Genomic DNA, 57,671 nt, shown 5'->3' on the forward strand with positions numbered 1-57,671 from the left:
TACATCCCTGTAGGCGAATCCTAACCTGCATGATTCACTCGGCTGTCCGGTAGTGTGCCGGAAAAGGTCAACCCCAAAAGACAAAAGATAAAAGATAAAAGACAAAAACTTTATCTGTTTTTTAGTTTAAGTCGTGGCATTTAGAGCAGTGAAAACAGGATGTTTTCACGAGGGGAGGAGGCGCCAGGGATGGCGCATGCCGACCCGGCGCGGAGATGGCGTCTCGGATAAAAGCGCGAGGATTGAAGGGGCGCGCGCTGGCGCCCCTCATCTGTCGCCTTCGATTTAGCTATATGTGATAGCTGTTATTGATAGGCGGTCGAAACCTTACACCAAGGCCGCATAGACACTTGGCGGACGAAACCTTACACCAAGGCCGCATAAACACTTGGCGGACGAAACCTACATCACCTCATCCTGACTAATCTCATCCAGCGACAGGCTAAAACTCGGAATAAAGACTTCCATAAAGTATTCCATTTCAGGGCTTGAGCGCATATCCAATGTTTTTTCTAAGCGTGCTTTGGCCAGCTTAAATTCATTATTACCGGCTGATAGTTCTTCCAAACATTTGAGATAGGCGCACAGGGCATCAGCCTGTTTAACGACTAACTTCTCATCTTCGGTGTAGAAGTGTTCATCCAGCAATGGGCGGAAATCGTTTTGTAACTCCGGTGGCAGCATTTCGATCAGTTTTTGCTGCGCGACTTTCTCAATTTTTTTGTATTCGTGCGCAATTTGCGGATTGTAGTATTTGATAGGCGTAGGCATATCGCCTGTCAGCACTTCACTGGCATCGTGGTACATCGCCAGCAGCGCCACGCGTTCAGGATTAACATTGCCATTGAACTTGCGATTTTTAATGATGGCGAGGGCGTGAGCGACAAACGCGACCTGCAAACTATGTTCAGAGACGTTCTCGGTGCGAACGTTGCGCATCAGCGGCCAGCGGCTAATCAGTTTTAATCGGGACAGATGGGCAAAAAAGTGGCTTTGATTCTGGCTCATAACGCTCTCTCAATAAAACAGGTAGTGGAAAGACGAAGTCTATTGTGGGCGGTGATGGGGGAGGATGCAAATAAGAAACGGCACCAGAAGGTGCCGTTATGTCATGCGAAAAAATCAATATTTCTGATGGTAGCCAGAGAAGAAACGGCCCAGTTTGTGGATAGCCATATCTAAGTCATCTACGTGTGGCAGCGTGACGATTCGGAAGTGGTCCGGCTCAGGCCAGTTAAAAGCAGTACCTTGAACTAATAGCACTTTCTCTTGTAGCAACAGGTCGAGAACCATCTTTTGATCGTCGTGAACGTTGAAGCGCTTAGCATCGATTTTTGGGAACATATACAGCGCGCCGCGTGGTTTCACGCAGGATACGCCAGGGATTTCGTTAATCAGTTCCCAAGCACGGTTACGCTGTTCATACAAACGGCCGCCCGGTTGGATAAACTCACTGATGCTCTGGTAGCCGCCGATAGCGGTTTGAATTGCATGTTGCATCGGAACGTTAGCGCATAAACGCATCGACGCCAGCATTTCCAGACCTTCAATGTAGCCTTTAGCATGCTTTTTCGGTCCACTCAGAACCATCCAACCCTGACGGAATCCCGCCACGCGGTAGGTTTTGGATAAACCATTAAAGGTGACAACCAGCAGGTCAGGTGCCAATGAGGCAATAGATATGTGTTCAGCATCGTCATATAAGATCTTGTCGTAGATCTCATCGGCGAAGATGATCAGGTTGTTTTCACGCGCGATGGTGACAATCTCTTCCAACAACTCTTTGCTGTAGACCGCACCGGTTGGGTTATTCGGGTTGATAATCACGATACCACGCGTGCGCGGGGTAATTTTGCTGCGGATGTCGTTCAGATCGGGGAACCAGTCGGCTTCTTCGTCACAACGGTAGTGCACGGCGTTGCCGCCTGATAACGAAACAGCGGCGGTCCATAATGGGTAATCTGGAGCGGGGACCAGCATTTCGTCATCGCTGTTGAGCAGTGCTTGCATCGACTGCACGATCAGTTCAGAAACACCGTTACCAATATAGATATCTTCTACGGTAACATCATGGATATCACGCGCTTGATAGTGCTGCATGATCGCTTTACGCGCGGAATATAGCCCCTTGGAATCACAGTAGCCCTGAGCCGTTGGCAGATTGCGAATGACGTCCACCAGAATCTCATCGGGCGCTTCAAAACCGAACGGTGCCGGGTTGCCGATGTTTAATTTCAGGACTTTATTGCCTTCTTCTTCGAGTCGTTTTGCTTCTTTCAACACCGGCCCACGAATGTCATAGCAGACGTGATCAAGCTTGCGGGATTTTTCAATAGGGGACATAAAACAGCAGCCTTTATAATACGTAGCCAGAATAAAATTCGGCATTGCGCGTGGAAATGCGTGTCCATACGAGTAGAACACTGCGATGTAAAATAATGTACTCCCCGTAGCAGGGGTTTTGAAGGGTACAGGCTGTTTTTGGTGCAAAACGTTAGCTTATCCGTTAGTCATAACCGATAACGCGTAATAATGACTTGTTAGTTAGCGTTTAAAACTTAACAATAAAGAAAATGCAGTGAAAAATTCCATGAAAAATCACTGGGGTTGTAAAAATAACGCCACATAACAGGAGATGTTGGGTGAAAAATAACGATAACCAACCGTGGATCTCACCGCTGAAAAAAATCCCTACGGTCTTAACGCCTATCGTTCGAGCACAAGAGAAACATTATGGGCAAATTTTGAACCCTACGCGCTGGTGGGGGCGGTTTCCTTTTCTGTTCTGGTTGGTGGCTTTTTTCGTCGGCTTTTTGGAAAGAAGAGGCTCAGGGATTTCACCTACGCTACGAGCGTTGGTGATGACGCGTGTATCCCAGCAGTGTGATTGTGCTTTTTGCATTGATGCTAACAGCTTGAGATTGGCCGAGCGCAGCGGCTCGCTAGATAAAGTAATGTCAGTTCAGAATTGGCAGGCAGCGGATTGTTTCGATGAGCAGGAGCGTGCAGCATTAGCGTATGCAGATGGTATGACGGCGACGCCTCCGCGAATTGATGATGGCCTGAAAGCTCAGCTGAAATCTCATTTCAATGAAAAAGCGATCACCGAACTTACGGCGCTGATTGCGTTTCAGAATTTATCAGCGCGCTTTAATGCCGCGCTGGATATTCCTTCTCAGGGGCTTTGCGTGCCTGAAACTGCGGTAAAACGTAAGGGAGCACCACGTGTTTGACCGTTACTTACACCCTCGGGTTAAACCACTGCTTAATCAGATTGTAATTCATCTCGATCGTCCAGCGATCACGCCGGATCGAATAAGCCTCGGCGGATTCGTCGTTGGCGTTTTGGCTCTGCCTTTTTTGGCGATGCAGTGGTATTACGCTGCTTTAATTGCCATTATGATTAACCGGCTATGTGATGGGCTAGATGGCGCTTTGGCGCGCAGAAGGGGCCTTTCAGACGCGGGGGGCTTTTTAGATATAGCGCTGGATTTCTTGTTCTATGCACTGGTTCCGTTTGGCTTCGTGCTGGCCTCACCCGAGCTGAATGCGGTTGCGGGAGCATGGCTATTATTTGCCTTTATCGGCACCGGCAGCAGTTTTTTAGCTTTTGCGGCGGTGGCGGATAAGTATCAATTAGAAAATTTGGATTACCCGCATAAATCATTCTATTACCTTGGCGGGCTCACCGAGGGCGCGGAAACCATATTGGTGTTTATTCTTTTTTGTCTGTTCCCTGCTTATTTTCCGCTGATGGCGTGGGTGTTTGGTGGCCTGTGCTGGTTTACAACCCTTACGCGTGTTTGGGGGGGGTATAAGACGTTGAAGAGAGTGGAGAAGGTTTAGGTTTCATCCTGATAGCCCCATCCTCTGCATTAGGGACGGGGCTACGTTTTACTGATTACTTCCAGCTACTATCTGGACCACGCTCTCCGGTGGCCACGGGATTCTTAGGATTTGCGCTCCATTCATACCAGCCGCCATCGTAAACGCTGATGGAAGGCCAGCCCATTGCACGGGCATACATGAAGGTTTCTGATGCTCTCCAGCCGGTACCGCAGTAGAAAGAAACGTGTTGATCCGGCGTGATGTGCCACTCTTTCCACATCGCAGCAATATCATCTGCTGAGCGCATGGTGCCGTCTGGGTTATGGAAATCTTCCATATGCGTGGAGTCGCTGCCTGCATGTCCCCAACGCGCGCCCGCAATTTCGCCTTTTGGCTTGATGTAGCTGTAACCGCTGGTTTCACCGGTAAATTCAGGCCATGAACGAATGCTGACTAAAGAAGCATCTTTACGATTTAATAACCCACGCGCTTGCTCTTCATTCAGCATGATCTGAGGCTGTCCAGGGATGGCTGCGCCAAAGTCTGGCGCTGGTTTTGCCTCTTTCGGCAGGCCGCGTTCGACCGGTAATCCCGCCGCTGACCAAGTCTGCCAACCGCCATCCAGTAAGCGAACGTCTTTGACTCCCGCATACAGTAGGATCTGCGCCACACGGGCGGCGGCATAGACGTCGCGGCCATATAGGATCACGGTGGTATCGTGTTTGATGCCCTGTTTAGCCATCAGCGCTTTTAGTTTGTCATCAGACACTTTATTCCATAGCGGTTCACTTTCGACGTCATTGGTATCGATGTAGCCCGCGTTGGGAATATGACTGATGAGGTATTTTTTAGGTGCGCCCCATGCAGCTTCAATCACTTTCCATTCACCGGCAGGTTTGGCGGCAACGGCTTTTCCCTGCTGAAGATCGTAAATCCACTGTGGATAGACTAATTGTTCAAAGTGCGGCATGCGCTGTAAGCGCTTAGGCTGGGCTAATGCATCGCTGAGCAGCGTGACATCGGCATAGCCGAGTTTAGCTAAACGTGTTTGTACCGCAGCCGTTTGTGCTGCAGTCCCGTAAAGAGCCACTTTACGGTCAGGAGTGATCTGGTGCTGAGTTGCCCACTGCTGTAACTGCTGATCGTTCATTACGTCTAACCAGCCAGCCGAGAGATTTACCGCCTGAGGTTCATGGCCGGAGGTGCCGTTAATGCTCTGTGGCCAGCCGTTGTAGAATGCACTAGGGCGAGTATCAACAACCGCGCCTTTTTGGGATTGGACATCGGCCAGCGTGGTTTGAGTCATGGGTGTGGTGGCAGCGTTTGCCACTTGTAGCCAGCCGAGCAAAAGCGCCGAAGTGGCTAACTGGGAAGAGAGTTTCATTAAGGTTCCTAACAAATAAACGGGAGAAGTCTATTTTGGCGGAACATTTTGTCGTGTTCTTTGTGCGAACGCACAATGTTTTACATTATTGCGTAGGCGATAATATAAATTCGCTGTTCTATTAGTAGTTTAACTAATGAGGAAATGAAGTCGCCATGTTTAAGCGCCGCCAGAGGAATGTCGTCATTTTATTGTGTCTGATAGTGGCCGCTATGATGTGGTTTGAACCTGTACGTCACCAACTGAAAGTGCTATGGGTGCTTTTTTCATCATTGGATGTGAATGCGATGATGGAATATTTACGCAGTTTCGGGCCATGGGCCATGGCCGTCTCATTTTTGTTAATGATTTTTCAGGCGATTGCTGCACCATTACCGGCTTTTTTGATCACGTTTGCGAACGCAGCTCTGTTCGGCTGGTGGCAAGGCGCTTTGCTGTCATGGTGTAGTTCAATGGTTGCCGCATGGTTATGCTTTGTGCTTGCGCGATGGTTGGGCCGAGACACTATCGAAAAATTTGTCTCTGAAAAGGCCTTAGACAGTAGCGATCGTTTTTTTGTACGTTATGGCAAACACACCATCTTGATTTGCCGCCTGTTACCGTTCATCTCGTTTGACATTATTAGCTATGCAGCGGGGTTAACCTCAATTAAAGTAAGGACATTCCTAATAGCCACTGGAATAGGGCAGCTACCTGCAACCCTCGTTTACTCTTATGTTGGAGGGATGCTTACGGGAGGTTTACAGTGGTTTATCACAGGGCTATTAATTATGTTTTCTTTGAGTATTCTGATTTTTGCTTTAAAAAAGAAAAAACTCTCTCAAGGAAACAACAGCTAAGCTTAATGAAACCGGTCTCTGTTATTTTTATTACATTAGAATTATTAATTTATTTATTACTGGTGGCAGATAACCACAAGAAAAATAAAACTACTGCCATTATAAAGCTATTGTAAAACAATCTTTTAGTTGATTGATGGTCGAGTATCTGACCTAATTAATAAGAGACACTCAACAATGCAAATCTTTTTGCGTATTTTATGCTTTAAATTTGTTTTTAAGCCATAATTAAACTTGCTGAAAATTTTAATTAAGTATTTTCAGTTGTTGCTAACAGCAATGAGGGGAGGGTGCCGTTTATCTAGGTAGTAATACGTTTTAAATACCAGGGTTTATAGTCGCTGACTAATAATGAGAAATAGATATGATAAACACACATCGTCCTACGATTAACTTAGATTTAGATTTGCTGCGAACGTTTGTAGCTGTCGCCGATGTGAAGACTTTTGCTGCAGCAGCCATTGTGGTGCAAAGAACACAATCTGCGGTGAGCCAGCAAATGCAACGTTTGGAGCAACTGGTGGGCAAAGAACTTTTTGCTCGCCATGGGCGAAACAAACAACTGACGGAACACGGAGTACAGCTATTAGGTTATGCGCGTAAAATTTTACGCTTTAATGATGAAGCCTGTAGTTCATTGATTTACAACCATCTACAGGGTTCACTGATTATCGGTGCAACTGATGATACTGCCGATAGTATCCTGCCATTTCTTCTAAGTCGCTTTACTAGTTTGTACCCCAAACTGGAAATAGACGTTAGGGTCAAGCGCAGTCCAGACATGAGGCAATTACTCAAAGACAGAGAAATAGATCTAGCTATTACCACGATGGGGTTCGATGAGTTTTCTTATGAAACCTTAAGACGCTCTCCGACCGTATGGTTTTGTGCCACGGATTACGACTTTCAACCCAACGAACCGGTGCCATTGGTTGTACTGGATGAACCAAGTCCTTTCCGAGCGCTTGCCATTAAGCACCTCAATGAGGCGGGAATTCCATGGCGTATTGCCTATGTGGCTTCCACGCTTTCAGCGGTACGCGCCGCAGTGAAAGCAGGTTTAGGCGTAACCGCACGCCCTATTGAGATGATGAGCCCGGAATTACGCGTTCTTGGTTTGTCTGAGCGTCTACCTAAGTTACCTGAAACTGAGTATGCGCTTTGCTTAGCACCGAGCTGTACTAATGAGCTAGCTACAATATTGTTCAGTTCATTAAAAGCAGGTTCCGACCCTTATATTGAGGGAGGTGCAGGCGTGACGGTACAGACTGAACAGGAGGACTCTGTTTCAAGCGGACCAGAAGATGTGGCTTGAAATTGAGATCTCTTCGCTCATCTGAGCTTAATTTCACACACCGGCAGAAGTGCATAAAAATGCCGGTGTGTGACTATTCTTCTTTTGACAAATAAATTTAACATCTCTCAGCCAACGATACCTATCCCGCATTACTGAACCGATTCCGCTTTGCCATCAATTAGTTAAATGAAAACTATTCTCACTAAATGAGGTCTGTGCAAAATACGCACAATTTTTGTTAAGCAATCTTCCGGCCATGCCTTCCTGAATGAATATTCATTTGTCTGCTTATCATTGTTAATGTGATCTGCGTCATAAAAATGCCCGAGATACCCACGATGAAGAACGGGTAATACCTAAGAAAATGGTATAGTGGCTACCAAACATTCACTTTTGTTTACATAATCGACACGTTACTGATGCAACTTGCAAACCTTATTAAGGATGTTAATACGTCGTGCAGACGCATCAAATGTTAAGTAAAATGTGGTGTTGTAAATTAATGTGTTGTTACCTTTGTCAAAGTTGACAAAAGGTTATAGAAAGGAGTAAAAAGCCCACAGTAAAACTCTGTTTAATCATTAAAAACAGGTGTTTTCTTGTGGTCCTTTTCCTTCCCTTAGTCGTTGTGGTGCACCTGCATTTCTTCAATGCAGCGAGACGCATCACGTTTGATGAGTAAGCATAAGAGTATGTCAACAGCCACTGAAGTAATCGCTCATCACTGGGCATTCGCCGTATTTATCATCATCGCACTCGGGCTATGTGGGGTTATGCTTCTTGGAGCATATGCACTCGGTGGGAGAGCACGCGCGCGCTCGAAAAATACGCCTTATGAATCCGGTATCGACTCAGTAGGTTCGGCGCGTTTGCGTCTGTCTGCTAAGTTTTATCTGGTCGCCATGTTCTTCGTCATCTTTGATGTGGAAGCCTTGTATCTATATGCATGGTCTGTCTCCATCCGGGAGAGTGGATGGGTTGGCTTTATCGAAGCGGCAATTTTCATTTTGGTGCTGTTAGCAGGCCTGTTCTATTTGGTGCGTATTGGCGCGCTTGATTGGACGCCGGCTCGTTCCAAGCGCCGTGTAGAGCACGAAAGTACCGTTACGAATACCGATAGCCGCCCGCAGTAAGTCTGGCCTATTAGTCACCATTTATAGAGAAAGAATTGAGGCATAAAGATGGATTATACGCTCACCCGCATCGATCCGGACGGTGAGAACGACCGTTACCCCCTGCAAAAACAGGAGATCGTAACCGATCCTCTGGAACAACATGTTCACCGCAGTGTTTACATGGGCAAACTCGAAAATGCCCTGCATGACATGGTGAACTGGGGGCGTAAAAACTCGCTTTGGCCGTATAACTTCGGCCTTTCTTGTTGTTATGTGGAGATGGTGACGTCATTCACTGCGGTGCATGACGTTGCGCGTTTTGGTGCGGAAGTACTGCGTGCTTCACCGCGTCAGGCCGACTTTATGGTGGTTGCAGGAACCTGTTTCACCAAAATGGCACCGGTCATCCAGCGTCTTTATGACCAAATGCTGGAGCCAAAATGGGTGATCTCAATGGGTTCCTGTGCGAACTCCGGCGGCATGTACGACATCTATTCTGTGGTGCAGGGCGTGGACAAATTTATTCCGGTTGATGTGTATATCCCGGGATGTCCGCCGCGTCCAGAAGCCTATATGCAGGCATTGATGCTGTTGCAGGAATCTATCGGTAAAGAACGCCGCCCATTATCGTGGGTTGTCGGCGATCAAGGTGTTTACCGTGCCAACATGCCATCAGAAAAAGAACGTAAGCGTGCTGAACGCATTGCAGTAACCAATCTGCGTTCACCAGACGAAATTTAATTTGCGCCTTGTGCAGTCTACTGAAGATGTGAGCGTCAGAAGATGGATTGCAGTTTTGAGTAGCGAATGATTTAGCCCGTTAGTTTGCTGGTTTCCCAGCAAGTAAAGTAAAAGCGTGGTGATAAAAATTATGACAGATTCGACGACGCAAGATCTGAATTTGCCTGCCTGGCAAACCCGCGATCATCTCGATGATCCGGTGATCGGTGAATTGCGCAACCGTTTTGGGCCCGATGCCTTTACCGTTCAGCCCACCCGCACCGGAATGCCTGTTGTTTGGGTGAAGCGTGAGCAATTACTGGAAGTTATGACCTTCCTGAAGAAACTGCCTAAGCCGTATGTCATGCTGTTTGACTTACACGGCATGGACGAGCGCCTGCGTACTCATCGTCAGGGCCTGCCAGAAGCAGATTTCTCGGTCTTCTACCACATCATCTCTATTGAACGAAATCGTGACATCATGCTCAAGGTGGCATTGTCTGAAAAAGACATGCACCTGCCGACCGTGACCAAGATTTTCCCTAACGCCAACTGGTATGAGCGTGAAACCTGGGAAATGTTCGGTATGACCTTTGATGGCCATCCTCATTTGACGCGCATTATGATGCCGCAATCTTGGGAAGGTCATCCGCTGCGTAAAGATTACCCAGCGCGTGCAACAGAATTTGATCCGTTTGAACTGACCAAGCAGAAACAAGATCTGGAAATGGAGTCGTTAACCTTCAAACCTGAAGATTGGGGAATGAAGCGCAGCACTGAAAACGAAGACTTTATGTTCCTGAACTTGGGGCCTAACCACCCATCTTCTCACGGTGCGTTCCGTATCGTGCTGCAGTTGGACGGTGAAGAGATTGTCGACTGTGTGCCAGACGTGGGCTATCACCACCGTGGCGCAGAGAAGATGGGCGAACGTCAGTCATGGCACAGCTATATTCCGTATACCGACCGTATTGAATACCTCGGCGGGTGCGTGAATGAAATGCCTTACGTGCTTGCGGTTGAAAAACTGGCGGGTATCGAAGTGCCAGAACGCGTGAAAGTGATCCGCGTTATGCTGTCTGAACTGTTCCGTATCAACAGCCATCTGCTGTATATCTCTACCTTTATTCAAGACGTTGGCGCAATGACGCCGGTATTCTTCGCCTTCACCGACCGTCAGAAAGTGTATGACGTGGTTGAAGCGATTACCGGTTTCCGTATGCACCCAGCATGGTTCCGTATCGGCGGTGTCGCACACGATCTGCCACGTGGTTGGGAACGCTTGCTGCGCGACTTCCTTGACTGGATGCCAAAACGTCTAGATTCATACGTGAAAGCCGCACTAAAAAACACCATCCTGAAAGGGCGTTCTGTCGGCGTTGCTGCTTACAATTCCAAAGAAGCATTGGATTGGGGCGTAACGGGCGCAGGTTTGCGTGCGACGGGTATTGAGTTTGACGTGCGTAAATGGCGTCCATATTCAGGCTACGAAAACTTTGATTTTGAAGTGCCTGTCGGCCACAACGGTGACTGCTATGACCGTGTGATGCTGAAGGTGGAAGAGCTTCGTCAGAGTCTGCGTATTCTTGAGCAGTGCTACAAAAACATGCCGGAAGGTCCGTTTAAAGCCGACCATCCACTGACCACGCCGCCGCCAAAAGAGCGTACACTGCAGCATATCGAAACCCTGATCACCCACTTCCTACAAGTGTCGTGGGGGCCGGTTATGCCTGCAAACGAATCGTTCCAGATGGTCGAAGCGACCAAAGGGATCAACAGCTACTATCTGACCAGTGACGGCAGCACCATGAGCTACCGTACGCGCATTCGTACTCCGAGCTATGCGCACCTGCAACAGATCCCAGCGGTAATTCGTGGCAGCCTGGTATCCGACCTGATCGTATACCTCGGCAGTATTGATTTCGTTATGTCAGATGTGGACCGCTAATCATGTCAGATCAATCTTTAGCTAAAGAAGAGGTTTTCGTGCTCAGCGATAGCGCCCGTGAGGCCATCGAGCATGAAAAACATCACTATGAAGATCCGCGCGCCGCGTCGATTGAAGCACTGAAAATTGTGCAAAAAGAACACGGTTGGGTTCCCGATGGCGCGATTTATGCCATTGCCGAAGTGCTGGATATTCCTGCCGCCGACGTGGAAGGCGTGGCCACATTTTATAGCCAGATCTTCCGTCAGCCGGTTGGTCGCCACATTATTCGCTACTGCGATAGCGTGGTGTGCCATATCAATGGGTATCAAGGTATTCAGGCCGCGCTGGAGCGCAAGCTGAACATCAAACCGGGTCAAACCACGTTTGATGGACGCTTTACGCTGCTGCCAACCTGTTGTCTGGGTAACTGCGACAAGGGGCCGAATATGATGATCGATGAAGATACTCATGCTCACCTGACGCCGGAGAACGTCGTCGAATTGTTGGAGCAGTATAAATGACAATTCCTTCAGCTTTAGTTCCAACACGTTCAGCGGAAAGCCATCCGCTGACGTGGCGTTTACGCGATGACCGCCAGCCAGTGTGGCTGGATGAATATCGCAGTAAAAGTGGCTATCAGGGTGCTGAAAAAGCGCTCAAAGGCATGGCTCAGGATGAAGTCGTTAATCTGGTTAAAGACGCTGGCTTGAAAGGGCGCGGCGGTGCAGGTTTCTCCACCGGTTTAAAGTGGAGCTTGATGCCAAAAGATGAATCCATGAACATCCGTTACCTGCTGTGTAACGCCGATGAAATGGAGCCAGGTACCTACAAAGACCGTCTGCTGATGGAACAGATGCCGCACCTGCTGGTGGAAGGCATGCTGATCGCGGCGTTCGCGTTGAAATCCTACCGTGGTTATATCTTCCTGCGCGGAGAATATGTTGAAGCTGCGGTAAACCTGCGTAAAGCGATTGAAGAGGCCAAAGCGGCTGGCCTGCTGGGTAAAAATATCCTCGGCAGTGGCTTTGACTTCGAACTGTTTGTGCATACCGGTGCGGGTCGTTATATCTGCGGTGAAGAAACCGCATTGATTAACTCGCTGGAAGGTCGTCGTGCAAACCCACGTTCAAAACCGCCATTCCCTGCAAGCTCAGGGGTATGGGGTAAACCAACGTGCGTCAACAACGTTGAAACTCTGTGTAACGTACCTGCAATTATCGAGCACGGCGTGGACTGGTACAAAGGTCTGTCTGCCGGTAAGAGCGAAGATGCGGGTACTAAACTCATGGGCTTCTCCGGCCGCGTGAAGAATCCAGGCCTGTGGGAACTGCCGTTTGGCACCACTGCACGCGAAATTCTGGAAGATTACGCCGGTGGTATGCGCGACGGTTTAACGCTCAAAGCGTGGCAGCCAGGCGGGGCAGGGACTGACTTCCTGACCGGCGATCATCTGGATCTGCCAATGGACTTTGCCAGCATTGGTAAAGCGGGTAGCCGTTTAGGCACCGCGTTGGCAATGGCCGTGGATAACGAAATTGGCATGGTGCCATTGGTACGCAACCTAGAAGAATTCTTCGCTCGCGAATCCTGCGGCTGGTGTACACCATGCCGTGATGGTTTGCCGTGGAGCGTAAAAATCCTGCGTGCCCTTGAGCGTGGTGAAGGTCAACCGGGCGATATTGAAACGCTAGAACAGCTGTGCCGTCATTTAGGCCCAGGTAAAACGTTCTGCGCGCATGCGCCAGGTGCGGTTGAGCCACTGCAAAGCGCCATTAAATATTTCCGCGAAGAGTTTGAAGCAGGTATTGCCGCGAAAGATTACGGCAACTTGAATGCCATTAAGGGCATTCAGCCAAACCTGCTGAAATCGCGCTGGTAATTTTAGCCCCACCCCAACCTGCTTGATAGACGGCAGGTTTGCTCCTCCCCCTGCGAAGAGGGAGGTTGGGAGGGGGTTTAGGGTCAAAGTTTTCTTATTTTGGAAGCATGCTAATGGCTACAATTCATGTAGACGGCAAAGAGTATGAAGTTAACGGGGCGGAGAACCTGCTACAGGCATGTCTCTCTCTCGGACTTGATATTCCTTACTTTTGCTGGCACCCGGCGCTGGGCAGCGTCGGTGCTTGCCGCCAGTGTGCGGTTAAGCAATACCAGAACGCGGAAGATACCCGCGGTCGTCTGGTAATGTCATGTATGACACCCGCGCAGGATGGAACCTTTATTTCCATCGATGATGCAGAAGCGAAAACGTTCCGTGAGAGCGTAGTGGAATGGTTAATGACTAACCATCCGCATGACTGTCCTGTGTGTGAAGAGGGCGGTAACTGCCATCTGCAAGATATGACGGTGATGACCGGTCATAGCTTCCGTCGCTATCGCTTCACCAAACGTACTCACAACAATCAGGAACTGGGGCCGTTTATTTCTCATGAAATGAACCGCTGCATCGCCTGTTACCGCTGTGTGCGTTACTACAAAGATTACGCTGATGGCACCGATTTCGGTGTGTATGGCGCGCACGACAACGTCTACTTTGGTCGCCCAGAAAGCGGCACGCTGGAGAGTGAATTCTCCGGTAACTTGGTAGAAGTGTGCCCAACCGGCGTATTCACCGATAAAACGCACTCCGAGCGTTATAACCGTAAATGGGACATGCAGTTTGCCCCAAGCATCTGCCAGCAGTGCAGCGTGGGTTGTAACACCAGTCCGGGCGAGCGCTACGGTGAAATTCGTCGTATCGAAAACCGTTTTAACGGCACCGTTAACCATTACTTCCTGTGTGACCGTGGCCGTTTCGGCTATGGCTATGTCAACCTGAAGGATCGTCCTCGCCAGCCGCAACAGCGTCGTGGTAACGACTGGATCCACCTGAATGCCGATCAGGCCATGCAGGGTGCGGCGGATCTGCTGCGTCAGGCGAAGAAAACCATCGGTATCGGTTCTCCACGTGCCAGCCTCGAAAGCAACTATGCGCTACGTGAACTGGTAGGCGCGGAAAACTTCTACAGCGGCGTTGAAGCGGGTGAATTGAGCCGTTTGAATCTGATGCAAAAAATCCTGCGCGAGGGCGGTATCTATACCCCAGCTCTGCGTGAGATGGAAAGCTACGATGCGGTGCTGATCCTCGGTGAAGACGTTACCCAAACCGCTGCGCGTATCGCGTTGGCGCTGCGTCAGGCTGTAAAAGGCAAGGCGCGTGCGATGGCTGCGGCTCAGCGTGTGGCAGACTGGCAGATTGCGGCGATTCAAAACATTGGCCAACGTGCCAAGTATCCGCTGTTCATGACCAGCATTGACGACACTCGTTTGGATGATATCGCGGCGTTGAACTATCGCGCACCGGTCGCCGAACAAGCACGTTTAGGCTTCGCTGTGGCTCATGCGTTGGATAACTCAGCCCCTGCGGTTGAAGGTTTATCAGACGACGTGCGCAAGCAGGTTGAGGTGATCGTTCAGGCATTGGCTGGAGCGAAAAAACCGCTGATCGTAACGGGCAGCAATGCTGGTTACACACCGCTGATTGAAGCGGCAGCGAACGTTGCTAAAGCGTTGAAAGCGCGCGATCTGGATGTCGGTATCACCTTTATTGCCGCCGAAGCGAACAGCATGGGTCTGGCAATGATGAATGCACCGTCGATTGACGATGCGCTGGTTGAGCTGGAACAGGGCAACGCTGATGCCGTTGTGGTGTTGGAAAACGATCTTTATCGCCATGCGCCAGCCGCGCGTGTTGATGCCGCTTTGGCGAAAGCCCAAAGCCTGATCGTGGTCGATCATCAACGCACAGAAATCATGGATAAAGCCGATCTGGTGCTCTCTGCGGCAAGCTTTGCCGAAAGTGATGGCACCTTGGTTAACCAAGAAGGTCGCGCACAGCGCTTCTTCCAGGTTTACGATCCGGCTTATTACGACGATCCGAAGAAAAATACGCCGTCCATTATGTTGGAAAGCTGGCGTTGGTTGCATTCCCTGCACACCACCGTCGAAAGCCGCCATATCGACTGGACGCAGCTGGATCAAGTGATTGAATCTTGTGTGAAAGCCTACCCACAGCTGCAAGGCATCGTGGACGCGGCACCGGACGCAAGCTTCCGTATCAAAGGTCAGAAACTGGCTCGTGAACCGCACCGTTATAGTGGCCGCACCGCAATGCGCGCCAACATTAGCGTGCATGAACCGCGCCAGCCGCAGGACAAAGACACCGCGTTTGCGTTCTCAATGGAAGGGTACAGTGGTCCATTGGAAGATCGTCAGCAGATCCCATTTGCTTGGGCTCCGGGCTGGAACTCACCGCAGGCATGGAACAAATTCCAAGCCGAAGTCGGTGGGCATCTGCGCCACGGCGATCCGGGCGTGCGTTTAATCGCGGCCGGTGAAGGCTCATTGGCTTACTTCGACGCGGTACCTGCTGCCTATCAGAATGCGGGTTGGGTAGTTGCTCCTTACTACCATCTGTTTGGTAGCGACGAGATGACTCAGCGTGCACCGGTTATCCAAACCCGTATGCCAGAAGCGTACGTGATGGTAAATCCGGCGGATGCGGCGCAGTTGGGCGTGAACAGTGGAACGGTTCTGGAGCTGACTGTTGCAGAACAGAAACTGACGCTGCCAGTGCGCTTAAGCGATAATTTGCAGTCAGGTCAAATCGGTCTGCCTCTGGGTCTGCCAGGGATCTCTCCGGTGCTGAACGGAAGCAAAATTGACGCTATTCAGGAAACGAAAGTGCGGGAGGCAGCATTATGAGTTGGCTAACGCCAGACGTGATCGACATCATTCTCACCGTGCTTAAAGCGGTGGTGATTTTGCTGGTGGTGGTCACCTGTGGGGCATTTATGAGCTTCGGCGAACGTCGTTTGCTCGGCCTGTTCCAGAACCGTTATGGACCAAACCGTGTTGGCTGGGGCGGCTCGCTCCAGCTGGTTGCGGATATGGTCAAAATGTTCTTCAAAGAAGACTGGGTTCCACGCTTCTCCGATCGCCTGATCTTTACCTTGGCGCCGATGATTGCGTTCTCCTCTCTGTTGCTGGCTTTCGCAATTGTGCCTGTAAGCCCAACGTGGATGGGGGCCGATCTGAACATCGGTATTCTGTTCTTCTTGATGATGGCAGGTCTTGCGGTTTACGCCGTGCTGTTTGCCGGTTGGTCGAGCAACAACAAATACTCCTTGCTGGGTGCGATGCGTGCTTCTGCGCAGACGCTGAGCTATGAAGTGTTCCTCGGCCTTTCGGTGATGGGCGTGGTTGCGCAGGCTGACTCCTTCAACATGCAGGCTATCGTTGAATCACAGTCTCACCTGTGGAACGTCATCCCGCAGTTCTTTGGATTCCTGACCTTTATTATTGCCGGTGTTGCGGTATGTCACCGTCATCCATTTGACCAACCGGAAGCCGAGCAAGAACTGGCCGACGGTTACCACATTGAATATTCCGGGATGAAATTCGGTCTGTTCTTCGTGGGGGAATATATCGGGATCGTCACCGTATCAGCGCTGATTGTAACGCTGTTCTTCGGAGGCTGGCAGGGTCCATTCCTGCCGCCGGTTATCTGGTTTGCAATCAAGACTGCCTTCTTCATGGTGATGTTTATTCTGGTGCGTGCGTCACTGCCGCGTCCTCGCTATGACCAGGTGATGTCATTCGGCTGGAAAATTTGCCTGCCGTTGACGCTGTTGAACCTGTTGGCGACCGCCGCCGTGATTTTGTATAACGCTCAATAAGGGGTGAATGTAACCATGACATTGAAAGAGTTAGTGGTTGGTTTCGGCACCCAAGTGCGCAGCCTGTGGATGATTGGCTTGCATGCGTTTGCTAAGCGCGAAACCCAAATGTATCCGGAAGAGCCGGTATATCTGCCGCCTCGTTACCGTGGTCGTATCGTGTTAACCCGCGATCCCGACGGTGAAGAGCGCTGCGTTGCCTGTAACCTGTGTGCCGTTGCCTGTCCGGTTGGCTGTATTTCTTTGCAGAAAGCAGAAACCAAAGACGGTCGCTGGTATCCAGAGTTTTTCCGCATCAACTTCTCTCGCTGCATCTTCTGTGGTTTGTGTGAAGAAGCGTGTCCAACGACCGCTATTCAGCTAACGCCAGATTTTGAACTGGGTGAGTTTAAGCGTCAGGATTTGGTATACGAAAAAGAAGATCTTCTGATCTCGGGCCCGGGTAAATATCCGGAATATAACTTCTATCGTATGGCCGGTATGGCTATCGACGGCAAAGCGAAAGGCGAAGCCGAAAACGAAGCGAAGCCGATTGATGTTAAAGGTCTGCTGCCGTAGAACCTGTTTACTATCGTCATGAGCGAAACTCAGACGAGGAAAAAACAGGCGAGAAAGCGCAGTTTACCGACGTAAATGAGCATTTTGAGCCTGTTTTTGACAAAGTATCAGTGAGCGTAATAGATATAAATAGGTTCTAAGGAGCCAAGCATGGAATTTGCATTCTACATTGCAGCGCTGGTGGCCGTGGTGGCAACGATCCGAGTGATCTCGCATGCCAATCCGGTTCACGCCTTGCTGTATTTGATCGTGTCGTTACTGGCGATTGCGGCGGTGTTCTTCTCTCTTGGCGCTTACTTTGCGGGTGCTTTGGAGATCATCGTTTATGCCGGTGCGATTATGGTTCTGTTCGTCTTCGTGGTCATGATGCTTAACCTCGGTAATTCGGTGGTGGAGCAAGAGCGCGCATGGTTGAAACCAACGCTGTGGATTGGGCCGAGCATTTTGTCTCTGATCCTGTTGGCGGTGCTGGTGTACGCCATTATGAGCGTGAACGATCAGGGGATCAGCGGCGACATGATTGACGCGAAAGCGGTCGGTATCGCGCTGTTTGGCCCGTATGTTCTGGCCGTTGAGTTGGTGTCTATGCTGTTGCTGGCGGGTCTGGTGGTGGCGTTCCATGTGGGACGCGAGCACAAGCAGGGCGAAGTCTTCAGCAAAGCGCCAGAAGCGGATGCCAATAAAGCCAAGGCTATGGCGGTAAAAAATAAGGCGGAGGAGCGAGCATGATCCCGTTACAACACGGTTTAATTCTGGCGGCCATCCTGTTTGTACTGGGACTGACCGGCCTGTTAATCCGGCGCAATCTGCTGTTTATGCTGATTAGCTTGGAAATCATGATCAACGCGGCTGCCTTGGCATTCGTGGTGGCGGGGAGCTATTGGGGACAAGCAGATGGTCAGGTGATGTACATTCTGGCGATAAGCTTGGCCGCGGCGGAAGCGAGTATTGGCTTGGCGCTGTTGCTGCAATTGCATCGTCGTCGCAACACCCTGAATATCGATACTGTCAGTGAGATGCGCGGATGAACCTACTCTACTTAACAATATTGCTACCGTTAATCGGGTTCTTGCTGTTGGCATTTTCCCGTGGTCGCTGGTCAGAAAATACGTCGGCCATCATCGGTGTCGGTTCTATCGGGCTGGCTGCGCTGGTTACCGCCTATGTGGGTTTTGATTTCTTAAGTCAAAAAGCCGACGGCGTGCAGGTGTTCAACCAACATCTGTGGAACTGGATGGCCGTGGGTGACTTCGGTATTCCTGTCACCTTAACGCTGGACGGTCTATCGCTGACCATGCTGTCTGTGGTCACCGGCGTGGGCTTCTTCATTCATATGTTCGCCTCTTGGTATATGCGCGGTGAAGAGGGCTACTCGCGCTTCTTTGCTTATACCAACCTGTTTATCGCCAGCATGGTGGTATTGGTTCTGGCGGATAACCTGCTGCTGATGTATCTGGGCTGGGAAGGGGTAGGGCTGTGCAGTTATCTGCTGATTGGCTTCTACTACACTAATCCGGCTAACGGTGCGGCGGCAATGAAGGCGTTCATCGTGACTCGCGTGGGTGACGTGTTCTTGGCGATTGGCCTGTTCATTCTTTACAACGAACTGGGCACGCTGAACATCCGTGAACTGATGATTCTGGCTCCGCAAAAACTGGAAGTAGGCTCGGCCGCGATTACGTGGGCGACGCTGATGCTGCTGGGCGGTGCCGTAGGTAAATCTGCACAGTTGCCGTTGCAAACATGGTTGGCAGATGCGATGGCGGGTCCAACGCCGGTTTCTGCTTTGATCCATGCTGCGACCATGGTTACCGCGGGTGTTTACCTGATTGCACGTACTCACGGCCTGTTCCTGATGGCGCCTGAAGTGCTGCATTTGGTGGGTATCGTTGGTGCGGTGACGTTGGTGCTGGCCGGTTTCGCCGCGCTGGTACAAACCGACATCAAACGCGTGCTGGCTTACTCAACCATGAGTCAAATCGGCTACATGTTCTTGGCGCTGGGCGTTCAAGCATGGGATGCGGCAATCTTCCATCTGATGACGCATGCGTTCTTTAAAGCGCTGCTGTTCCTCTCTTCTGGTTCGGTGATTTTGGCCTGCCACCACGAGCAGAACATCTTCAAAATGGGTGGGTTGCGTAAATCGCTGCCGCTGGTTTACATCTGCTTCTTGGTCGGTGGGGCTGCGCTGTCTGCGCTGCCAATCGTCACCGCGGGCTTCTACAGTAAAGATGAAATCCTGTGGGGTGCGTTGGCTTCCGGCCACGTCAACCTGATGACTGCGGGCTTGGTGGGTGCGTTCCTGACGTCGCTGTATACCTTCCGTATGATTTTCATTGTGTTCCATGGCGAAGCACACACCAAAGCACATGCGGGCAAAGGCATTGCGCATAGCCTGCCGCTGATTGTGTTGCTGGTGCTTTCTACCTTCATCGGTGCGTTGATTACGCCACCGCTGGCGGGTGTGTTACCAGAAAGCCACGGCGGTGAAGCGGGTAAAATGACGTTAGAAATTATCTCCGGCGTCGTGGCTATCGTTGGCATCCTGCTGGCTGCTGTCTTGTACCTTGGGAAACGTCAGTTTGTGAATAGCGTGGCGCAGAGCGCGCCGGGTCGCTTCTTCTCAACGTGGTGGTTCCATGCATGGGGCTTTGACTGGCTGTACAACATGATCTTTGTTAAGCCGTTTAAAGCGATTGCTTACCTGTTACAGCGCGATCCGCTAAACAGCCTGATGAACCTGTTCGCCGTCTTTGCGCGTTGGGGTAATCGTGGTCTTGCGGTGAGTGAAAACGGTCAGTTGCGCTGGTATATGGCATCTATGGGTGTGGGCGCAGTAGTCGTATTGGCTCTGTTGTTATTGGTTAAGTGATATACCCTTCATCTTTCAAGTTGTAGGTGTGTTGGCTGTGTTCGCTCACCCTAGTTACTTACTTTAGTAAGCTCCTAGGGACTCGTTCACTTGCCGCCTTCCTGCCTCTTGAAATCTATAGGGTATAGCTTATGGAGAACTGTTTAGGGTTCTCCATTGCATGAAACCTCATTCAATTTTAAGGGACACAAAGCGCCATGTTATTACCTTGGCTAATTCTTATCCCGTTCATCGGTGGCTTTTTAAGCTGGCAGAGCGAGCGCTTCGGCACCAAAGCTCCACGCTGGATAGCACTGATAGCAATGGGTCTGACGTTAGTGTTGTCTGTGCAACTGTGGTTGCAGGGCGGCTATTCTCTGACACAGGCGACGGGTCTTCCGCAGTGGCAGTCAGAGTTCTCCGTGCCGTGGATCCCACGTTTCGGGATTGAATTCCACCTAGCACTGGATGGTTTATCACTGCTGATGGTGGTGTTGACCGGCTTGCTGGGCGTTCTGGCGATCCTCTGTTCTTGGAACGAGATCCAGAAGTATCAGGGCTTCTTCCACCTGAATCTGTTATGGATTCTGGGGGGCGTAATCGGTGTGTTCTTGGCCATCGACCTGTTCCTGTTCTTCTTCTTCTGGGAAATGATGCTGGTGCCGATGTACTTCTTGATCGCTCTTTGGGGTCATAAAGCATCAGACGGCAAAACCCGTATCAGCGCTGCAACCAAGTTCTTCATCTACACCCAGTCCAGCGGCTTGATTATGCTGATTGCGATTCTGGGTCTGGTGTTTGTTCACTTCAACGCTACCGGCGTGTGGACATTTAACTATGAAGAATTGCTGAACACGCCAATGAGCCACAACGTTCAGTATCTGCTGATGTTGGGCTTCTTTATTGCATTCGCCGTGAAGATGCCGGTGGTTCCATTGCATGGCTGGTTACCTGATGCACACAGTCAGGCACCGACCGCAGGTTCCGTTGACTTAGCCGGGATTTTGCTGAAAACCGCAGCCTATGGTCTGCTGCGTTTCAGCCTGCCGCTGTTCCCTGAAGCATCCCATGAGTTTGCGCCTATCGCGATGTGGTTAGGCGTTATCGGTATCTTCTACGGTGCATGGATGGCGTTTGCTCAGACTGATATTAAGCGTCTGATTGCTTATACCTCCGTTTCCCACATGGGCTTCGTGTTGATCGCGATTTACTCCGGTAGCCAACTGGCCTATCAGGGCGCGGTTATTCAGATGATTGCACACGGTCTGTCTGCTGCCGGTATGTTCATCATTTGCGGTCAGCTTTACGAGCGTCTGCATACGCGTGATATGCGTCAGATGGGCGGTTTGTGGGGCCGGATTAAATACCTGCCTGCGCTGTCGCTGTTCTTTGCCGTTGCCACCTTAGGTATGCCGGGTACCGGTAACTTCGTTGGTGAGTTCATGATCCTGTTCGGCAGCTTCCAAGTGGTGCCGGTTATCACGATTATCTCTACCTTCGGTCTGGTATTTGCCTCTGTTTATTCGTTAATCATGATGCAGCGCGCTTATTACGGTGCACCAAAATCTGACAAGCCGCTGCCGGGCATGAGTACGCGTGAGCTGTCGATTATTCTGCTGCTGGTGGTTCTGCTGGTTGCGCTGGGAGTTTATCCTCAGCCGATTCTGGATACGTCCAGTGCCGCAATGACGAACGTGCAACACTGGTTTAGCTCTGCTTCAACTTTAACAACAAGGCCGTAATTCGCCATGACAATAACTCCTCAACATCTGATCGCACTGTTACCGCTGTTGATCGTCGGATTGACGGTGGTGGTTGTGATGCTGTGCATTGCGTGGCGACGCAACCACTTCGTCAACGCAACGGTGACAGTGATCGGTTTGAACCTGGCGCTGCTTTCGCTCTATTTTGTGGGGCAGCTTCTTTCTGCAACGGATGGCTCGTTAAACGTAACGCCGCTGTTTCGCGTTGATAGTTTCTCCATGCTGTATATCGGCTTGGTGTTGCTGTCGAGTCTTGCGACCAGCACGTTTGCCTATCCATGGCTGCAAGGCTATCCAGATAACCGCGATGAGTTCTATCTGCTGGTTCTGATCGCAACGCTGGGCGGTATCGTACTGGCTTGCGCTAACCATCTGGCTGCGTTGTTCATCGGTATCGAACTGATTTCACTGCCGCTGTTTGGCCTGATTGGCTATGCCTATCGTCAGAAACGTTCGCTGGAAGCCGCTATCAAGTACACCATTCTGTCAGCGGCGGCGTCATCGTTCCTGCTGTTCGGTATGGCGCTGCTGTATGCTGAGTCTGGCGACCTGTCGTTTGCCGGCCTCGGCAAAAGCATGAGCGATAGCATGCTGCACGAACCGCTGCTGTTAGCGGGCTTGGGCATGATGCTGGTTGGCTTTGGCTTCAAGCTTTCACTGGTTCCGTTCCAGCTGTGGACGCCAGACGTGTACCAAGGCGCTCCTGCACCGGTTTCAACCTTCTTGGCCACCGCCAGCAAGATTGCCATCTTTGCGGTGCTGATGCGTCTGTTTATGTATGCGCCGGTCACCAACAGCGAAACGGTACGTTTGGTTCTGGGCATCATCGCATTCTGCTCCATCCTGTTTGGTAACCTGATGGCGATCACGCAGAGCAACATCAAGCGTCTGCTGGGTTACTCTTCGGTGTCTCATTTAGGTTATCTGCTGGTGGCACTGATTGCGGTGCAGAGTCAGCAGATTTCTGCTGAAGCGGTTGGCGTGTATCTGGCTGGTTATCTGTTTGCAAGCCTTGCCTCCTTCGGTGTGGTTAGCCTGATGTCTAGCCCATACAGCGGCCCTGACGCAGAATCCCTGTTCTCCTATCGTGGTCTGTTCTGGCATAAGCCAATTTTGTCTGCGGTGATGACGGTGTCTATGCTGTCTCTGGCAGGCATCCCAATGACGCTGGGCTTCATCGGTAAATTCTATATCGTTACCGTGGGTGTTCAGGCTCATCTGTGGTGGTTGACCGGTGCGGTTGTGGTGGGTAGTGCGATTGGTTTGTACTACTACCTGCGCGTTGCCGTGAGTATGTACCTACATGCACCTGAAACGCTGGTGCGTGATACGCCAAATAACTGGGCACTGACTGCCGGTGGCGTTGTGGTGCTGATTTCAGGGATCTTAGTGGTTCTGCTGGGTATCTTCCCTCAGCCGCTGATTTCTCTGGTGCAGATGGCACAGCCGATTCTTTAATTGAATCGATAAGGTCATAGTCATTTAAAGCCCTATTAGTTAACGCTAATAGGGCTTTTTGCATATTTGAGGTACGAGAAAAACAAGATTAAATGAGTTTGGGATATGCCTCATTTTTTTTGCGCATTTATAATACACAGTCGGTATAGGGTGCAGTGAGGAATATTAAAAATATTTTTTAATGAAAATTTCTTTATTAAAAACATATGTATAAATAAAAATCCATCATGTTTCAATTAAAAAGATAAATGAAAAAATTAAATATAGTTATTAAACCTCGTTAGGAAAAAACTCGGTGATATACAGAATACCCCCTCAGCTATCTCATTAACGTAAGAGGGGATATTTTCCAATCAATTTAAGGATATCACCATGAAAACCACAGAACTTACCGCATTAGCATTGTCCTCTACGTTATCTGCAGCTCAGGTAGCTGCTCGTCCAATGCGCATTTTGTTGGTCAACGACGATGGCTACCAGTCTGCGGGGATAACCTCGTTGCAAAGCAAACTAGCGGCTAAAGGTTACGATGTGTGGATGACGGCACCTGCTACCGATCAAAGTGGTAAGGGATCGGCGATGACGATCAACCCAAACCAAACTTTTGATGTAAAAAAAGTCGGCGATAAACAATATGGTTTCCCTGGGACACCGTCAGATTCGCTTGATTTTGGGTTGCTGGGCGTACTGAAGGACACCCCTCCCGATCTGGTGATTTCCGGCGTTAACTACGGGCAAAATAACGGTGGGAATTTGCAGAGTTCAGGCACGGTTTCCGCAGCGGCGCTTGCAATTCGCTATGGTTACCCAACAATTGCCGCCAGTATTGGTATGCTTATGAGTGAAGATGAAGCCAAAGCAGGATTCCCAAGTACTAAGCTTTATTGGCCTGATGCCGTTGATTACGTTGTTAATATGGTAGACGCGTTGAACGAAAACTGGACGTCGGGTGAAACCGTATTGCCTTATGGCACCGGTGTAAACGTAAACTATCCAGCCTTGCCAAAGAATAAAATTCTGGGAAGAAAATTTGTGCTTAACGACCTGCATGCTAAGCCGATGTTTAGCTATGAAATGCAGCAAGATGGCTCGGCTAAACAGGTTATTAACATCGACGCGTTAACGCCAACAGCAGGTAAAACGGACGTTAATCTGCTGAATGAAGGCTATATCACCTATACCGTGATTGACTCTAATTGGAATGCGCCACAGTTTGATATGATCTATGCATATGCTTTCGATGCCCCTGAGTTAAAACATCCTTAATGCATGATAGACAGATATTAACGGCCTGAGATTTCAGGCCGTTTTTCGTTGAAGAGCACAAACGACAACAGCCGCTCTTATTGCCGCATGAAATTTAGTATGTTAGCCTAACTAAATTAGTTTCACTCCTTCCGAACTGAGCTCTCGAATGATTAACGATCTAAAAAAACTTCAGTGGCACCTCTGGTTTTGCTGGCGCGAAGTTTCGCGTCAAAGCGGCAGTATGGAGCTAACGAACAGTGAGTTTGACTACCTCTATGTGTTACTTGAGCACTCGCAGGGGATGCGGCTCACGGAACTGGCTGAATGTATGAAAGTCAGCAAAGCCTCTGCCAGCGCGATGGTGAGCAAATTGGAAAAACGCGGCTATATTCAACGTATTTCCTGTCCTGAGGATGGCCGTGCAACGTTGTTACAGGCCACCGAGAAGGGGGCTGCGCTAGAAAAGGAAGAGATGGATATTTATGCACAAACCACTCAGCAAATGGCGGCCTCGTTGACGCCAGAAGAACAACAGCAGTTTGAGCGTTTGCTCCACAAAGCCTGCGGCAGTTTAAAAACCGGCTGAATAGCGATGAGAAATAGATAGAAAGAGATCTGGGAAAAGTTATGTTGCAGCAAAGTATTACCCGTACATTCTGGCACTACAGTATTCCGGCCATTGCCGCACTGCTGATCAGCGGCCTGTATCAAATTGTTGATGGTGCCTTTATCGGTCATGCGATGGGCGCTGAAGGCCTTTCTGCCATTAATATGGCTTGGCCACTGTCGGGCGTTTTGCTTGCGGTGGGGATGATGATCGGCATGGGCAGCGGCGCGCGCTGTTCATTGGCGCAGGGCGAAGAAAAAATTGATAAGGCGCGGCGCATTTTAATGCAGGTATTCTGGCTGTTGATCGCTATGGGTATCAGCGTGGGGCTGTGCATCGTTTATTTCGCCCCGATGTTTATGCGTTTGCAAGACGCATCCGGCGTTATTGAAAACTATGGTATTGATTACTTAACTATTATTGGTATTTCGGGGCCGATTGTCCTCGGCAGTATCGCTATGCCGCTGTTGGTGCGCAACTTAGGCGCGCCAAGATTAGCGACTATTGCCATGCTGACGGGAGCGCTGCTGAATGTGCTGATGGATTATGTGTTCATCATTCGCTTGGGCTGGGGATTAAAAGGCGCGGCGATAGGAACGATAATCAGTGAAAGCGTGGCGGTGATTATTTGCACCGGATTTGTTTTCAGCCGCTACAACAAATTACGGCCACGACGCGAGCACATTGCTTTTAACCTGCGCCTTAGTTTGGAATCTCTAACCACCGGTTTTTCCAGCATGCTGATGTATCTTTATCTCAGCGTGGTGGTGATGATGCATAACCTGCTTTTCATGAAGCACGGTGGGCCAATAGAAGTGGCCGCCTATGGGATTGCCAGTTACCTGATTGGTTTCTATTACCTGCTCGCCGAAGGTGTGTGCGGGGGAATGCAGCCGCTGGTGAGTTATTATTACGGCGCACGCCAGCCGGATAAGGTTCGTCAGGTCTTAAAATTAGGTTTGATGACCGCAGTCGGCGGCGGCATTGCGTTAGCGGTCGCGATACTGATTCTCCCATCGCTGTTTACCAGCATCTTTATTTCCGGTGACAGCGCGCTGCACGTGGCAACCATTCACGGCCTGCGTCTGCATCTGTTTGTGATGTACTTAGATGGCTTTATCGTGCTCGCCGCAACGTTCTTCCAAGCATTAGGCCATGCCCGCTACGCAACGTTTATCACGCTGAGCAACATGCTGATCTTGTTTCCATTCCTCGGTTTTTTCCCATGGATATTCGGTCTGGACGGCGTGTGGTTGGCGATGCCTTTATCGAACATCTGCTTATCGATAGTGGTGGTGTTAATGCTTAAACGACAGCTGCGCCGTCTTGGGATCCGTTTGACGCCTAAAAAAGAATCCCTAGCTAACTGAATGAGTGAGTGAAATCCAGCCAAGAAATATGGCTGGATTTTTTTATCCACGGCGTTGAGACACAAGGCCAAAAAAGCATTTTCCGCGAGTTCCCACACAGCAATCAGCAATAGGCGAGCGTAAGGTATACGAACTCATGTGCTGAAAAGGGAATATCATGAAAAAATTGTCGCCATTATGGCTGGTCAGCCTGATAAGCGTGGCACCGTTACATGCTGCTCAAATCCCCGCAGGGACGTCGCTCGATCCCCAACAAATTTTCCGTTACAACAACCATGCTGAACCCGCCACGCTCGACCCACAAAAAATTGAAGAAAATACCGCCGCGCAGATAGCTCTCGACCTGTTTGAAGGGCTGGTGTGGTTGGATGGTGATGGCAAGGTGCAACCCGCGCAGGCCGAAAGCTGGAAAGTGAGCGCAGACGGCAGGCAGATCGACTTTACGTTGCGAAAAAATCTCCGTTGGTCAGATGGTTCGGCATTGACCGCCGATGATTTTGTCTTTGCGTGGCAGCGTGCGGTTGATCCCGCTACTGCGAGCCCATTTGCTAATTATTTTGCCGCTGGACACGTGGTTAATGCGGCTCAAATTGTGAGTGGGAAAATGAAACCGCAGGCGCTGGGCGTTCAAGCGCTGGATGCGCGCACCCTACGCGTACAGCTAGAACAACCAACGCCGTGGTTTATTTCAATGTTAGCGTGGCCCACAACGTTTCCGGTTCCACATGCGGTGGTGGCGCAATGGGGAGAGCGTTGGACTCAGCCTGAACACATCGTGTCTAACGGCGCCTTTGTATTGGCTAAACGTATAGTGAATGAAAAAATTGTCGCCAAACAAAATCCTCAATATTGGAATCGTTCAGAAACGGTATTAAAGCAGGTTGAGTATTTAGTGGTCGACAACGCGATTTCTGGTTATAACCGCTATCGTGCCGGTGATTTAGATTTAACCTGGGTACCCGCCGATCAGATTAAAGATATTCAGCAAAAGATGCCGGATGAATTGCATATTATTCCGCGGTTAAACACCGAATATTATAATTTTAATACCACGCGACCGCCGTTTGATGACGTTCGCGTGCGGCGTGCTTTATATCTCACGGTGGATCGCGATCTGATCGCTCATAAAGTATTAGGACTACGTGAGCCTGCCAGCACGCTAACCCCGCCTCAGGTCGCTGATTTTAAATCTCCGGTACTTGATGAATTAAATGCACCATTAGCTCAGCGAGTTGTTTTAGCCAAAGGGTTGCTGCATCAAGCGGGCTACGACGAACAGCATCCGTTAAAATTTGAGCTGTTTTACAACAAATATGACCTGCACGAAAAAACTGCGATAGCACTTTCGTCACAATGGAAGAAGCTGCTGGGTGCGCAGGTAACGTTACGCAATATGGAATGGAAGACCTATTTAGACGCGCGTCGGGCAGGGGACTTTATGTTGTCACGGCAGTCTTGGGATGCGACCTACAATGAGCCTTCCACATTTTTAAATACGCTACAGTCAGTGAGTGTGGAAAACGTTGGGCATTGGAAAGATGCTGAATATGACCGGCTATTGAAGCAGGCAGAGAGCGTGTCCGATCCCGTGATGCGCAATGTTTTATATTCACAGGCTGAGGTGAGGATCAATCAGCAGGCCCCCATTATTCCAATCTACTATCAACCGCTGATTAAACTATTGAAGCCTTACGTCGGTGGGTTCCCTACACATAACCCACAGGATTATGTATATAGCAAAGAGCTGTATATTATTGCGCATTAAGATGAGCTATTCATGCCTCAGACGTGGGGAATATGTATACGTTGGGGCATGAGTAAATATCTGTTAGCTTTTATTCCATCACACTGAGAGTGACGTCGCAAACAAAATACGTAACGGTAAAAATGCTCAGAATGGCCCATATATTAGCTTCTCCCAACATACTGGCCAGCAGTGCCAGAGATAGGCTAAAACCAAACATAATGACCCACGTGATAATTTTATTAGGCATGATATTCCTACCTTGATTCACGATGCATTCATTTAGTTGTTATTCACTGAATAACAGTATGAACCGCAGGTGGAATAATGCCAGTTTATAAAAGTTAGCTTATATTGGGTAATGTCAGTAAGTTTAAATAAATGTATTTTCTTGCGGTATTAATATCAGGCTATATAAAAGAAATTCATTTGCGGAGAGGAGAGTTAAGCCTCCCTCAATGAAATAGGGAGGCTTAAGGATAGAGTTAACCAGAATGCTTAAAGTAACTCAAATTCCCCTTTATTCACACGCTGTGAATCGAGGCCGATGAACACGTTAAATTTGCCCGGCTCTGACACATATTTCATCGACGCATTCCAAAACTTCAGCTGTTCGGCATCAATTTTGAAGCTGATGGTTTTCTGTTCGCCAGATTTTAGCGTTACTTTTTCAAAGCCTTTTAGCTCTTTAACAGGGCGACTCATCGATGCTGTTTTATCTTGTAGATAGAGCTGAACCACGGTGGCACCGTCACGTTTGCCGGTGTTTTTTACCGTTACGCTGGCGGTTAAGCTGCCGTCACGCTTCATCACCGGGCTCGACATTTTCACATCGGACACGCTGAAAGTGGTGTAGCTCAGACCATAACCAAACGGATAAAGCGGGCCGTTGGCGGCATCATAATAATGAGAGGTATATTTCTCTGGTTTCTCAGGATTATACGGGCGGCCCGTATTTAAGTGGCTGTAGTAAATCGGGATCTGACCAACCGAGCGTGGGAAGGACATGGGCAGTTTGCCCGATGGGTTGTAGTCACCAAACAGCACGTCAGCGATGGCGTTACCGCCTTCGGTGCCTGAGAACCAACTTTCTAAAATGGCATCGGCCTGCTGATCTTCTTTCTCAAGCGCCAGTGGGCGGCCATTCATCAGCACCAGTACCAAAGGTTTGCCCGTTTGCTTCAGTGCGGCGATCAGATCGCGTTGGCTTGGCGGAATGGTGATATCGCTGCGGCTCGATGCTTCGTGCGCCATACCTTGAGCTTCACCCACGACGGCGACGATAACATCTGATTGTTTAGCGGTAGCTACCGCCTCATCAATCATAGCCTGCGGCGATCGGGTATCAACGCTCACCGCTTTTTCATACAGATTCAGAAAATCAGTGATCCCCGGATCGTTCGATACGTTGGCACCTTTGGCATATAAAACCTGTGCGTTGCTGCCCACCGCATTGCGCAGACCTTGTAAAACGGTTATCGACTGATCAATCACTCCCGCTGCAGACCAACTGCCCATCACATCACGCTTGCTGTCGGCCAGAGGGCCAATCAGTGCAATAGTGCCTGATTTTTTCAACGGTAGGGTATCCAGACGGTTTTTCAGCAGCACCATGCTTTCACGTGCCACGCTGCGTGCTTCTGGACGATGCAAACGGCTTTCCGCGTTGGTATCGACCGGATCTGAACCGACAGGCCCTAAGTGGCTGTAAGCATCGTTAAATAGACCCATATCATATTTCACATTCAGAACATGACGCGCGGCGTCGTCGACTTCTTTTTCGCTCACGCGTCCGCTTTTGACCAAGCCGGGTAGGTATTTGCTGTAATACTCATCGCTCATGCTCATGTCGATGCCGGATTTCACCGCCACGCGCACGGCATCCTCAGGATCGCTAGCAACGCCGTGCTTAATCAGTTCTTTGATCGCGCCGTGATCGCTGATGGTGATGCCTTTAAAATTCCATTCATCGCGCAGCACGCCTTTTAATAGCCAACTGTTGGACGTTGCCGGTGTGCCGTTAATCGAATTGAGTGACACCATAACGCCGCCGCTGCCTGCGTCTAGCGCGGCTTTGTACGGTGGCATGTAGTCTTGGAACAAACGCTGCGGGCTCATGTCCACGCTGTTGTAATCGCGTCCGCCTTCCACTGCGCCATACGCGGCGAAGTGTTTCACGCTGGTCATGACCGAATGACGATCTGCTGGGCTGTTACCCTGCATGGCTTCAACCATTAAACGGCCCATTTCAGAGGTCAGATAGGTGTCTTCACCGAAGCCCTCTGATGTGCGCCCCCAGCGCGGATCGCGGGTGATATCGACCATCGGTGCCCACGTCATGTTTAGCCCATCTTCGCTGGCTTCATAGGCTGAAATACGGCCAACGGTGGTGACTGCATCGCGATCCCAACTCGATGCTAAACCGAGGCTGATAGGGAAAACGGTACGCTGGCCGTGAACTACGTCATAGGCGAAGAACAGAGGGATTTTCAGGCGGCTGAGCTGCATGGCCTGATCCTGCATTTTACGAATATCTTGGCGAGTTACGGTGTTAAAAATAGCCCCGACCTGACCCTGTTTGATCATCTCGCGAATGGCTTCTTTAGGATTGTCTGGCCCCACGCTGATAAGACGCATTTGGCCTATTTTTTCATCCAGCGTCATTTTGCTTAGCAGATCGGTTACGAAAGCATCACGCGCCTGTGTGGATTGCGATTTCACCATTGGGTGAACGGGTTGGGTTGTCTCTGCGTGAACAGGAGACAGAGTAGTTGCAATCAGTCCTGCGACCAGACTGAGCGAGCAAAGCCATTTCATCGCGGAATTTTCTCTCGTATTGGCTGCTAAGCAGCGGATGGAAGTGAGCACAGTTTGCCACAGGCTTTATTAGCATACCCTTCATATTTAAGGGGATGCCTAAAATAATAGTGAATAAACTCAAGGCAGAACGGGGCGCTTTAACCATAAACCCCGTCTTTTTGCACCAATGCCTGATTTTGGCTAGTTCGGATGCGCCGAACCGAGTCTCGTGCCACCAGCGTTCCGTTCAATAATAAATTGCCAATCGGTGTGTTTGGCTGCATGAGCCGGCGTTGCAGCATGCGCACCGCTTCCTCTCCCAGCTCGTCTCTAGGTACGTGAACCGAAGTGAGTGGAATATCGTGGATAGCAGCCAGATTGAATCCGTCCATGCTCATCACAGAAATATCCTGAGGTACGCGCAATCCTGCTTTTAATAGGGCATTGACGGCGCCGACCGCCATATAGTCTCCTCCGGCGAGGATGGCGGTTGGACGATGTTCGGCAGGACAATGCTCAAGAAACTGAGCAACGGCGAGTTCTGCATCTGCGGCACCAAAACTTGGCGCGGTGAGTAGGGCATCGTCGCTATTAAACGGAAGATTATGTGCTTGATAGGCTTCACGAATACCGGCTAAGCGCAGCTCCATGGTATAGCGGCGCAGGCAAAGCAAATGCAAAATATGTCGATGGCCTTGCTCAAAGAGGTAGTTTGCAGAAAACTCGCCGATGGTTTGATGGTCGGGCGCAATACCGGGCAGACGCATTTTGCGATCGCGACAGTTGATAAGAATACACGGTTTGCCTAAGTCTGCGGCGAGAGAGTGAATATAGGGATCGTCAATGCCAATCAGCATGGCGGCTTCGGTAGCGGGCTCGTTCATTTTTTGCAGGAAGAGGGCGACATCACTGTCATTCTCCTCTAAACAACAATAGCGCAGTCGGACCTCGTGAGGCTCCAACGCTTGAGCAATTCCTTGGATCACCTTGTAGTAAAAGATGTCAGACCGCACGTCAAATGCGCGCTGGGGCGCAAACACCACCAGTCCGTTAAGCAGCATTCTCCCCGTCGAGATCTCATCTAAGACCCCCTGCTGGCGCGCCGAGGCTAAAACACGCCGTTTAGCCGCTTCACTGGTATTCGATTTCCCTGATAGAACGCGCGAGACCGTGCTGATAGAAAGCCCCGTTTGGGCGGCGATTTCGCGGATTTTTAGCTTTCCGTTCATTTTGTGATCTCGTTCAAATTCGAAAATGACAAAATTTTCATAAGCCAATAATCGCCATACAACGGGAGTTTTTGACCGAAAACAGTGAATTCCAAGAGTCGCATGAAAATCTTTGCAAAAAAGTGCGTATCCCCACGTTTTTAACTTCTTTACTCTCAGTTGGTCGACCAATTACAAGCGTTATCTTGGTCACAAAAATGGATAATTAAATTAAAAATCAAATATATAGTCATAAATAGCGATATTCTTATTGGTAAGACACATTTCAAAAAGCTCTATACCAACGATGTGTTCAGCCGACGGCGTATTGCTACTGCGACCAGGGGATCACCATGAGTCTTGATATGAATCAACCGGCTGTGGCTGTAAAGGAAAAACGCAAGATTAAGAATCTACGCTGGTGGATGTTAGCGCTGTTCCTGCTGGGGGTGACGGTCAACTACATCACGCGTAACTCGCTAGGGATTTTGGCACCAGAGCTGAAAACCAGCCTAGGGATGACCACCGAACAGTATTCGTGGATTGTGGGTGCCTTTCAGATTGCCTATACCGTGTTTCAACCGCTGTGCGGCTGGCTTATCGACGTGATCGGCCTGAAGATTGGATTTCTGATTTGCGCGGGGATTTGGGCGTTAATGTGTATGCTCCATGCGGGAGCCGGCAGTTGGATGCAGCTCGCGATTCTGCGCTTCTTTATGGGCGGCGCGGAAGCCGCGGCAACGCCAGCCAATGCCAAAACTATCGGTGAATGGTTCCCGAAAAAAGAGCGCCCAATTGCAGCGGGCTGGGCTGGCGTCGGGTTCTCGATTGGCGCAATGCTGGCGCCGCCGATTATCGTGGTTGCCCATGTTTCATTTGGCTGGCAGGGCGCATTTATGTTCTCTGGCGTTCTGGCCATGCTGTGGGTGGTGCTGTGGTGGCTGTTCTACCACAATCCAGAACAACACCCGAATTTAAGCAAATCTGAGCTGGAATATATCAAGCAGGACAATGAACCTGCGTCGGTTAAGTTACCGTTCCTCAAAGCATTAGCCACGGTATCTAAAAATAAACGCTTCTATGGTATCGCCATTCCAGCCTTTATGGCTGAACCGGCATGGGCCGTGCTGAGTTTTTGGGTTCCGCTCTATTTAGCTAACGAACGTGGCATGGATCTTAAACAGATTGCGATGTTTGCTTGGCTACCGTTCTTGGCAGCAGATTTAGGCAGCGTAGCCAGCGGATACCTCACGCGGATTTACGCCAAAGTCTTTGGCACCTCTCGCGTCAACTCTATCGTAGCCAGCTCGGTAACCGGTGCGTTCCTGATGATCTCACTGGCGCTGGTGGCTATCACCAAAGACCCCTACATCACCATTGCGTTGATTTCCGTTGGCGGCTTTGGTCATCAGGTCATTTCCTGCATGTTGAGCGCCTTGGTGGTTGAATCATTCGATAAAGGCCAAATGGCCACCGTGAACGGGATGCGTGGTTCCTTTGCGTGGATCGCCAGTTTCCTGTTCTCACTGCTGATTGGCGTGACCGCCGACAAAATCGGCTACAACCCGCTCTTTATCGCCATGGGCTTCTTTGACCTGATTGGCGCCGTATTCCTGATTGCTTTTATTGCCGAACGTCGTCAGAAGCCACGTCAGGCCTGATCCTTTAAATTTTTGGAAGAGTAACACAATGAAAACGTTGAAAAACTGGATCCTAAATCGCCAAGCAGCCGATCACGTTGAGTTAAAAGTCGATGGTCAGCATTTATTCCGCATCTATATCTTAGAATCAGGGCTATTCCGCGTGCTGATAAAACAGCGTGGTGAACTGGCGCTGAACCGCACGTGGAGTATCGCCCCGCAAACGGATGTGCCTTGGGAGGGGCGTGACCGTGAAAGCACCGAGGGTTTCACACTGCCAGCTTTTGAGCTGGTACAGCGTGATAATGAACTGTCTATTTGCACCGACAAAATGCGGGTGACGGTACATCAACCGCTGTGGCTAGAATGGGAATATTGTAACGATGCCGGTGAGTGGCTGCCGTTGGCGGCAGACCGCCCAACCAGCGCTTATCTTCTGAACGCGCACGGCGATGGCGTGGCACATTATCAGCGTCGTTTCCCAACCGAAAGCTACTACGGCTTGGGCGAAAAAGCAGGCGATCTTAACCGTACCGGTGGGCGCTATGAAATGCGCAATCTGGATGCGATGGGCTACAACGCAGCGTCAACCGATCCGCTGTATAAGCACATCCCGTTCACGATTACGCGCAAAGCAGACGTTAGCTTCGGCCTGTTTTATGACAACCTTACTAGCACCATGCTGGACTTGGGCAATGAGCTGGATAACTACCATTTAGCCTACCGCCGCTATCAGGCGGAAGCCGGTGACTTAGACTATTACATGTTTGTTGGGCCCAAGGTGTTGGATGTTACCAAAGCCTTTGTGCGGCTGACCGGTAAAACATTTTTCGGACCAAAGTGGAGCCTTGGCTATAGCGGCTCCACCATGCACTACACCGATGCGCCGGATGCCCAAAATCAGCTGATGAAGTTTATCGAGCTGTGCCGTGAGCACGATATTCCGTGCGACTCATTCCAGCTGTCATCGGGTTATACCTCAATTAACAACAAGCGCTATGTGTTTAACTGGAACTACGACAAAGTGCCTCAGCCAAAGGTGATGTCGCAGGCTTTCCTCGACGCAGGGATCAAACTGGCGGCTAACATCAAACCGTGTTTGTTGCAGGATCACCCCAAATATCAGGAAGTGGCGCAGCAGGGGTTATTCATTCGTGATTCAGAATCGGACTGCGCTGAGCGCTCGGTGTTCTGGGATGACGAAGGTTCCCATCTTGATTTCACTAACCCAGCCACGGTGAAGTGGTGGCAAGACAACGTAACCCAGCAACTGTTAGAAATGGGTATTGGCTCGACGTGGAACGATAATAACGAATATGAAGTCTGGGACGGCGAGGCGCGCTGTCATGGTTTTGGTCAGGAAATCGCGATTAAACAGATCCGACCGGTAATGCCGTTGTTGATGATGCGAGCTTCTTTAGAAGCGCAGCAGCGTTTTGCACCTAAGCAGCGTCCTTATTTGATCTCACGCTCCGGCTGCGCAGGCATGCAGCGCTATGTCCAAACGTGGAGCGGCGACAACCGAACTAGCTGGCAGACGTTGCGTTACAACACGCGTATGGGCGTGGGGATGAGTCTGTCTGGCTTATATAATGTGGGTCATGATGTCGGTGGATTCTCCGGTGACAAACCAGATGCCGAGCTGCTTGTGCGCTGGGTTCAAAACGGCGTGATGCACCCACGCTTTACTATTCACTCGTGGAACGACGATCACACGGTGAATGAACCATGGATGTATCCGGCGGTGACACCGGCTATTCGTGATGCCATCGTGCTGCGCTATCGTCTACTGCCGTATTTTTATACTTTGCTGTGGCAGGCGAGTGAAAACGATGAGCCGATGCTGCGTCCGACCTTCCTCGATCATGAAAATGATGCGGCGACTTTCGCAGAAACCGACGATTTTATGTTGGGTAAGGATTTGCTGGTGGCGAGCGTGGTGGAGCAAGGGCAGCGCCAGCGTGACATCTATCTGCCTGCCAACGAAAGCGGTTGGTATAATTTCTACACCGGGCAGTGGTTTAGCGGCGGTCAGACAATCACCGTGGACGCTCCTCTAGAGCGCTTGCCGCTGATGGTGCGCGCTGGGGCGATGCTACCGTTGTCAGGACGTACCGCATTCGTAGATTCTGCCGCGGATGATTCTCGTGAATTGATGCTGTTCCCACCGATGGGTAAAGGTAGCGATCGCGGCATGCTGTTTGATGACGATGGCGAAACCTATGCTTGGCGAGAAGGGCAGGCCCTGTGGCTGAATTGGGAGATCGCGACTGATAACCAACGTATCGACGTAACGTTTACCCACAAAGGTGATTTCCAGCCGGCGTGGAAGGAAATCGTTATCCGTCTACCACAAAGCGAACAGCGTAAGCTGTATGTGAACGGCGTGCAGTGCACAAGCTTTAGCCTTTAAGTCAGCTTAAACCATACCCCACCTTAGCTCATACCCCACCCTAACCCTCCCCTTCACAGGGGAGGGAACCGTTCGATGATGTTTGTAAGATCCTCGATCTGCTCCTCCCCCTGCGAAGGGGGAGGCTGGGAGGGGGTCTTGCTAACTCGTTGCTAAAGTGAAGCTGGCAGGGTAAATGCTAATTCCGCGCTGCTGCTTAAATAATTATTTAACTAAATAATAGAACCAAATAAATAGAACTAAATGAATTTAATTTATTTAATTCTGACTTAATGGCATTAATACAAACCACTCTCATTTAGCTATTTCTCTAAATTAAGAAAACTCGTACGAAAGTAATCTCGAAACCTATATTTTCAATTCCTGAAAATAATAATATTGTGGAATATTTGTGCTATTTAATTTCCGCTGAATCGGTTTTATTCACATTATTCGTATTGACCTTCCACTAATCCTTCTCAACTTGATAAAGATCAACCACAACCAGTAGGGTTAATCCTTAGCATTTCACTACCTAAGCATTCCGCCAGACGAATGCGCATCTAAGGAATACTACGAATGGCTGAGGATAACTTTCTATCCGCTCACGGTGTGAACCGTCGTGACTTCATGAAGTTGTGTGCGGGTATGGCCGCTACACTAGGGCTAAGTTCCAATGCGGCAGCAGAAATGGCTGCGGCAATCACAAATCCACAGAGACCACCCGTTATCTGGATTGGCGCTCAAGAATGTACCGGCTGTACTGAGTCTCTGTTGCGTGCCACGCACCCAACAATTGAAAACCTGATCCTCAATACTATTTCACTCGAATATCATGAGGTGTTGTCAGCGGCCTTCGGACATCAAGCCGAAGAGAATAAACATAACGCGATGAAGCGTTATAAAGGCAAATATGTTCTGGTTGTTGATGGCTCCATTCCGTTAAAAGACGGTGGCGTTTATTGCATGGTCGCCGGTGAGCCTATTGTCGATCATATTCGTCGCGCCGCTGCTGATGCGGCAGCGGTTATCGCTATTGGTTCCTGCGCTGCATGGGGCGGTGTCCCTGCCACCGGAGGCAACCCAACCGGCGCGGTCAGCCTTGAAGAAGCCATCGGCAAACCGGTCATCAACATCCCTGGTTGCCCGCCAAACCCGCATAACTTCCTGACCACCGTGGTGTATTACATCACCTACGGCAAGCTGCCTGAGCTAGACAGCAAGCATCGTCCGCTGTTTGCCTATGAACGTTTAATTCACGAAAACTGCGAGCGTCGTCCTCATTTTGATGCGGGTCGTTTTGCCAAAGAATTTGGCGATTACGGTCATCGTCAAGGTTGGTGTTTGTATCATCTAGGCTGTAAAGGCCCTGAAACCTACGGCAACTGTTCAACGTTGGAATTCTGTGATATTGGCGGCGGTATCTGGCCTGTGGGCATTGGTCATCCTTGCTATGGCTGCAATGAGCAGGGCGTCGGCTTCACGAAAGGAATTTTCCAACTGGCGAACGTTGAAAATCCAACGCCGCGTGTGGACAAACCCGGCGTGGCTAATCGCGAAGGTGGGCATATTTCACCAACGGCGACCGGCCTGATTGGCGGTGCTTTGGGGATCCTGATTGGGGTCAGCTTGATGACGGTACGTGAGCTTGGTCGCCAGCAAAAGCGCCATGAGTCGGAGCGCCAAAACGCTGAGAAAAGCCACGCTGAGCACCATGATTCACGGGGGGAATAACCGTGAACAGAAGAAACTTTATTAAGTTTGCCTCTGCGGGGGCGCTGGCAGCGGGCACGGTAACATCAAGTACCGCGCAGGCGGCGGTGGAAAACAAACCGCCGATCCCCGGTGCGGTCGGCATGCTGTATGACTCAACGCTGTGCGTAGGTTGCCAAGCCTGCGTGGCCGAGTGTCAGAAGCTGAATAAAAACCAGATCAACCCTAACGGGCCACAAACGTGGTCTAACAACGATAAATTAACGCCTTACACCAACAACATCATTCAGGTGTGGCAAGACGGTTCGGGCGTTAATAAAGATCAGGTGCAAAACGGTTATGCCTACATCAAGAAACAGTGCATGCACTGCGTAGACCCTAACTGTGTGTCGGTGTGTCCGGTACAGGCGCTGAAGAAAGATCCCAAAACTGGCATTGTGCATTACGACCCAGACGTCTGTACGGGCTGTCGTTACTGCATGGTGGGATGTCCATTCGACATTCCTAAATATGATTATCACAACCCGTTTGGTGAGATTCATAAGTGCCAGCTCTGCGACCAGAAAGGGCTTGAGCGCATTACTAAAGGCCAACTGCCGGGCTGCGTCGAGGTTTGCCCAACCGGTGCGGTAATCTTTGGTACGCGTGACGATCTGTTGGCTGAGGCCAAAAAGCGTCTGGCGGCAAAACCGGGGGCTGAATATGCCTATCCGCGTCAAACCCTGAACGGTGGTGATAACTATCTGCATCCGCTCGCCAAGTATCAGCCGTATGTCTACGGCGAAAAAGAGGGCGGAGGAACGCAGGTATTAGTGCTGGCGGGGGTGCCGTATGAAAACTTAGGCATGCCAAAACTGGCTGAACTCTCAACCGGCGCACGCTCTGAGCACATTCAGCACACTGTTTACAAAGGCATGATCTTGCCGCTGGTGGTTCTGACGGGGCTATCTGTGTTGATTCGTCGTAACACCAAAAACCACCATGATGGAGATGATGATCATGAGTGAACATAAAGCCAGTCCGTTAGGTGGTCGCCTTGTTAGTTGGCCGGTGATGGTGATGGCACCCTTTGTGGTGCTATGCGGCATTTTTATCCTCAAACGTTTGATCTTCGGGATTGGCTCGGTTGCCGACCTGAACGGAGGTTATCCGTGGGGGCTGTGGATTTCATTCGACCTGCTGATTGGTACAGGTTTTGCCTGTGGCGGTTGGGCGCTAGCGTGGGCGGTGTATGTTTTCAACCGAGGTGAATATCACCCGCTGGTTCGTCCGGCGCTGTTGGCGAGCCTGTTCGGTTATTCGTTAGGGGGATTATCAATCACCATTGACGTGGGCCGTTACTGGAACCTGCCTTATTTCTATCTGCCAGGACACTTCAATACCTCGTCGGTGCTGTTTGAAACCGCGGTCTGTATGACGGTGTATATCGGCGTGATGGCGCTGGAGTTTGCGCCCGTCGTGCTGGAGAAATTTGGTTGGAAAGTGCCGATGAAGTGGCTGAATAAAATCATGTTCTTCATTCTGGCGCTCGGCGCTCTGCTGCCAACCATGCACCAATCTTCAATGGGATCGCTGATGATTGCTGCGGGGAATAAAATCCATCCGCTGTGGCAAAGCTACGAGCTACTGCCGGTGTTCTCGTTGCTCACGGCATTCATTATGGGCTTCTCCATCGTGGTGTTCGAAGGTTCACTGGTACAGGCCGGGTTAGCCGGTAAAGGCCCGAATGAAAAGCCGCTGTTCTACCGGCTGACGCAGGTTATCGATATTTTCCTAATCCTGTTCGTTGCGCTGCGCTTTGCGGAAATTGTACTGCGTGATAAGTCAGAGTACCTCTCACAGTGGAACCGTTACTCCATTTCATTCTGGTGCGAAATTGGACTGATGCTCTTCCCGCTGCTGGTATTCCATTGGGATAGATTCCGCCGTGATTCGCGCATGCTGTTCCTTGGCGCGCTAAGCATGCTGCTGGGCGCCGCGCTGTGGCGTATGAACTACTCTCTGCTGGCGTTCAATCCGGGCAATGGTTATCACTATTTCCCAACGCCAGAAGAAATTCTGATTTCAGTCGGCTTTGTGGCGATTGAAGTCTGTGCCTATTTGTTGCTAATCCGGATTTTACCGGTGTTGCCATCGCTTGAACGCGTACATAAAGATTATCAGGCCCGAGGGAAAGCTAAAGTATGAGCCAACGTATTACTATCGACCCGATCACCCGTATCGAGGGCCACCTGCGCATTGACTGCGAAATTGAAAACGGCAAAGTCACCAAGGCTTGGTCATCCGGCACCATGTGGCGCGGGATGGAAGAGATTGTCAAAGGTAACGACCCGCGCGATGCGTGGATGATCGTCCAGCGCATTTGTGGCGTTTGTACCACTATCCACGCCATTGCGTCGGTGCGTGCGGTGGAAAATGCGATCGGTGCTGAAGTGCCGGTGAACGCGCAGCATATCCGTAATTTGATCGTGGCAGCCCACAGCATCCACGACCATATCGTGCATTTTTACCAGCTGTCGGCGCTGGACTGGGTGGATATCACCTCCGCGCTGAACGCCGATCCCAAAAAATGCGAAGCCATGCTGAAAGGTGTTTCAACGTGGTCGCTGAATAGCTCGGAAGAGTTTGCCAAGGTACAGCAGAAAATCCGCGATCTGGTCGCCAGCGGTCAACTGGGTATTTTCGCCAACGGCTATTGGGGCCACAAGGCGATGAAACTATCGCCGGAAGTGAATCTGATTGCGGTTGCCCACTATCTGCAAGCGCTTGAATGTCAGCGCGATGCCAACCGCGTGGTGGCGATTTTGGGCGGAAAATCCCCACATATCCAAAATTTGGCCGTGGGTGGCGTGGCTAACCCGATCAATCTGGATGCGCCAAGCGTGCTGAATCTGGAACGTTTGATGTATGTGAAGATGTTTATTGAACGGCTGGGTGAGTTCATTGAGCAGGTTTACAAAGTGGACGCGGCAATTATTGCGGCAAACTATCCAGAATGGCTGTCGTTGGGCGAAGGCGCGAAGCACTATTTAAGCGTGCCAGAGCTGCCAACCGATGCCAAAGGCGGCAGCTTCCTGCTGCCGGGTGGCTATATTGAAAATGGTGACATGGCTAACTATCGCCCCATCACCAGCCATCAGGACGAATGGTTGATCGACGGTATTGCCGAAAGCTGCAAACACTCTTGGTATAAAGACGATGCGATCTTAAAACCTTGGGAAGGCAAAACCGAACCGAACTACACCGGCTGGCAGGATGAGGGTAAATACTCATGGGTGAAATCCCCAACCTTCTACGGCAAAGTGGTGGAAGTTGGCCCACTGGCCGATCTGCTGGTCAAACTGGCGGCTAAGCATCCTGATACCGTAAAACACTTCAACGAAGTGAACGGTCTGTATAAAACGCTGAATGGCAAAGCATTACAAACCGAGCAGTTGCATTCCACCATGGGACGCATCATTGGCCGTGCGGTTCGCTGTTGCGTACTGAAAGATACCCTGCTGCAACAATGGCAGGCGCTGATCGACAATATCGGCACAGGCGATCACGTTGCCTTTATCAAGCCTGAAATTTTGGCAGATAAAGAGTATCGCGGCGTCGGCTTTGAAGAAGCACCGCGCGGTATGCTTTCGCATTGGATCGTGATTAAAGGCGGCAAGATCGAAAACTATCAGGCGGTGGTGCCTTCCACATGGAACTCTGGCCCGCGTAATACCAACGACGAGCCGGGTCCGTATGAGCAAGCGCTCATCGGCACGCCTATCGAGGATATCGAAAAGCCGTTGGAAGTGGTGCGCACCGTGCACTCCTTTGACCCATGCATGTCTTGCGCGGTGCACGTGGTGGATACGCGCGGTGGTGAAGTCACCAAGGTTAAGGTGTTGTGATGAATACGCTGCTCTTAGGTATTGGTAACCTATTGCTCAGCGATGAGGCGGTTGGCGTACGCATCGTTGAGCGCCTAGAACGCGATTACCGTTTTCCTGAAGGCGTTGAGCTGATGGATGGCGGAACCGCGGGCATGGAGCTCATGGAGTACATGGCCAGCCGCGATCATCTGATTGTGGCTGATGCGGTACTCAGCGATAGCGCGCCCGGCAGCGTCATCACGCTATGTGACGATGAAGTTCCGGCGTTTTTTAGCCGGAAAATCTCACCGCACCAGCTAGGGCTGTGCGACGTGCTGTCTGCGTTACATCTCACCGATGAGTTTCCACAGCGTTTAACGCTGGTGGGCGTGGTGCCAGAGTCTCTGGAACCGCATATTGGTCTGACGCCGGCGATTGAGGCGGCGATCCCTGTAGCCATGGATCGTATTGTCCAGCTTCTGCGTAACGATGGATGCCAAATAGAGCATAAAGGAGCGGTGCATGCCTTCTGAACATGATTTGACCGCCATCGGTGCCGATGAATTTTGGGGCTTTGAGCAAAATCCAACCGATCTTTTGATAGAGCAATATCAACAGATTGCGCAGGACGAGATGGCGACGTTGCCGTTCTATCGTGCCGAAATGCCGATCGTAGTTGAGATGCAGCAGTATGAAGGGCAGTGGCTCGGCACGGTATTAACGCCGTGGATGCTGAGCGTGGTGATTTTGCCGGGGCCGGATCAGGTCTGGTCTTTGCGCAAACTCGGTGAGCGGATTGCGCTTTCTCTGCCGCGCGGCGACATGACGTTTATGGTTGGCGAATTGCCTAAAACCGGTCAGCTGCTGTCTTGCTCATTGATGTCGCCGATTGAATCGCATATCAGCGCAGATGAAGGCAAGGCTTTGGTGACGGATACGTTGAAGATGCTGCTGTCGTTGCCGGTGCAGGATAGCAGTGCGAGTGTAAACCTGTCTCGACGTGCATTGTTTGGTAAGTCATAAGTCTAAATCATAAGCTCAACGCTTTTAGTCGGAATTAAAAGCCATAAAGGCGCGATAAAAGTCGTCGTGTTATTACATTGCTGAATCTGAATTTATCGGGTTCAGCATTTTTTTTACCACTACTTATCGCCAGTCGAACGCCGGGGATAAAAATGTTATCCACGTACGCCTTACCCCCAAGAGATGATGGAAATTATTAAAGAGGGCTATTCGTTTAGGCGGTGAATGAAAGCGAAAGCATGGCCGGAAACCATCGATAAGCCTCCGGCCATGACTATTCGTTGCTCACGCGGCTGTTATGCGCCTTCGAAGTGATACTTCATATCGGTATCGTGGGTCATTTGCGTCATGACATGGCGGGTAAGCTGTTCTGTCAGGCTAAGCGCATCCTGCATCACTTTATCTTCAAACGTTTGTAGAACCTTTTGCGCCTGCTGTGGCTGAGACTGATAGAGTTTCAGATACTCTTTTTCCATCGCCGTTTGCTGAACCGCGGTATTTTTCTCAAATTGGGCATAGGCCTTTTCCACTTCAGGCGCATAGGCGTTGTAGTTTTGCATCACGAGCGTTTGCAGCTGGCGATATTTCCAGCTCACCGAATCATCGCTGAATTTGTCGGTGCCTTTGTCATAGCCAGCAAGATAATGTTCCATCCCTTGGTAGTAAGGAACATACACGCTGAGCGACGGCATTCCGATGGCAACATAGGCCACTTCACCAATTGCTTTAGGAAGTTTTGGACGCACCTGAAGCACGTGAGACTCTTGGGTTCGAAATACGGAAATAGGGCGATAAGCCTCTTTGGGATTGTTGTTGGCATACGGATCGTGTGCGGTTCCCTGATAGTGGTTACGCAGCGCGGCTTGAACATCAGCAACGGAAATTTTATGCGCGGGTTTCAAAAATACCGGGAACGCGGTGCCATCGGTGATGGTGGTTTTCAGCTCTGGATTGAACATGTGCTGCACTGTCCAAACGCGCGGGTAGTTGTAGGTGACATCGTTTTCAACGTCTTGTGAATAGGCCTTATGGAAGTCAAACTCGCCGTCTTTGAGATTGTATAAACCGTACTGTTCGGCAAAGCTTATCAGCGTTTTCGACCCCAGATAGTTGGCTTTATCTTCAGGGTTATAGCTTCTTAAGCGCCCCTGATTAGCTGAAACAAAGTATTGGTCGCGCGGCAATTTGGCAGCCATCCACTGGTGACCGCTGCCGGTTTCTAAATACCAAACTTCATGTTCGTCGACAAAAGCTACGCCAAACCCTTCGCCAGCGCCTTTCTCTTCAATGATTTTGCCTAGCAGTTCTGCACCTTCACGAGCGCTATGGATCCTCGGCAGGATCACGTTTTCGATAGCGTCTTCGGTAATGCCGGTTTTCTCAACGTAGGGATCAAACTTAAGCACCTGCTGACCGTTATAGATGGTTTCCGTGGCGGTCATCCCAACGCCCGCCTCGTTAAAACCGACTTCGCCCATAGATAAATCGTTGGTATCAAAATCTGATATTGCGCTATAGCGCAGCGAGGTTTCTGGCAACGGATAGGTAAAGTCGTTGGCGTGGGACTTGAATTCCCCTTTTTGGTGTTCAACCCGAGGATGAATCAGGAAGTGTTTCGGGTTATTGGCGGAATAGTCTTCATTGCGCGCGACGATAAAAGAGCCGTCGCTTGAGGCTTCATTGCCGACCAAAATGGTGGTACATGCCATCGCGGGCGGAACGAGCAGGGCTGGAATGACGGCGGAGAGAATGCGTTTTTTCATTGGAATAGCCTTTCGTCATGCGTGAGAGAAATTTTTTAGGCTTTTAACCTATGCCTCTGATTTTGATATGACAATGAAAGGGCGTGATTATATCGGATGATAGCTGTCTGCTTTTATGGCCATATTGGCCGGTAAAGTGTCCATTATCGTGAGGTTCCACGGCGTAAGGTGGCGAAAAAAACAGCTTTATTTGTGATTAAAATCACAATAAAATGTAATCATACAAACACGTCACTTTGTATTTGTGATGCAAGTCAACGAATATCCTGTTCCCATCGTTAAACTACTTTTTTTGAATACGTGAGATTTCCATCATGAATGTTTTGGTTGCTATTGCCATCACCACCGGCATCCTTTCTGGCATTTGGGGCTGGGTTGCCGTGAGCCTTGGCCTGCTAAGCTGGGCGGGTTTTCTCGGTTGTACTGCCTATTTCGCCTGTCCGCAGGGCGGCTTGAAAGGTTTTGGCATCAGCCTGTGCACGCTGCTCAGCGGTGTATTCTGGGCCGAAGTGATCATTTATGGTGGGGCTCTACGACCAGAGTGGACGATCCTAGGCTACGTACTGACCGGGATCGTGGCTTTTCTGATGTGTATTCAGGCGCAGCAACGCTGGCTAGCGTTCGTACCCGGTACCTTTATCGGTGCGTGCGCAACCTTCGCTGCAAACGGCGATTGGAAGATGGTGGTTCCTTCGCTGTTAGTCGGCTTAGTCTTTGGCTACGCGATGAAAAACAGCGGATTGTGGCTGGCGGCACGTAAGCAAAATCAGTCAGTGCAGCAAAATCAAAACGTAGATGCAGATAGCAAGTCGATCAGCTCGTAATCAGTTACAGCAAAACTGCCATCGATAACGTGCCCATTAGCGTGTGACTTCACGATTCCTTCCAGATGATTTAATTTGCATCTTTTGGTGGAGTGAGGATATTTAGCGCTAATGGAAAACACGGATGGAGTAATTGATCATGGACGGTTCGTTTGCTATTGCTTTATGGTCATCATTTCTGTCTGTTATCTATCTTATCGCTTTATCCGTTGTGATCCTCGGTGCTTGTAGCAAGAGCCTTAAATGCCGTCATATTTTATTCTGGGTTGAAGCTCCGCAAATTATATCGGTGTTTTTATTCTCTGTAGGGATGCACTGGCACTGGTGGCGATATGTAAATGGTGGCGTGCTGGGCATTGTTCTTTTCTCAGTTGTTCCAATCCTTTTGTCACTTATCGTCGCAATATTAGTGAGCCGCTGGCTAGGTCATCCTTTCCATTTGTGGATTGTTTGCCACATCATTTTTATCACTTTGCTATGGTCAATCATTTCTCGTTTTTAACTACAGCTTGATACTGCCTTGCGAGCGAGTTGCCATGTTGGTAAACATTGGGGCAGAGACAAAATAGGTCTGTTGATAGCTGCTAAATGTTAATAAATGGCGGGTTTTTCACCATTTACTCGCTGGCTGCGCCGATAACTCTTCTGGTTGCTTTCCTTCTTATTAATCCACCGTATAATTCCACACTTCTTCTTAAGCCGCCCGAGGTTGTCGTGGTTCATCTTTCCGTCCTGGTAGAACGCATCATTCCTTTGTTACGCCAAGCCGCTGCCGAGCAATCGGGGCTGGTACGTATTGCGCTGCCTTGCAGTTTGAAAGATGGAACACAAATGTTGGAGTGGTTGGCGTCGCAGCCGCTGTTTCCTCAATTCTATTGGCGACACCGCGATGGCGCTGAAGAAGCCGCGGTGTGTGGTGCGGTGCGCACGTTTACCGACGCCGAGCAGGCGCAGAAATTTGTTCAGGAAAATGGCTGCCCTGAGCTCCGCATTTGGGGGCTAAACGCGTTCGGTCAGGTGGAGTTGGATGGTTACGGCACGATTAACAGCCTGCTGTTTTTGCCGCGCATTGCGCTGATGCGTCATGCCGGTAAGGCTGAGCTGGTGGTGAACCTGTACGGTGAATCATCGCTGGATCAAGATCTGGAACTCGCGCTGCGTGATTTAGCGGCGCTGTGCGCTATTCAGCCATTGCCAACCTTACACACTGACGTTCTCGCCGCGCATCATCAGCCCGATCATGATGCTTGGTGTGATTTGCTCAATAATGCGCTGGCTGAAATTGAGCGCAAAGCATTTGAAAAAGTGGTGCTGGCACGTCGTACCACGTTAAAACTTTCGCTACCGCTGCGTGCCGCACAATTTTTAGCGGCAAGCCGCGCCGTGAACCACCGTTGCTATCATTTCATGCTGGCGTTAGCGCCAGAGCGGGCGTTCTTAGGTTCATCGCCGGAAAGATTATATCGTCGCCAAAGCCTATCGCTGGAAACAGAAGCTTTGGCCGGCACCGTTGCCAGCGGCAATAGTGATGCGCAAGCGCAAGAAAATGCGCAGTGGCTGATGTCAGATCGAAAAAACCAGCATGAAAACTTATTGGTGGTGGATGATATTTGTCAGCGTTTGCAGGGCGGGGCGCAAGCTCTCGATGTGATGCCTGCTGAAGTCATCCGTTTGCGTAAGGTCCAGCATTTGCGTCGGCCAATCCATGCCACGCTGATGCAGTCTAACGATGCTGATTGCCTACGCCGTTTGCAGCCGACCGCAGCGGTGGCAGGATTACCGCGTGAACCCGCGCGCCAATTTATCATGCAGGATGAGCCTTTTGACCGTGGCTGGTATGCGGGCTCGGCAGGCTATTTGGCACAGGATCAGGCTGAGTTTGCCGTGGCATTGCGATCGGCGTTAATTGAACATGATTATATTCATCTTTATGCCGGAGCGGGCATCGTGGCGGGTTCAGATCCCGAGCAAGAGTGGTTAGAGATTGAAAACAAAGCAGCGGGTCTGAGAACGCTGCTGGAAAGCGATATTTCGCTGTAATTAAGCAACAAATTATATTGAAGGCTAAAGATTGACGTCAATTTTTGGCCTTTTTTATTTTTATGATGATATCTTTCCCATGTTATTTCTTATGCAATAGTATAAGTGTGAAACTCATCACTAAATTAAACATTGTTACTCGATTTTATAATTGGAACTTGGTTCACAAAAGGTATATTGATTTGTTATTTTATAATCTAACTGTAATTTTCTTACCATAGTATTTGAGAGTGTCATAACAAAATACCGGCAAATTATCTATTTACTGAGAGCTAGATCTAATTTTTCATTCTCTTTTTCCCACTTTATATTTAGCGTAATCTCTTCCCATCAGATATTTGTGATTAATATTGAGGGGGAAGTATGTCTGGTCTTATTTCTTTTTTTCCTGAGAATGCGTTTCACGTTGTTGATTCTGTTGATGATTGGCGTCATGCCATTGATATCGTTACCGCTCCCTTAACGGCAAGCCATAGGATTGAAGCTAGATACTGCACGGCGATTAAAACGGCCACTCAAGAATTAGGTCCCTATTATGTATTAGGCGCCGGCGTGGCAATGCCTCATGCAAGACCAGAAGAGGGCGTTATTGATACGGCACTTTCGATGGTTTTAGTGAGAGGTGGCGTAGATTTTGGCACAGGAACAGAAAAGGTCACCATATTAATTTGTTTGGCCGCTAAAGATGCAGACTCGCATATATATGCTATCCAGGCATTATGCGAAATATTAAGCGATGGTGAAGTTATCAATGAAATAAACAATGCGTGCGATGCATTGGCATTACAGGAAATAATAAAAAGATATTAATTTTTCATCATAATTAAAGTTGAAATATAACTGATGTGTAAAAATATTTTTTAAATCGTAGTATATAAATAACCTAGCTAAGGAATGTCTAATGACTGAAAGATCTCTGCGCGCCAGAGTGCAATACTTTGGTGGGTTTTTAACTGCAATAGTAATCCCCAATATTGGTGCTTTTATTGCCTGGGGATTTATTACTGCGCTATTTATTCCAACAGGATGGGTGCCCAATGTGCATTTTGGTGCAATGGTTGACCCGATGATCACCTATTTATTGCCATTACTTATTGGCTATACCGGTGGGCAATTGATCGGGGGAAAACGTGGTGGCGTTATGGGTGCCATCGGTACCATGGGGGTTATTATTGGCGCGAGTATTCCAATGTTTATTGGCGCAATGGTATTAGGCCCGTTGGGTGGCTGGATTATTCGTGAATTTGATAAACGCATTGAAGGAAGGATCCCCGCTGGATTTGAGATGGTAGTGAATAACTTCTCACTGGGGATCTTGGGGATGATCCTCGCACTGCTGGCGTATGAGATTATTGGCCCAGCGGTAATGTACGCCAACAACGTGGTTAAGTCTGGGATTGAAGCCTTGGTATCAACCGGTTTTTTACCTTTACTGTCGGTAATTAATGAGCCAGCTAAGGTACTCTTCCTTAATAATGCTATCGACCAGGGCGTGTATTATCCGCTTGGTATGCAAGATACCGCGAAAACCGGTAAATCTATTTATTTTATGGTGGCATCTAATCCCGGTCCCGGTTTAGGTATGTTATTGGCGTTTGCACTATTTGGCAAAGGGATGAGTAAACGTTCTGCGCCTGGCGCTATGATTATTCATTTTCTCGGCGGAATTCATGAACTCTATTTTCCCTATGTCTTAATGAAACCATTGATGATTTTGGCCATGATTGGTGGAGGAATGTGTGGGATTTTTGTTTTTGATTTAATGAATGCGGGTTTGGTTGCGGGGCCTAGTCCGGGGTCAATCTTTGCGTATCTTGCTTTGACTCCACGCGGTGGGTTTATGGCTACCTGTGCCGGGGTATTAGCTGGAACCGTCGCTTCATTTTTAATTGCTTCACTGATCTTAAAACTAGAGCGCAAGGTTGAAGAAGATGAAGACTTCACCGTTTCGCAGCAGGTATTGCAACAAATGAAGCAAGAGGGTAAAGCAGGCGAGCATGTATCAGCGCCAGCTGCCGATAATACTATTCATTTTATTGCATTTGCTTGCGATGCGGGAATGGGCTCAAGTGCCATGGGGGCAACGACCTTCCGTAAGCGAATTGAAAAAGCAGGACTGGATATTATTGTTAAACATTTCTCTATAGAAAATGTTCCGCCAGATGCTGATTTGGTGGTGGTACATAGCAGCCTTGAAGATCGTGCAAAAATGATCGTGAAACAGCCAATGTTGGTGATTAAAAACTATTTAGGTGACGTTAAGCTTGATCGGTTACTTGATGATTTGACTCATTCGAAACGCGATCTTTCGCCTTTATTACAACCAGAATAAAAACGACTAAAGCACACTGCTGGAGATTAATTATGGATACCAAGGTTGCCGCTATTTATGGCAAAAATGATGTCAGAATTCGGGAATTTACCCTTCCTAAAATAAGCCCAGACGAACTGTTAGTTAAAGTTATTTCGGATAGCGTTTGTTTATCAACGTATAAAGCCGCATTGTTAGGGAGTGAGCATAAACGCGTACCTAATGATATAGAACAACATCCAGCCATTACGGGGCATGAATGTGCAGGGATTATTGTTGAGGTAGGCGATAATTTAAATGGAAAATATCAGATTGGGGATAAATTTGTTTTGCAACCAGCTATGGGGCTGCCGAGTGGATATTCCGCTGGCTATAGCTACGAATACTTCGGCGGCAATGCAACCTATATGATTATTCCAAAAGTTGCCATCGATCTCGGGTGCGTTCTGCCTTATTCCGGTGATTATTTTGCCGTGGCATCGCTGGCTGAACCGATGTGCTGCATTATTGGTGCATTTCACGCTAATTTTCATACCACACCCTATGTTTATGAGCACCGGATGGGAATCGTCGCCGGTGGAAATTTAGCGCTGCTCGCTTGTGCGGGGCCAATGGGGTTGGGCGCTATCGATTATGCGATCCACGGGCCTGTAAAACCGGGGCGTATCGTCGTGACCGATATTGATGAGGCGCGATTGGCGAGAGCAAAAGCATTGCTACCGCCTTCCTTGGCACTGCAACAGGGAATCGAACTTATTTACCTTAACGTGGCGGATTGTCTTGATCCTCAGGCAAGGCTGATGGATATCAGCTCAGGTCGTGGCTATGACGATGTATTTGTTTTTGCCGCCGTTGAGCCGGTGGTGGAAATGGCGGGTCGTGTGCTGGCTGAAGATGGTTGCTTGAACTTTTTTGCAGGGCCAACCAATTCGGCTTTTACTGTGCCTCTGAATTTTTATGATGTGCATTACAACGGCACTCACGTGGTTGGCACATCGGGTGGCTCTACCGACGATATGGTTGAGGCCTTAGCCCTCTCATCATCAGGAGTGCTGGATCCTTCTTATATGGTCACCCATATCGGTGGTTTAGACGCGGTTCCTAAGACCGTGTTGGAATTGCCGCATATACCGGGTGGTAAGAAACTGATCTATAACCATATTTCATTGCCTTTAACCGCCATTGATGATTTTAACAAGCGGGGAGAAACCGAGCCGCTGTTTGCGGAATTGGCGAAACGTGTACAGTCAACTCATGGCGTATGGAACGCTCAGGCTGAAGCTTATTTGCTCGCATACTTCAACGCTGAAGCGATGTGAGGGAGGTTGTCATGGAACAATTGGCTTACGGTGTTTTACGCGCCACGGAGCAGGCCGCACTGGCTGCATGGCCCTTAATCGGCTGCGGAGATAAAAACCAAATTGATGGCGAAGCGGTATCGGCAATGCGTCAGAGTTTGAATCAGATGCCCATGCGGGGACGCATTGTGATTGGTGAGGGGGAAATCGATCGCGCGCCGATGCTATACATTGGCGAGGCGCTGGGCCTAGGGACGGGGCGGGAGATTGATATCGCGGTAGATCCCATCGAAGGGACACGTATGGTCTCGGTAGGGCAGCATAACGCACTTTCTGTTTTGGCGTTCGCGCCCTATGGTTGCTTATTACATGCGCCGGATATGTATATGCGTAAGCTGGCAGTCTGTCCTGACGCTAAGGGGGTTATCGACCTTAACCACACGCTGGAAGAGAATTTACGTGCTGTCGCTGAAAAGTTGGCTAAGCCGCTATCGCAATTGCAAGTGGTGATATTGGATAAACCAAGGCACCGTGACGATATCCAACGGCTCAATCGACTAGGCGTGAAGGTTAGCGTATTACCCGATGGCGACGTGGCAGGCAGCATTATGCTATGCCAACCGGATTCTGGGTTGGATGTGATGTACACCGTTGGTGGTGCGCCAGAAGGCGTGCTTTCCGCCTGTGCGGTGAAGGTGATGGGAGGCGATATGCAAGCGATGCTGATTGACAGTGTTGAAGCGAAAGGTGGGAGTGCCAGTAATCAAGAGATTGCGCAGCAAGAGCGGCAACGTTGTGCACAAATGGGCGTTGAGGTTGACCGCGTTTACACCCTAAATCAAATGGTCCATACTGACGAAATTCTTTTTTCGGCCACCGGCGTCACTAAAGGGGATTTAACCGAAGGCGTGCGAAAAATAGAGGGGAAATTACAAACGCAAACTCTCTTTTTAAACGGTATGGATAAAACGCAGCGCTTAATAAATACACTTTATGAAAGGTAAGTTGTTAGCCACATCGCCAACGGTTATTTGGGGTCGCAATGATATCGATGGATGAAGATAAAATTATTGAGCTGCTTGAGTCGGAGAAAGAGCTTAGTGGATTTATGGCTCAGGCAAATCAGATCCTTTATTCTACATTACGTTATTTTTTACCTTACGTATTTGTCAGCGATCCTGATATCCAAGAGTATGCTGTTAAGCCGTTATTGGCCAAAGCAGGTCCGTTGGACGATATCTATGTTGCATTACGGTTGATCTATGCTTTGGGACAGATGCGCAGAGAAGTTTATGCAGATATATTTAGTTTTATTCAGTTTAATGAATATATTTACTCGCGTGCGAAAACGATGCCTTTCGATCATGAAATGGTTTATGAGTTTATTAATAATCTTCGCACCATCAGTGAGACGGATTTTTCAGTTCGTGCTGTTAATGAAATGCGCTTTGCAGACTTCGCTATATATAGCCGTACGCGTTGCATTTCTCTGATTAAAACTAGCCTGTCATTAGCCGTAATGACCATCGTTAAAGAATTAGATCCTGCGAGAGCCTGAAGCATGAAACTTAATTTAAGCGTTAATGGGTTAACTTATCCGGCCTATTTTTCAGACGATGAAATTGAACATCTCCATTTGCCTTGGCTTCAATACTTAACACAGCAACAAAAATTGTTAGAAAGGCGAATTATCGTTTTTCTGGCGGCTCCGCCGGGAGTGGGGAAATCAACGCTGTGTGGATTATGGCAATGGCTAAGCGAACAGTATCCTGAGCTTTCAGCGCTACAAGGGCTCGCTATGGATGGTTTTCACCATTATAACCGTGATTTGCAGATCGCAGGATTGAGTCACAAAAAAGGGGCTCCCGAAACCTTTGATTTAGCCTTGTTGCAACGCTATTTAGGTCAGCTACAAAACCCTAATGCACTCTGGCCGATTTACGATCGCCAGCTACATGAACCGGTGATGGATATGGTCGAAGTGAAAGCGCCGATTGTGGTAGTTGAGGGGAATTGGCTCCTGCTTAATGAGGAGGGCTGGAGGGATTTGTCTCGTTACGCTGATGTATCGCTGTTTATTTCAGCCTCACCGCAGTTACTTAAATCTCGCTTAGTCGGGCGTAAAGTTGCTGGTGGGCAATCCAGCGAAAATGCGGAAGCATTTTATGCCATGACGGATGGGCCTAACGTACAGCGGGTGCTCAATGAGAGCTTAACGGCCGACATGCGCTGGCAGATGGCAACCGATGGGAGCTATCACACTTCTATTCCCTCTATTGTCTAATCTGTAGCGTCTCATCTCAATCCAAAAGCCAGACGGATCCTCTGGCTTCATATACTCCCCTTAGCTGATTGTGGTCTTGGGCTCGCTGGTGTAACATATTGCACGCGTAATCCCTTTTGATTTTCTTTCAAAAACATGAAGTTACTCTACGTTATGGTTTTGTAAGACATAGTTTTGTAAGACCTTCAAATTGCGAACAAATTAACGGCTTTATCATTATCGAGCTCGGATGGGCTTCGATGAGTGGGCTAAGCTGAGAAAACCCTTTTTTAACCAGACTGCTGAGCCGCCATGTCGACAAGTGTATTTAACCGCCACTGGGCCGCGTTGTTACTGGAGGCGTTAACCCGCCACGGTGTTCGCCATATCTGTATTGCTCCCGGCTCCCGTTCTACGCCGCTGACGCTTGCGGCGGCGGCTAATTCCCAGCTTATTTGTCATACGCATTTTGATGAGCGTGGCTTGGGCCATTTGGCGCTTGGGCTGGCGAAAGCTTCCGGCGAGCCGGTTGCCGTTATCGTTACATCGGGTACAGCGGTTGCGAATCTGTACCCTGCTCTGATTGAGGCGGGCCTGACCGGCGAACGTCTGGTTATGCTGACCGCCGATCGTCCGCCAGAGCTTATCGACTGCGGTGCCAATCAGGCCATTCGTCAAAACGGTATTTTTGCATCCCATCCTAAGCAAACGCTGAACCTGCCAAGGCCGACGCCTGATATTCCCGCTCGCTGGCTGGCTTCGGCCATTGATAGCGCGATGGCGCAGCTGAGCCATGGCGCATTGCATGTGAACTGTCCTTTTGCTGAACCTCTGTATGGTGATGACGATGGTTCAGCCGATGCGTGGTCGAAAACGCTGGGCGAATGGTGGCAGGATCCTCGTCCGTGGCTGCGTGAGACAGATCTGCATGCGCGCACTGCGGTAAAACAGCCCGACTGGTTTTACTGGCGGCAAAAACGCGGTGTGATCTTAGCGGGCAGAATGAGCGCCGAAGAGGGCGATCAAGTTTCTCAATGGGCTGAACTGCTCGGCTGGCCGCTGATTGGCGATGTTTTATCGCAGAGCGGCCAACCTTTGCCGTGTGCGGATTTATGGCTGGCGAATCCAAAAGCTCAGGCATTATTGGAGCAGGCGCAGGTGGTTATCCAGTTCGGCAGTAGCCTGACGGGCAAGCGTCTGTTGCAGTGGCAGGCAAGCAGCCAACCGCAAGAATATTGGCTGATTGATCCGTTAGAAGGGCGATTGGATCCTGCGAATCACTATGGTCGCCGCGTGATCGCGTCTATCGCGGATTGGTTGGCGCTGCACCCCGCGCAGCCACGTGCGCCGTGGGCACCGGAGCTGGAACTGTTGGCAGATACTGCCCAGCAGTGCGTGACTGAATATCTGGATGAGCATTTTGGCGAGGCGCAGGTGGCGCAGCGCATCCCTGAATTATTGCCTGAGAATGGTCAGCTGTTCGTCGGTAATAGCTTGATTGTTCGACTGATTGATGCGTTTGCCCAACTTCCTGCTGGGTATCCGGTTTATAGCAACCGTGGCGCAAGCGGCATCGATGGGCTGATTTCTACTGCGGCGGGCGTGCAGCGCGCCACGGCGAAACCGACGCTGGCGATCGTTGGCGATCTCTCCGCGCTTTACGATCTTAATGCCTTAGCGCTTTTGCGCCACTGTTCTGCGCCGACGGTATTTATCGTGGTAAATAACAATGGCGGACAGATTTTCTCTATGCTGCCAACGCCAGAAGCTGAGCGTGAACGCTTTTATCTGATGCCGCAGGACGTGGAGTTCCAGCATGCCGCCGCGATGTTCAAACTGGCCTATGCCCAGCCACAAAGTTGGGATGATCTGGTTGATGCGGTGCAGCAAGGCTGGCGTCGCACGGGGGCCACGCTTATTGAGCTGCAGGTTTCTCCTAGCGAAGGCGCGGAAACGCTGCGCGATCTGCTTGCTCAGGTAAAAGCGCTGTGATTTTGGCCGCGACATACCTCCTTTGCGGTTCGAACATTGCGGCTCAAACGCAGGCGGGATCTTCTCCGACTTTAGTCTGGTTACATGGTTTTCTGGGCGAAGGCAGCGAGTGGCGAGATTTTGCCTCTCAGCTGCCCGAGTTTTCACATCTGCTGGTTGATCTCCCCGGCCACGGTCGTTCGGCGCAGCTCTGCGCAGACGGTTTTACCGCCGTAGATGCTGCTTTGCGGGACACCTTGGCGCATTATGATATTTCATCCTATGCGCTTATTGGCTATTCATTGGGCGGGCGGGTGGCGATGTACCACGCGGCCCAGCATCCCGAAGGATTAAAAGCCTTGCTGGTGGAAGGCGGCAATCCGGGGCTGAAAACGCAAGCTGAGCGGGTGGCCAGAATTGAAAACGACGCACGCTGGGCCGAGCGTTTTCGGCAACAGCCGATGTCGGATGTTCTTCAGGCATGGTATCAGCAGCCAGTATTTGCCGAGCTGAGTGAACATGAGCGTCACCGTTTGATTACATTACGCGCGGCGCAGAACGGCGAGCCTTTGGCTACAATGCTTGAGTCAACGTCGTTGGGCAAACAGCCGCGACTTACCGCACAGCTAAAAACGCTGGCGGTTCCTTTTATCTATTTATGCGGCGAGCGTGACGCTAAGTTTCAGCAGCTTGCCGCCGAATCTGATTTGCCGGTGCGTGTTATTACAGACGCCGGACATAACGCACATCGCGCCAATCCTGACGAGTTTGTTGCTCAGGTGCGCGACTTTTTTACCCCACTTCTTTAACAGGAATCTGACTATGCTGTATCCAAGCGAACAAGAGCTGTATGCACCGATTGAGTGGCAGGACTGCTCTGCTGATTTTGAAGATATTCTCTACCATAAATCGGCAGACGGTATCGCTAAAATCACCATCAACCGCCCGCAGGTGCGCAACGCTTTCCGCCCTCAGACGGTTAAAGAGATGATTCAGGCCATGTCTGATGCGCGCTATGACGACCATATCGGCACCATCATTCTAACCGGCGCAGGCGATAAAGCGTTTTGCTCCGGCGGTGACCAAAAGGTTCGCGGCGACTACGGCGGCTATAAAGATGCCAGCGGCACTCATCACCTGAACGTGCTGGATTTCCAGCGTCAGATCCGTACCTGTCCTAAACCAGTGGTGGCGGCGGTAGCGGGTTACTCCATCGGTGGCGGTCACGTGCTGCATATGATGTGCGATTTGACCATTGCAGCAGAAAATGCGGTCTTTGGTCAGACCGGGCCTAAAGTCGGTTCCTTCGACGGTGGCTGGGGTGCTTCTTATATGGCGCGTATCGTCGGCCAGAAAAAAGCACGCGAAATCTGGTTCCTGTGCCGTCAGTACAACGCACAAGAAGCGTTGGATATGGGCTTGGTTAACACCGTGGTGCCTTTAGCCGATCTGGAAAAAGAAACCGTGCGCTGGTGTCGTGAAATGCTGCGCAATAGCCCAATGGCGCTGCGCTGCCTGAAAGCTGCCTTGAACGCAGACTGCGACGGTCAAGCTGGTCTGCAAGAGTTGGCAGGTAACGCCACCATGCTGTTCTACATGACCGATGAAGGTCAGGAAGGGCGCAACGCGTTTAACGAAAAACGTGAACCCGATTTCTCTAAATTCAAGCGTAATCCGTAATGCGACAGGTCACACTTTACCGTTACAGCCTGCCTATGGATGCAGGCGTCATTCTGCGCAACCAGCGGCTAAAAACTCGTGACGGGTTGATAGTGTGCCTGCGCGAGGGTGAACAGGAAGGTTGGGGCGAAATCGCCCCTTTGCCTGAGTTTAGTGATGAGACACTCGAACAGGCACAGGAAGCTGCGCTGGCTGATTTGCAGCAGTGGGCCGCAGGCCTGCAGCCTAATGAAAATGCGCTACCTTCAGTGGCGTTTGGTTTGAGCTGCGCGTTGGCTGAGCTTTCAGGCTTGCTGCCAACGGAAGCTAACTATCGCAAAGCGCCTCTGTGTTCCGGTGACCCTGACGAATTGTTTGCGGTGCTGCAAGCTATCCCTGGCGAGAAAGTGGCCAAGGTGAAAGTCGGTTTGTACGAAGCGGTACGCGACGGCATGGTGGTTAACGTGCTGCTCGAGGCGCTGCCCGATCT

General features: G+C 50.0%; 48 protein-coding genes and 1 pseudogene (1 of these 49 running past the window's edge). 42 read left to right on the forward strand and 7 right to left on the reverse strand.

The features are described 5' to 3' along the window. Nucleotides 1–402 precede the first annotated feature (402 nt). Nucleotides 403–1,008 carry a 5'-deoxynucleotidase gene (yfbR, locus tag BN1044_RS18095; RefSeq protein WP_072309847.1) on the reverse strand — a complete coding sequence of 202 codons (606 nt, stop codon included), beginning with the start codon at nt 1,006–1,008 and terminating at the stop codon, nt 403–405. Between the two features lie 114 nt (nt 1,009–1,122). Further along, nucleotides 1,123–2,343 carry a pyridoxal phosphate-dependent aminotransferase gene (locus BN1044_RS18100; protein ID WP_072309848.1) on the reverse strand — a complete coding sequence of 407 codons (1,221 nt, stop codon included), beginning with the start codon at nt 2,341–2,343 and terminating at the stop codon, nt 1,123–1,125. Between the two features lie 299 nt (nt 2,344–2,642). Between BN1044_RS18100 and BN1044_RS18105 the strand changes: the two genes are divergently transcribed. Then, nucleotides 2,643–3,233, forward strand: coding sequence for a carboxymuconolactone decarboxylase family protein (locus BN1044_RS18105; protein ID WP_072309849.1), 591 nt, complete (start codon nt 2,643–2,645; stop codon nt 3,231–3,233). After that, complete coding sequence (locus tag BN1044_RS18110) at nt 3,226–3,846, forward strand: CDP-alcohol phosphatidyltransferase family protein (protein ID WP_072309850.1); 621 nt, start codon at nt 3,226–3,228, stop codon at nt 3,844–3,846. The genes BN1044_RS18105 and BN1044_RS18110 overlap by 8 nt, the downstream gene beginning before the upstream one ends. Before the next feature lie 55 nt (nt 3,847–3,901). On the opposite strand, the gene BN1044_RS18115 is transcribed toward BN1044_RS18110, so the two are convergent. Next, the gene (locus BN1044_RS18115) at nt 3,902–5,212 is read right to left on the reverse strand and encodes a rhodanese-like domain-containing protein (RefSeq protein ID WP_072309851.1); all 1,311 of its coding nucleotides are present in this window, start codon (nt 5,210–5,212) and stop codon (nt 3,902–3,904) included. A gap of 155 nt (nt 5,213–5,367) precedes the next feature. Between BN1044_RS18115 and BN1044_RS18120 the strand changes: the two genes are divergently transcribed. From BN1044_RS18120 to BN1044_RS18210, 19 genes are all read left to right on the forward strand, one after another. After that, entirely contained in the window at nt 5,368–6,051 is a 684-nt protein-coding gene (locus BN1044_RS18120; protein ID WP_072309852.1) for a TVP38/TMEM64 family protein, read from the forward strand. Between the two features lie 364 nt (nt 6,052–6,415). Then, the gene (locus BN1044_RS18125) at nt 6,416–7,366 is read left to right on the forward strand and encodes a LysR family transcriptional regulator (protein WP_072309853.1); all 951 of its coding nucleotides are present in this window, start codon (nt 6,416–6,418) and stop codon (nt 7,364–7,366) included. Nucleotides 7,367–8,040: 674 nt separating this feature from the next. Next, nucleotides 8,041–8,481, forward strand: coding sequence for an NADH-quinone oxidoreductase subunit A (locus tag BN1044_RS18130; RefSeq protein WP_072309854.1), 441 nt, complete (start codon nt 8,041–8,043; stop codon nt 8,479–8,481). 48 nt (nt 8,482–8,529) lie between these two features. After that, nucleotides 8,530–9,204, forward strand: a complete 675-nt coding sequence (locus tag BN1044_RS18135) for a NuoB/complex I 20 kDa subunit family protein (RefSeq protein WP_004092613.1) — start codon at nt 8,530–8,532, stop codon at nt 9,202–9,204. 118 nt (nt 9,205–9,322) lie between these two features. After that, on the forward strand, nt 9,323–11,131 hold the full coding sequence (gene nuoC, locus BN1044_RS18140) for an NADH-quinone oxidoreductase subunit C/D (RefSeq protein ID WP_372338166.1): 1,809 nt from the start codon (nt 9,323–9,325) through the stop codon (nt 11,129–11,131). Nucleotides 11,132–11,133: 2 nt separating this feature from the next. Then, complete coding sequence (gene nuoE / locus BN1044_RS18145) at nt 11,134–11,634, forward strand: NADH-quinone oxidoreductase subunit NuoE (RefSeq protein ID WP_004092610.1); 501 nt, start codon at nt 11,134–11,136, stop codon at nt 11,632–11,634. Further along, nucleotides 11,631–12,992: an NADH-quinone oxidoreductase subunit NuoF gene (gene nuoF, locus BN1044_RS18150; protein ID WP_025797895.1), complete on the forward strand. Its 1,362-nt coding sequence runs from the start codon at nt 11,631–11,633 to the stop codon at nt 12,990–12,992. The genes nuoE and nuoF overlap by 4 nt, the downstream gene beginning before the upstream one ends. 113 nt (nt 12,993–13,105) lie before the next feature. Beyond that, entirely contained in the window at nt 13,106–15,856 is a 2,751-nt protein-coding gene (gene nuoG / locus BN1044_RS18155) for an NADH-quinone oxidoreductase subunit NuoG (protein WP_072309855.1), read from the forward strand. Further along, nucleotides 15,853–16,830, forward strand: a complete 978-nt coding sequence (gene nuoH / locus BN1044_RS18160; protein ID WP_025797899.1) for an NADH-quinone oxidoreductase subunit NuoH — start codon at nt 15,853–15,855, stop codon at nt 16,828–16,830. Before nuoG ends, nuoH begins: the two co-directional genes overlap by 4 nt. Before the next feature lie 15 nt (nt 16,831–16,845). After that, complete coding sequence (gene nuoI, locus BN1044_RS18165) at nt 16,846–17,388, forward strand: NADH-quinone oxidoreductase subunit NuoI (RefSeq protein ID WP_004092603.1); 543 nt, start codon at nt 16,846–16,848, stop codon at nt 17,386–17,388. A gap of 150 nt (nt 17,389–17,538) precedes the next feature. Continuing rightward, nucleotides 17,539–18,117, forward strand: a complete 579-nt coding sequence (gene nuoJ, locus BN1044_RS18170; protein ID WP_040046432.1) for an NADH-quinone oxidoreductase subunit J — start codon at nt 17,539–17,541, stop codon at nt 18,115–18,117. Then, entirely contained in the window at nt 18,114–18,416 is a 303-nt protein-coding gene (nuoK, locus tag BN1044_RS18175; RefSeq protein WP_004092601.1) for an NADH-quinone oxidoreductase subunit NuoK, read from the forward strand. Before nuoJ ends, nuoK begins: the two co-directional genes overlap by 4 nt. Further along, nucleotides 18,413–20,260 (forward strand): NADH-quinone oxidoreductase subunit L, encoded by a 1,848-nt coding sequence (gene nuoL, locus BN1044_RS18180; protein WP_072309856.1) that lies wholly within the window; start codon nt 18,413–18,415, stop codon nt 20,258–20,260. The genes nuoK and nuoL overlap by 4 nt, the downstream gene beginning before the upstream one ends. Nucleotides 20,261–20,457: 197 nt before the next feature. Further along, nucleotides 20,458–21,981 (forward strand): NADH-quinone oxidoreductase subunit M, encoded by a 1,524-nt coding sequence (gene nuoM / locus BN1044_RS18185; RefSeq protein WP_025797907.1) that lies wholly within the window; start codon nt 20,458–20,460, stop codon nt 21,979–21,981. A gap of 6 nt (nt 21,982–21,987) precedes the next feature. After that, the gene (gene nuoN / locus BN1044_RS18190; protein ID WP_025797909.1) at nt 21,988–23,460 is read left to right on the forward strand and encodes an NADH-quinone oxidoreductase subunit NuoN; all 1,473 of its coding nucleotides are present in this window, start codon (nt 21,988–21,990) and stop codon (nt 23,458–23,460) included. 372 nt (nt 23,461–23,832) lie between these two features. Next, a complete protein-coding gene (gene surE / locus BN1044_RS18195) occupies nt 23,833–24,726 on the forward strand; it encodes a 5'/3'-nucleotidase SurE (protein WP_072309857.1) in 894 nt (297 codons plus the stop codon). A gap of 148 nt (nt 24,727–24,874) precedes the next feature. After that, nucleotides 24,875–25,294, forward strand: coding sequence for a MarR family winged helix-turn-helix transcriptional regulator (locus tag BN1044_RS18200; RefSeq protein ID WP_072309858.1), 420 nt, complete (start codon nt 24,875–24,877; stop codon nt 25,292–25,294). A gap of 41 nt (nt 25,295–25,335) precedes the next feature. Next, on the forward strand, nt 25,336–26,685 hold the full coding sequence (locus BN1044_RS18205) for an MATE family efflux transporter (RefSeq protein WP_072309859.1): 1,350 nt from the start codon (nt 25,336–25,338) through the stop codon (nt 26,683–26,685). A 157-nt stretch (nt 26,686–26,842) separates the two neighbouring features. Beyond that, the gene (locus BN1044_RS18210; protein WP_072309860.1) at nt 26,843–28,450 is read left to right on the forward strand and encodes an ABC transporter substrate-binding protein; all 1,608 of its coding nucleotides are present in this window, start codon (nt 26,843–26,845) and stop codon (nt 28,448–28,450) included. 70 nt (nt 28,451–28,520) lie between these two features. Here the strand turns inward: BN1044_RS18210 and BN1044_RS23625 are convergent, their stop codons facing one another. The 3 genes from BN1044_RS23625 to BN1044_RS18220 all read right to left on the reverse strand — a co-directional run bounded on the left by BN1044_RS23625 (nt 28,521) and on the right by BN1044_RS18220 (nt 32,457). After that, nucleotides 28,521–28,679 (reverse strand): hypothetical protein, encoded by a 159-nt coding sequence (locus BN1044_RS23625; RefSeq protein WP_155395092.1) that lies wholly within the window; start codon nt 28,677–28,679, stop codon nt 28,521–28,523. Between the two features lie 248 nt (nt 28,680–28,927). Then, a complete protein-coding gene (gene bglX / locus BN1044_RS18215) occupies nt 28,928–31,246 on the reverse strand; it encodes a beta-glucosidase BglX (protein ID WP_072309861.1) in 2,319 nt (772 codons plus the stop codon). 140 nt (nt 31,247–31,386) lie between these two features. After that, nucleotides 31,387–32,457: a LacI family DNA-binding transcriptional regulator gene (locus tag BN1044_RS18220; protein ID WP_072309904.1), complete on the reverse strand. Its 1,071-nt coding sequence runs from the start codon at nt 32,455–32,457 to the stop codon at nt 31,387–31,389. A 332-nt stretch (nt 32,458–32,789) separates the two neighbouring features. Here BN1044_RS18220 and BN1044_RS18225 point away from each other — a divergent pair, with 332 nt between their 5' ends. From BN1044_RS18225 to hybE, 8 genes and pseudogenes are all read left to right on the forward strand, one after another. Then, the gene (locus BN1044_RS18225) at nt 32,790–34,097 is read left to right on the forward strand and encodes an MFS transporter (RefSeq protein ID WP_072309862.1); all 1,308 of its coding nucleotides are present in this window, start codon (nt 32,790–32,792) and stop codon (nt 34,095–34,097) included. Nucleotides 34,098–34,125: 28 nt separating this feature from the next. Beyond that, entirely contained in the window at nt 34,126–36,489 is a 2,364-nt protein-coding gene (locus tag BN1044_RS18230) for a glycoside hydrolase family 31 protein (RefSeq protein ID WP_072309863.1), read from the forward strand. Nucleotides 36,490–37,047: 558 nt separating this feature from the next. Then, nucleotides 37,048–38,202 carry a hydrogenase 2 small subunit gene (gene hybO / locus BN1044_RS18235; RefSeq protein ID WP_040044698.1) on the forward strand — a complete coding sequence of 385 codons (1,155 nt, stop codon included), beginning with the start codon at nt 37,048–37,050 and terminating at the stop codon, nt 38,200–38,202. Nucleotides 38,203–38,204: 2 nt separating this feature from the next. Further along, entirely contained in the window at nt 38,205–39,188 is a 984-nt protein-coding gene (gene hybA, locus BN1044_RS18240; RefSeq protein WP_072309864.1) for a hydrogenase 2 operon protein HybA, read from the forward strand. Next, nucleotides 39,181–40,423, forward strand: a pseudogene (gene hybB / locus BN1044_RS18245) (Ni/Fe-hydrogenase cytochrome b subunit). The gene hybA and the pseudogene hybB overlap by 8 nt, the downstream one beginning before the upstream one ends. Further along, nucleotides 40,365–42,068 carry a hydrogenase 2 large subunit gene (hybC, locus tag BN1044_RS18250; protein ID WP_072309866.1) on the forward strand — a complete coding sequence of 568 codons (1,704 nt, stop codon included), beginning with the start codon at nt 40,365–40,367 and terminating at the stop codon, nt 42,066–42,068. Before hybB ends, hybC begins: the two are co-directional and overlap by 59 nt. Then, on the forward strand, nt 42,068–42,562 hold the full coding sequence (locus BN1044_RS18255; RefSeq protein ID WP_072309867.1) for a HyaD/HybD family hydrogenase maturation endopeptidase: 495 nt from the start codon (nt 42,068–42,070) through the stop codon (nt 42,560–42,562). Before hybC ends, BN1044_RS18255 begins: the two co-directional genes overlap by 1 nt. After that, nucleotides 42,552–43,052, forward strand: coding sequence for a hydrogenase-2 assembly chaperone (hybE, locus tag BN1044_RS18260; protein ID WP_072309868.1), 501 nt, complete (start codon nt 42,552–42,554; stop codon nt 43,050–43,052). Before BN1044_RS18255 ends, hybE begins: the two co-directional genes overlap by 11 nt. 296 nt (nt 43,053–43,348) lie before the next feature. Here the strand turns inward: hybE and BN1044_RS18265 are convergent, their stop codons facing one another. After that, entirely contained in the window at nt 43,349–44,815 is a 1,467-nt protein-coding gene (locus BN1044_RS18265; protein WP_072309869.1) for a C69 family dipeptidase, read from the reverse strand. Nucleotides 44,816–45,129: 314 nt separating this feature from the next. Between BN1044_RS18265 and BN1044_RS18270 the strand changes: the two genes are divergently transcribed. The 13 genes from BN1044_RS18270 to menC all read left to right on the forward strand — a co-directional run. Continuing rightward, entirely contained in the window at nt 45,130–45,639 is a 510-nt protein-coding gene (locus BN1044_RS18270) for a DUF1097 domain-containing protein (protein WP_072309870.1), read from the forward strand. A 139-nt stretch (nt 45,640–45,778) separates the two neighbouring features. Beyond that, nucleotides 45,779–46,141, forward strand: a complete 363-nt coding sequence (locus BN1044_RS18275; RefSeq protein WP_072309871.1) for a hypothetical protein — start codon at nt 45,779–45,781, stop codon at nt 46,139–46,141. Between the two features lie 212 nt (nt 46,142–46,353). Beyond that, complete coding sequence (gene menF / locus BN1044_RS18280) at nt 46,354–47,679, forward strand: isochorismate synthase MenF (protein ID WP_072309905.1); 1,326 nt, start codon at nt 46,354–46,356, stop codon at nt 47,677–47,679. Nucleotides 47,680–48,042: 363 nt separating this feature from the next. Beyond that, nucleotides 48,043–48,489 carry a PTS sugar transporter subunit IIA gene (locus BN1044_RS18285; protein WP_072309872.1) on the forward strand — a complete coding sequence of 149 codons (447 nt, stop codon included), beginning with the start codon at nt 48,043–48,045 and terminating at the stop codon, nt 48,487–48,489. A gap of 91 nt (nt 48,490–48,580) precedes the next feature. Next, a complete protein-coding gene (locus BN1044_RS18290) occupies nt 48,581–50,011 on the forward strand; it encodes a PTS mannitol transporter subunit IIBC (RefSeq protein WP_072309873.1) in 1,431 nt (476 codons plus the stop codon). A gap of 32 nt (nt 50,012–50,043) precedes the next feature. Continuing rightward, the gene (locus BN1044_RS18295) at nt 50,044–51,309 is read left to right on the forward strand and encodes a zinc-binding dehydrogenase (RefSeq protein ID WP_072309874.1); all 1,266 of its coding nucleotides are present in this window, start codon (nt 50,044–50,046) and stop codon (nt 51,307–51,309) included. Between the two features lie 11 nt (nt 51,310–51,320). Next, nucleotides 51,321–52,292, forward strand: a complete 972-nt coding sequence (gene glpX, locus BN1044_RS18300; RefSeq protein WP_072309875.1) for a class II fructose-bisphosphatase — start codon at nt 51,321–51,323, stop codon at nt 52,290–52,292. Between the two features lie 47 nt (nt 52,293–52,339). After that, entirely contained in the window at nt 52,340–52,846 is a 507-nt protein-coding gene (locus BN1044_RS18305) for an MltR family transcriptional regulator (protein ID WP_168780201.1), read from the forward strand. A 3-nt stretch (nt 52,847–52,849) separates the two neighbouring features. Beyond that, entirely contained in the window at nt 52,850–53,572 is a 723-nt protein-coding gene (locus BN1044_RS18310) for a nucleoside/nucleotide kinase family protein (protein WP_072309877.1), read from the forward strand. A 291-nt stretch (nt 53,573–53,863) separates the two neighbouring features. Continuing rightward, nucleotides 53,864–55,543: a 2-succinyl-5-enolpyruvyl-6-hydroxy-3-cyclohexene-1-carboxylic-acid synthase gene (menD, locus tag BN1044_RS18315; RefSeq protein ID WP_072309878.1), complete on the forward strand. Its 1,680-nt coding sequence runs from the start codon at nt 53,864–53,866 to the stop codon at nt 55,541–55,543. Beyond that, nucleotides 55,540–56,331: a 2-succinyl-6-hydroxy-2,4-cyclohexadiene-1-carboxylate synthase gene (menH, locus tag BN1044_RS18320; protein ID WP_432612976.1), complete on the forward strand. Its 792-nt coding sequence runs from the start codon at nt 55,540–55,542 to the stop codon at nt 56,329–56,331. The genes menD and menH overlap by 4 nt, the downstream gene beginning before the upstream one ends. A gap of 13 nt (nt 56,332–56,344) precedes the next feature. After that, nucleotides 56,345–57,202 (forward strand): 1,4-dihydroxy-2-naphthoyl-CoA synthase, encoded by an 858-nt coding sequence (gene menB / locus BN1044_RS18325; RefSeq protein ID WP_025797973.1) that lies wholly within the window; start codon nt 56,345–56,347, stop codon nt 57,200–57,202. Further along, nucleotides 57,202–57,671 carry the start of an o-succinylbenzoate synthase gene (gene menC, locus BN1044_RS18330; protein WP_072309879.1) on the forward strand. It continues 502 nt past the right edge of the window, so 470 of the gene's 972 nt are visible here — the first part of the coding sequence; its start codon is at nt 57,202–57,204; its stop codon lies off the right edge, out of view. The genes menB and menC overlap by 1 nt, the downstream gene beginning before the upstream one ends.

The sequence above is a fragment of the Hafnia alvei genome (genome assembly GCF_900095695.1).
In the GTDB taxonomy this organism is placed as follows: Bacteria; Pseudomonadota; Gammaproteobacteria; order Enterobacterales; family Enterobacteriaceae; genus Hafnia; species Hafnia alvei_B.

Coding starts and splice junctions, on each gene's coding strand:
- yfbR (WP_072309847.1), bottom strand. CDS start 1,008: ATGAGCCAGAATCAAAGCCACTTTTTTGCCCATCTGTCCCGATTAAAA.
- BN1044_RS18100 (WP_072309848.1), bottom strand. CDS start 2,343: ATGTCCCCTATTGAAAAATCCCGCAAGCTTGATCACGTCTGCTATGAC.
- BN1044_RS18115 (WP_072309851.1), bottom strand. CDS start 5,212: ATGAAACTCTCTTCCCAGTTAGCCACTTCGGCGCTTTTGCTCGGCTGG.
- BN1044_RS18120 (WP_072309852.1), top strand. CDS start 5,368: ATGTTTAAGCGCCGCCAGAGGAATGTCGTCATTTTATTGTGTCTGATA.
- BN1044_RS18125 (WP_072309853.1), top strand. CDS start 6,416: ATGATAAACACACATCGTCCTACGATTAACTTAGATTTAGATTTGCTG.
- BN1044_RS18130 (WP_072309854.1), top strand. CDS start 8,041: ATGTCAACAGCCACTGAAGTAATCGCTCATCACTGGGCATTCGCCGTA.
- BN1044_RS18135 (WP_004092613.1), top strand. CDS start 8,530: ATGGATTATACGCTCACCCGCATCGATCCGGACGGTGAGAACGACCGT.
- nuoE (WP_004092610.1), top strand. CDS start 11,134: ATGTCAGATCAATCTTTAGCTAAAGAAGAGGTTTTCGTGCTCAGCGAT.
- nuoF (WP_025797895.1), top strand. CDS start 11,631: ATGACAATTCCTTCAGCTTTAGTTCCAACACGTTCAGCGGAAAGCCAT.
- nuoG (WP_072309855.1), top strand. CDS start 13,106: ATGGCTACAATTCATGTAGACGGCAAAGAGTATGAAGTTAACGGGGCG.
- nuoH (WP_025797899.1), top strand. CDS start 15,853: ATGAGTTGGCTAACGCCAGACGTGATCGACATCATTCTCACCGTGCTT.
- nuoI (WP_004092603.1), top strand. CDS start 16,846: ATGACATTGAAAGAGTTAGTGGTTGGTTTCGGCACCCAAGTGCGCAGC.
- nuoJ (WP_040046432.1), top strand. CDS start 17,539: ATGGAATTTGCATTCTACATTGCAGCGCTGGTGGCCGTGGTGGCAACG.
- nuoK (WP_004092601.1), top strand. CDS start 18,114: ATGATCCCGTTACAACACGGTTTAATTCTGGCGGCCATCCTGTTTGTA.
- nuoL (WP_072309856.1), top strand. CDS start 18,413: ATGAACCTACTCTACTTAACAATATTGCTACCGTTAATCGGGTTCTTG.
- nuoM (WP_025797907.1), top strand. CDS start 20,458: ATGTTATTACCTTGGCTAATTCTTATCCCGTTCATCGGTGGCTTTTTA.
- nuoN (WP_025797909.1), top strand. CDS start 21,988: ATGACAATAACTCCTCAACATCTGATCGCACTGTTACCGCTGTTGATC.
- surE (WP_072309857.1), top strand. CDS start 23,833: ATGAAAACCACAGAACTTACCGCATTAGCATTGTCCTCTACGTTATCT.
- BN1044_RS18200 (WP_072309858.1), top strand. CDS start 24,875: ATGATTAACGATCTAAAAAAACTTCAGTGGCACCTCTGGTTTTGCTGG.
- BN1044_RS18205 (WP_072309859.1), top strand. CDS start 25,336: ATGTTGCAGCAAAGTATTACCCGTACATTCTGGCACTACAGTATTCCG.
- BN1044_RS18210 (WP_072309860.1), top strand. CDS start 26,843: ATGAAAAAATTGTCGCCATTATGGCTGGTCAGCCTGATAAGCGTGGCA.
- BN1044_RS23625 (WP_155395092.1), bottom strand. CDS start 28,679: ATGCCTAATAAAATTATCACGTGGGTCATTATGTTTGGTTTTAGCCTA.
- bglX (WP_072309861.1), bottom strand. CDS start 31,246: ATGAAATGGCTTTGCTCGCTCAGTCTGGTCGCAGGACTGATTGCAACT.
- BN1044_RS18220 (WP_072309904.1), bottom strand. CDS start 32,457: ATGAACGGAAAGCTAAAAATCCGCGAAATCGCCGCCCAAACGGGGCTT.
- BN1044_RS18225 (WP_072309862.1), top strand. CDS start 32,790: ATGAGTCTTGATATGAATCAACCGGCTGTGGCTGTAAAGGAAAAACGC.
- BN1044_RS18230 (WP_072309863.1), top strand. CDS start 34,126: ATGAAAACGTTGAAAAACTGGATCCTAAATCGCCAAGCAGCCGATCAC.
- hybO (WP_040044698.1), top strand. CDS start 37,048: ATGGCTGAGGATAACTTTCTATCCGCTCACGGTGTGAACCGTCGTGAC.
- hybC (WP_072309866.1), top strand. CDS start 40,365: ATGAGCCAACGTATTACTATCGACCCGATCACCCGTATCGAGGGCCAC.
- BN1044_RS18255 (WP_072309867.1), top strand. CDS start 42,068: ATGAATACGCTGCTCTTAGGTATTGGTAACCTATTGCTCAGCGATGAG.
- hybE (WP_072309868.1), top strand. CDS start 42,552: ATGCCTTCTGAACATGATTTGACCGCCATCGGTGCCGATGAATTTTGG.
- BN1044_RS18265 (WP_072309869.1), bottom strand. CDS start 44,815: ATGAAAAAACGCATTCTCTCCGCCGTCATTCCAGCCCTGCTCGTTCCG.
- BN1044_RS18270 (WP_072309870.1), top strand. CDS start 45,130: ATGAATGTTTTGGTTGCTATTGCCATCACCACCGGCATCCTTTCTGGC.
- BN1044_RS18275 (WP_072309871.1), top strand. CDS start 45,779: ATGGACGGTTCGTTTGCTATTGCTTTATGGTCATCATTTCTGTCTGTT.
- BN1044_RS18285 (WP_072309872.1), top strand. CDS start 48,043: ATGTCTGGTCTTATTTCTTTTTTTCCTGAGAATGCGTTTCACGTTGTT.
- BN1044_RS18290 (WP_072309873.1), top strand. CDS start 48,581: ATGACTGAAAGATCTCTGCGCGCCAGAGTGCAATACTTTGGTGGGTTT.
- BN1044_RS18295 (WP_072309874.1), top strand. CDS start 50,044: ATGGATACCAAGGTTGCCGCTATTTATGGCAAAAATGATGTCAGAATT.
- glpX (WP_072309875.1), top strand. CDS start 51,321: ATGGAACAATTGGCTTACGGTGTTTTACGCGCCACGGAGCAGGCCGCA.
- BN1044_RS18305 (WP_168780201.1), top strand. CDS start 52,340: ATGGATGAAGATAAAATTATTGAGCTGCTTGAGTCGGAGAAAGAGCTT.
- BN1044_RS18310 (WP_072309877.1), top strand. CDS start 52,850: ATGAAACTTAATTTAAGCGTTAATGGGTTAACTTATCCGGCCTATTTT.
- menD (WP_072309878.1), top strand. CDS start 53,864: ATGTCGACAAGTGTATTTAACCGCCACTGGGCCGCGTTGTTACTGGAG.
- menB (WP_025797973.1), top strand. CDS start 56,345: ATGCTGTATCCAAGCGAACAAGAGCTGTATGCACCGATTGAGTGGCAG.